This is a genomic window from Xanthomonas dyei (genome assembly GCF_002939865.1).
Classification (GTDB): domain Bacteria; phylum Pseudomonadota; class Gammaproteobacteria; order Xanthomonadales; family Xanthomonadaceae; genus Xanthomonas; species Xanthomonas dyei.
The window spans coordinates 1-57,142 of the sequence record NZ_MDEE01000014.1 but is presented as its reverse complement, the minus strand read 5'-3'; the positions used below and the strand labels follow the sequence as shown (position 1 = coordinate 57,142).

Genomic DNA, 57,142 nt, shown 5'->3' with positions numbered 1-57,142 from the left:
CCTTGGGGAAGCGGATGCGGCCGGACAAATGATCGCCGGTGCGCAGATTGAAACGACGGATCTGGCTGGGCGAGATATAGGTATCGTCCGGGCCGGCCAGGTAGCTGGCTTCGGCGGCACGCAGGAAACCGAAGCCGTCGGGCAGGATTTCCAGCACGCCGTCGGCGGCAACGCCTTCGCCATGACGGGTCAGCACCTTGAGCAGGGCGAAGATCACGTCCTGCTTGCGCGCGCGCGCCACGCCTTCCTGGATATTGAGCTGATCGGCGATGTCCAGCAGCTTCTGCGCCGGCATCCGCTTGAGATCGCTCAGCGAATACACCGGGAAGCCTTCCGGCACGGCCGGATGCGGACGCGCGATGAACGGCTCGTTGCTGCCATCGGAAGACGGCATGCCGCCGCTTTCATTGCCGAACCGATCGCGCGGACCGCGGTCGCGGCGGTTGCGGAACCGATCACGGCGGTTGCCCTGCTGGTTCTGCCCTTGACCCTGGCCTTGTTGATTCTGACCAGCGTTCTGGCCCTGGCCCGGTTGCTGGCCTTGACCCTGACCTTGGGTCTGGCCCTGGTTTTGCGCCTGATTCTGGTTCTGCTGTTGCTGCGCCTGATTGAAGCGCTGCTGCTGCGACTGGCCGCCTTCGCGGGCCTCGCCGTAGCTGTCGCCGCCCTGGCTGTTTGCGCTGTTGCCGGGTGAACTACCGGCGCCTGCACCATCGCCGGACGTCTGCGCCGGTGCCGAATCGGCAGCGTGCGACGGTGCCTGCGGGGCGCGTGGAGCGTCGGGTACGGGACTGGCTGGCAAGGGCAGGTTGGGCTGCTGTGCGCCGCCATCGTCATGGGCGACGGTGGTCTTGCTCACGCGCGGCTTGCGCGCGCGCTTCTCGACGGGAGCGTCGACGCTGCTCCCGGTATCGGAGGAAGGATGATCGGACAAGTGCGTGATTCCTCGCTAAGGTGCGAGCGCCCGGCTGGGGGGCGAACTATTGGTAGATGGGAGTCTAGAAGAAGTTTCTAGAGGGGTACGGCGGCGCACGAACGTGTGCCGGACCAACTGACACTATCACCGCGACGCGCAACCGCGCAAGCGTCCGCCGTTGCAGGGTTTAACTACCGGCGAACCGCCGGGCGTCCATCGCTGGACGCCCGCTCACTCAGGCAGCCGCGCCGCCCAGGGTCTTGTCGATCATCTGGGTCAGCTGGCCCTTGCCGACCGCCCCGATCTGACTCGCCTGTACTTCACCGTCCTTGAACAGCAACAGCATCGGGATCGAGCGCACGTGGTACTTGATGGCCAGGGCGCGGTTCTGGTCCACATTGACCTTGGCAACCTTGAGCCTGCCTTGGTATGTATCGGCCAGATCGTCCAGCACCGGTGCGATCATCTTGCACGGGCCACACCACTCGGCCCAGAAATCCACCAGAACCGGTTCGCCGGATTGCAGTACTGCTGTATCGAAGTCGGCATCGCCGACATGTTGAACCTTGTCGCTCACGTTGGGTCTCCTGGAAACCAAACGGCCCACCCGATCGGGCAGGCCGCCACATTGCGTTAAACTGGGGCATTACGCGACTGAATCAAGTGTCAGTCCTGAAGCCGCGCTGTCCGCCACAAGAGCCGCAGTTTGCGACGCTGTCGGCATCGATGCAAGCCGCGCCCGGGCTGCCCAGGGCGCCTCACGAAGACGGAATAATGAGCGACAAACCGCTGACCGATTTGACTTTTTCCTCGTTCGACCTGCAGCCGGCGTTGGTTGCCGGGCTGGAGGGCGCCGGGTTTACCCGCTGTACCCCGATCCAGGCGCTGACCCTGCCGGTGGCGTTGCCGGGCGGCGATGTCGCCGGCCAGGCCCAGACCGGTACCGGCAAGACGCTGGCGTTTTTGGTGACGGTGATGAACCGCCTGCTGATCCGCCCGGCGCTGGCCGACCGCAAGCCGGAAGACCCGCGCGCGCTGATCCTGGCGCCCACCCGCGAGCTGGCGATCCAGATCCACAAGGACGCGGTCAAGTTCGGCGCCGACCTGGGCCTGCGCTTTGCGCTGGTCTACGGCGGGGTGGACTACGACAAGCAGCGCGAGCTGCTGCAGCAGGGCGTGGACGTGATCATCGCCACCCCGGGCCGGCTGATCGACTACGTCAAGCAGCACAAGGTGGTTTCGCTGCATGCCTGCGAGATCTGCGTGCTGGACGAAGCCGACCGCATGTTCGACCTGGGTTTCATCAAGGACATCCGCTTCCTGCTGCGGCGCATGCCCGAGCGCGGTACCCGGCAGACGCTGCTGTTCTCGGCCACGCTGAGCCACCGCGTGCTGGAGCTGGCCTACGAGCACATGAACGAGCCGGAAAAGCTCGTGGTCGAAACCGAGACCATCACCGCCGCACGCGTGCGCCAGCGCATCTATTTCCCGTCCGACGAAGAGAAGCAGACGCTGCTGTTGGGCCTGCTGTCGCGCAGCGAAGGCGCGCGGACCATGGTGTTCGTCAATACCAAGGCGTTCGTCGAGCGCGTGGCGCGCACCCTGGAGCGCAACGGTTACCGGGTCGGTGTGCTGTCCGGCGACGTGCCGCAGAAAAAGCGCGAATCGCTGCTCAACCGCTTCCAGAAGGGCCAGCTCGAAATCCTGGTCGCCACCGACGTGGCCGCGCGCGGCCTGCATATCGACGGGGTCAAGTACGTCTACAACTACGACCTGCCGTTCGACGCCGAAGATTACGTGCACCGCATCGGCCGTACCGCGCGCCTGGGCGAAGAGGGCGATGCGATCAGCTTCGCCTGCGAGCGCTACGCGATGAGCCTGCCGGACATCGAGGCTTACATCGATCAGAAGATCCCGGTCGAGCCGGTGACCACCGAGCTGCTGACGCCGTTGCCGCGCACGCCGCGCGTGGCGGTGGAAGGCGAAGAGGTCGACGACGACGCTGGCGACAGCGTGGGCACCATCTTCCGCGAAGCGCGCGAGCAGCGTGCGGCCGAAGAACAGCGCCGCGGTGGCGGTCGCAGCGGTCCGGGCGGCGCATCGCGCAGTAGCAGTGGCAGTGGCGGCGGTCGTCGCGACGGTGGCAGTGCCGACGGCAAGCCGCGTCCGCGTCGCAAGCCGCGCGTCGAGGGCGAGGCTCCGGTTGCTGCCGTTGCAGCGGCTGCATCGGTTGCCCCGGTGGTTGCCGACGCCGCTGCCGTTGCGCCGTCCATCGACGTCGAGGGCGAGCGCGCACCGCGCAAGCGTCGTCGCCGTCGCAACGGCCGTCCGGTCGAGGGCGCCGAGCCGGTCGCATCCACGCCGGTGCCCGCACCCGCTGCGCCGCGCAAGCCGACCCAGGTGGTCGCCAAGCCAGTGCGTGCCGCCGCCAAGCCGGGCGGCAGCCCGTCGCTGCTGAGCAGAATCGGCCGCCGTCTGCGTTCGTTGGTCTCGGGCAACTGACCACTGGCGGCATCAATCGCATCGCCGGTCTTCGGCGATGCGACGTAAGCGCTGGCGCTCCGGCATAATCGCTGGATGACCGTTCTGCGTTTCGACAACGTCAGCAAGCACTACGCCGGGGGCCACCAGGCGCTGACCGATGTCAGCTTCGAAGTGGCCGACGGCGAGATGCTGTTCGTGACCGGCCACTCCGGCGCCGGCAAAAGTACCTTGCTCAAATTGATCCACCTCAGCGAGCGTCCGAGCCAGGGCGCCGTGCTGTTGGGCGAGCGCAACCTGCTCAAGGTGCGTGGCCGGCAGATTCCGCTGCACCGTCGCCAGGTGGGCGCGGTCTATCAGGACCATCGTCTGCTCAACGACCGCAGCATCGCCGAGAACGTGGCGTTGCCGTTGATCCTGCGCGGCACCCGCCGCGCCGAGATCGGCAAGCGGGTGCGCTCTGCATTGGAACGCATCGGCCTGGCCCATCGCGAAAAAGCCTTGCCGTCGCAGCTGTCGGCGGGCGAGCAGCAGCGCGTGGGCATTGCGCGTGCCATCGTCGGTGAGCCGCGTCTGCTGGTGGCCGACGAACCCACCGGCAATCTCGACCCGGCACTGGCCGCCGAAATCATGCAGTTGTTTGCCGAGTTGCCCGCGCGCGGCACCAGTGTGCTGGTGGTCAGCCACGACCTTGCCTTGCTCAAGCAGATGCGCAAACGCGTGCTGATCCTGGATCACGGCCGCCTGGTCGACGACATCTCGCCGCAGGATCTGGCCGAATGAGCAAGCTCGCCAATACCGAAGCCGTGGCGCCGTCGCGCTTCGGCGTGTGGATCGACCACCACCTGCACAGCATCGCCTTCAGCCTGGGCCGCGCCATGCGCAAGCCATGGGCAACGCTGCTGACCATCGTCGTGATGGCCTTGGCGCTGGCGTTGCCGCTGGGGCTGTCGATCGCGCTGGACAACGTCAAGCTGCTGGCCGGCAGCGTGCAGCAGTCGCGCGAGATCAATCTGTTCCTCAAGGTCGATGTCGCCGCCGATGCTGCGCAGGCGCTTGCCGGCGAATTGCGTGCGCGCCCCGATGTGGCGCAGGTGACGCTGCGTACGCCCGAGCAGGGGCTGGCCGCGTTGCGCGAGAGCGCAAAACTCGACGAAGCCGCCGATGCGCTGGGCGAGAACCCGTTACCGACGCTATTGATCGTCACCCCCACCGATGCGGCCGACGATGCGCAACTGGCTAGCGCATTGCAGGCCCTGCCGCAGACCGACCAAGTGCAGCACGACGCACTGTGGCGCAAGCGCCTGGATGGCTGGCTGCACTTCGGCGAACGCCTGGTGCAGGTGCTGTCGGCGCTGCTCGGCATCGGCGCGGTGCTGGTGGTCGGCAACACGGTGCGGCTGGATATCCAGTCGCGGCGCGAAGAGATCGGCGTGCTGCAATTGCTCGGTGCCAGCGATGGCTTCATCCGTCGCCCGTTCCTGTATCTGGGCGCGTGGTACGGGCTGGGCGCCGGCGCTGTTGCGCTCGCTTTGATCGCCGCCTCGGGCTTGGCATTGCGCGCGCCATTGGCCACATTGGCCGATAGCTACGGCAGTTCCTTTACCCTGCACGGACTGGATCTGCTGCATTCTGTGATGGTGCTGATCGGCACCCTGGTGCTGGGTTGGCTGGGCGCCTGGCTGGTAACCGGCCATTTCCTTCGTCAGACTCGTCCCACCGAGACCTGAGGCCTGCCATGCATCCACCAGATCTCAAACACCTGATCAGCGACGCGCCACGTGTGATGGTCGTCGATGGTTCGAAGCTGGTACGCAAGCTCATTGCCGACGTGCTCAAGCGCGATCTGCCCAATGTGCAGGTGATCGGCTGCGCCAGCATTGCCGAAGCGCGCGATGCGCTGGAGTCCGGTGCGGTGGATCTGGTCACCACCTCGCTGTCCTTGCCCGATGGCGATGGCCTGACCCTGGCGCGCAGCGTGCGCGAAGCGGCCGGCCAGGCGTATGTGCCGGTGATCGTGGTCTCCGGCGATGCGCAGCAGCATCTGGTCGAGCGTCGTTTTACCGAGTACGTCACCGATTATTTCGACAAGGCGTTGGGCCATGAAGCCCTGGCGACCTTTATCCGCGGCTATGTGCAGCCCGAGCCGGTGGTTGGCGCCACCGTGCTCTACATCGAAGACAGCCGCGTGGTGGCCGAGGCGACCAAGCGCATGCTCGAGCGCCAGAGCCTGAAAGTGGTGCATGTGCTCACCGCCGAAGATGCGTTTGCGCTGCTTACCGCCGAATCGCTGGGCCGCACCGAGCGCCGTATCGACGTGGTGTTGACCGACGTGACCCTGAAAGGCGAGCTCAACGGCCGCGATGTGGTCGAGCGCATCCGCATCGATTTCGCCTACGGCAAGCGCCGCCTGCCGGTGCTGGTGATGACTGGCGACACCAATCCGCGCAATCAGTCCGAACTGCTGCGCGCCGGCGCCAACGATCTGGTGCAAAAACCCATCGAAGAGCGCCTGCTGGTGACCAAGGTGTTGTTCCAGTTGCGGCTGGCACGCCTGGAAGACCAGGCCATCACTCTATGACCGAAGTGGAAGGGCGTATCCAGCTGGAACCGTCGTGGAAGGCACAGGTGGGCGATTGGCTGCTGCGCCCGGAGATGCAGGAGCTGTCGGCCTTCCTGCGCCAGCGCAAGGCGGCTGGCGCGCGGGTGTTCCCGCCCGGCCCGCAGATCTTTGCCGCCTTCGATGCCACCCCGTTCGAGCAGGTCAAGGTGGTGATCCTGGGCCAGGATCCGTACCACGGTGAGGGCCAGGCGCACGGGCTGTGTTTTTCAGTCCTGCCCGGCGTGCCGGTGCCGCCGTCGCTGCTCAATATCTACAAAGAGATTCAGGACGACCTCGGCATCCCGCGTCCCGATCACGGCTATCTGATGCCGTGGGCGCGCCAGGGCGTGTTGCTGCTCAATGCAGTGCTGACGGTGGAGCAGGGCCGCGCCGGCGCGCACCAGAACAAGGGCTGGGAAGGTTTCACCGACCATGTGGTGGAGACGCTCAACCGCGAGCGCGAAGGCCTGGTGTTCCTGCTCTGGGGCAGCTACGCGCAGTCCAAGGGCAAGGTCATCGACCAGGCACGCCACCGCGTGTTCAAGGCGCCGCATCCTTCGCCGTTGTCGGCGCATCGCGGTTTTCTGGGATGTAAGCATTTCTCCAAGACCAATGAGCACCTGCAGCGCCGCGGCATCCCGACGGTCGATTGGTCGTTGCCGCCGCGCAACGCATTGGAAACAACGTCGGCCGCCGGCTGAACAACACGGCTGCAGACGCATTTCGCCACAGGTTTGTCACGGTCTGCGCAGGGGCACGGTGCTACCGTAAGGCTCGAATTCGGGAAGCGGTACGGTAGAACGCCGCCAAGGCCGGAAGCCCGAACGTCCTATAAATGGAACGCTGGGAACTCTTCCTGTACCCGGCAGTCCAATAGTTCGACTGCTAAGATGATGCCCATGAACCAGACTACCTCGACTGCCCTTGTGGCAAACAATCTCCCGATTCCCAGTGCGCTCGGTTCGCTGGACGCCTACATCGGTGCCGTGCACCAGATCCCGGTGCTGTCGGTCGATGAGGAACAGAATCTGGCCCGCCGCTTCCGCGACGAGCTGGACCTGGACGCAGCGCGCGAATTGGTCCATTCCCACCTACGCTTCGTGGTGCACGTGGCCCGCGGCTACAACGGTTACGGCCTGCCGCTGGGCGACCTGATCCAGGAAGGCAATATCGGCCTGATGAAGGCGGTCAAGCGCTTCGACCCGGAAATGGGCGTGCGCCTGGTCAGCTTCGCAGTGCATTGGATCCGTGCCGAAATGCACGAGTTCATTTTGAAGAACTGGCGCATCGTCAAGGTCGCCACGACCAAGGCGCAGCGCAAGCTGTTCTTCAACTTGCGCAAGTCCAAGACCCGTCTGGGCTGGCTCAATGCGTCTGAAGTGACCGCGGTCGCCAAGGACCTGAACGTCTCCGAGCGTGAAGTGATGGAGATGGAGTCGCGCCTGTCCGGCCGCGATATCGGCTTCGACGCGTCGTCGGATGAAGACGACGATCATGGTCCGCCGTCGCCGGTCAGCTACCTGGTGGCCAACGAAGAAGATCCCTCGCAGGCCTATGAGCGGCACGACAGCGAAGACAACCAGCTGCAGTTGCTGCGCGAAGGCATGGCCGGTCTGGATACGCGCTCGCGCGACATCGTCAAGCGCCGTTGGCTGGATTCGGAGTCCAAGGTAACGCTGCAGGAGCTGGCCGACGAATACGGCGTGTCTGCTGAGCGTATCCGCCAGATCGAGGCGAACGCGCTGAAGAAGATGAAGGCGCTGTTCGTCGCCTGATCGGTTCGATCACGCGGTACAAGCTGCACGAACGGCCCGGTTCTCCGGGCCGTTTGCGTTGCAGGTGTGCAGCGCAAATAGTTTCGTAGAAGCTGATGCACCGTCCGGATGATGCGGACGGTATCGCGGCGTTGGTCGACAACGATTATTCCGGCAAGCGCGCCACCGGCAGATGCCAGCCATAACGGATCGCCATGAAGCGCAGGCCAAAACACACGCCGGCACCGGTTGCCAGCGACCAGGCTTGCGGCACGCCGAGTACATGGCCGATGGCCACCAGACCGCCGCCTGCTAGCGCGGCCACTGCATAAAGCTCGGCCTGCAACACCACCGGTGTGCGTGCGACCAGCAGGTCGCGTGCGATGCCGCCGCCGATGCCGCTGAGCATGCCTAACAACGTGGCACTCAGCGGACTGAGGTTGTAGTCCAGCGCCTTGCTGGTGCCGTAGACCGCAAACAGCGCCAGACCCGCCGCGTCGAAAATCTGTACCGGGTTGCGCAGCCGTTCCACTGCGGAGTGCCAATAGAAACCGGCGACGCCGGCCAAGCAGGCGGTGAGCAGATACTGCGGGTGCACCAGCGCTGCCGGTGGGGTGGCACCGATCAGCACATCGCGCACGATGCCGCCTGAGACAGCGGCCGCACACGACAGCACCAGCACCCCGAACAGGTCCAGGCGGTTGCGCACCGCCACGGTCGCGCCGCTCAGGGCGAACACGAAGGTGCCGAGCAGATCCAGCAGGAACAGGACAGTTGCCACGCGTAGACCGCCGAATCAGGCCGCACAGCATCGCGCACGGTCGGTGGCGCTGTCATCCGTCCTTGGTGTTGGGCGGCGGGTCGTCGGTTGCGCCACCGAAGATGATGCGTGCGGCGCGTTGATAGCTCCAGTACGCCATCGCCCAGTTCACCAACACCACGAAGCGGTTGCGGAAGCCGATCAGGAAGTAGACGTGCGCGGCCAGCCAGAACCACCACGCCACGATGCCGGACAGCTTGAGCTTGCCCACGTGCACGATGGCGGCCATGCGGCCGATGGTGGCCAGGTTGCCGAAGTCCTGATACCGGAACGCGGCTGCCGTCTGACCGCGCTGACGCGCACGGATCGCCTTGGCGATGTGCTTGCCCATCTGCTTGGCCGCAGGCGCCACGCCCGGCACCGGGCGACCGTCCTGCTGCACCGACGCCAGATCGCCGCCGACGAAGATCTCCGGGTGGCCGGGCACGCTCAGGTCCGGCGCCACCAGCACGCGGCCGGCGCGATCCAGCGGCACGCCCAGCGTGCGCGCCAGCGGCGAGGCGGCCACGCCGGCGGCCCATACCACGGTGCGCGCGGGCACGAAGGTGTCGCCCAGCTGGTAGCCCAGCGCATCGATATGCGTCACCGGTGTGCCGGTGTGCACTTCCACGCCCAGCCGCTCCAGCTGCTTGCGCGCCTTGTCGGTGAGATCGTCGGGGAACGACGGCAACACGCGCGGACCGGCTTCGACCAGGCGCACGCGCGCCTGGCGCGGGTCGATATGGCGGAATTCGTTCTTGAGCGTGTGGCGGGCGATCTCGGCCAGGGTGCCGGCCAGCTCGACACCGGTGGGGCCGCCGCCGACTACCGCAAAGCTCAGCCAGGCCGCACGCGCGGCTGGGTCGGATTCGGCCTCGGCGCGTTCGAAGGCCAGCAGAAGCTTGCGGCGCAGCACCAGCGCGTCGTAGAGAGTCTTCAAGCCGGGCGCATGTTCGGCCCACTGGTCGTTGCCGAAGTAGGCATGGGTGGCGCCGGTGGCCAGCAGCAGCATGTCGTAGCCGAGCGTCTTGCCATCGGTCAGTACCACTTCGCGACGGGTTGGCGCGATTTCGGCCACATCGCCAAGTAACACTTCGACATTGCGCTGCTCGCGCAGGATGTGGCGCAGCGGTGCGGCAATATCCGGTGCCGACAGCCCGGCGGTGGCGACCTGGTACAGCAACGGTTGGAACAGATGGTGGTTTTGCCGGTCGATCAAGGTGATGCGGATGCCGGGGTCATCGAGCGCGCGGGTCGCCCACAAGCCGGCGAAACCGCCGCCGACCACAACCAGATGCAAGGGGGCGGAGGAGGGAGATGAGGTCATCGTAGGTCCGATGGAAGGCAACGCGGGCACGACAGGATGCCAAATTCCCAATGAACATGACGCGTTGGCGCCGCGTAGCTGCGGCATCATGTCGCATCCACTTTTGACGGCCATTGCATGTCCTCATTGCCACCGCCCTTGCCGCCGCTGTCGCCAGCCGCCATGCCTACTGCAACGTCGGCTGCCCCGCCCGCGCCTGCGGCCAGAAAAAAGCTCAGCAGCGTGGCGATCGGGCTGATCGGCATGCTGGCTTGCGCAACGCTGTTCGGGATCGTGGTCCTGGCAGCGAGCGTGTGGCTGCTCGGCATCGGCTGGTCGCTGTTTACCGATCAGGCGCGTACTGCACTGCAAGCCGACGCCGTGGTGCAGGAACATATCGGCCAGATCCACACGATGCGGGTCGATCTGTACCGCACGAGTCTGGCGCAGGGAAGCGAGGAGTTTGTGTTCAATGTGGAAGGCGATCGCGGCGCCGGCCGCGTGCAGGCCACCTGGGTCAGTGCCGACTCCGAGCAGGAGATTCTGACCGACGGAGAACTCATCATGCGCGATGGCAGGCACTTCGCGCTGCCGGCCGCTGACGATAACGAGCTCGAAACCGAAACCGAAACCGAAACCGAAACCGAAACCGAATCAGAGATAGAAACCGAATCGGAAATAGAAGCCGAATCGGAGATGCAAACCGACGCGGGCACGTCTTTGGAGGAACGCGCATGACCGACAATCCAGACAAACGGATCGCCTTGCTGATCGATGCCGACAATGCACCGGCCGGCAAGATCGATGTGGTGCTGGCGGAAGTGGCGCGCTATGGCGTGGCCAACGTGCGCCGCGCCTACGGCAACTGGAAGAGCCCGCACCTGAAAGGCTGGGAAGCGGCCTTGCACGATTATGCGATTCGGCCGATTCAGCAGTTTGCCTATAGCTCCGGCAAGAACGCCTCGGATATGGCGATGGTGATCGATGCGATGGACCTGCTGTACGCGCGCAATCTGGATGGGTTTGCGATCGTCTCCAGCGATGCGGATTTCACCCCGCTGGTGATGCGCCTGCTCACCGATGGCATGAAGGTCTATGGCTTTGGCGAGAAGAAAACCCCGGCGCCGTTCGTCAATGCCTGCTCCAAATTCACCTACGTGGAAGCACTGGGCGAGCAGGCCGCCGCGGCCCGCGATACCGCTGCAGGGCGCAAGGATGCCACCGCGCTGCGCAGCGATACGCGCCTGGTACAGATGCTGCGCAACGCCATCGTCAGCGCATGCGAGGACGATGGTTGGGCGTTGTTGAGCGCGGTGGGCAAGCAGGTGGCTAACCAGGCTTCGTTCGATCCACGCAATTACGGCTATCGCAAACTCAGCGATCTGGTGCGCGCGATCGGCCTGTTCGAGCTCAAGCTGGACGAGCAGGCCTTGTGGGTACGCGATACGCCCAAGGGCAGCGGCAACCGTGCGAAAACCGCGGCGCCTGCGGTTGCACCGGAACCGCAAGCCAGCCCCAAGCGTGCAGCGCGCGCAACAGCCAAATCTGCCACAGGAAAATAACGATGACGCACGATGCGATCGCACCCGCACAGCCGACGATCACGCTCTGGGGGCGTCGCAATTCCAGCAATGTGCGCAAGGTGCTGTGGTGTGCCGAAGAAGCCGGTGTGGCCTATACGTCGATCGAAGTGGGCGGTGCCTTCGGCGGCAATGACACGCCGGCCTATCGCGCGCTGAATCCGAACGGCATGGTACCGACCTTGCAGGATGGCGCGGTGGTGGTGTGGGAATCCAATGCGATCGTGCGGTATCTCGCCGCGCAATACGCGCCGGCGTTGTATCCGTCATCGCCGGCCGAACGTGCCTTGGGCGACCGCTGGATGGACTGGACCACCTCGACCTTTGCCGGCGTCTTTCGCGACCTGTTCTGGGGCGTGCTGCGCACACCCGAGGCCGAGCGCGACGCCGCACGTATCGCTTCAGCACTGGCGCACTCGGGCGAGCTGCTGGCACGCGCCGATGCGGCGTTGGCGCAGCAGCCGTATCTGTCTGGCGAGCGCTTTGCGATGGGCGATATTCCGCTGGGCAGTTTTATTTATGCATGGTTTGAAATGCCGATCGAACGGCCGGCATTGCCGCATTTGCACGCGTGGTACCAGCGTTTGCGCGCACGGCCTGCCTACCAGCGCGGCGTCATGACCGCGCTGACCTGAGTTTCGAGCCACCGCTCAGGCCAGCGTTGTTCATTGCGGGCATCGCACGCGCCTTCGACCTCGCACGCGTCTGCACGTGAAGTGGGCCTTGGACACGACGTGCCCTGGCAGCTCGCGTTGCCGTAGGAGCGCACCTGGGCGCGATACACGTTATCGGGAATGCCCTCGCGCCCAGGTGCGCTCCTACGAAATCGGGGCACTCCTAGCAACGTGCGTCTGGCTGCAACTCCGTATGCGATACGTCCTGCGCTAATACAGATCGATCGGGTCCACATCCAGCGACCAGCGCACGCGGCGCGCCTGCGGAAGCGCATAGACGGCCGGCAGCTGCGCATCGAGCAGGCGATGCAGCGCCGAGCGTTGCTGTGCGGACAGCAACAACTGGGTGCGCTGGAAGCCGGCGCGGCGCGGCATCGGCGCGGGCATCGGGCCGTAGCACTCCACGTCCGCAAACGCGGGCGATTGCGCGCTGGTGTCGGCCGTGGCCAGGTCGCGTACCGCCATCAGGAACTGGTTGGCCGCCGCGACATCCTTGGCTTCGGCGCGGAACAGCGCCAGATGCGCAAACGGCGGGAAGCCGGCGGCCTCGCGCTGCTGCAGTTCGGCATCGGCGAAAGCGTGATAACCGCCGTGGACCAGGGTCTGTAGCAGCGGATGGTCGGGGTGGTGCGTTTGCAGCCAGACCTCGCCGGGGCGATCGGCGCGCCCGGCGCGCCCGGCCACCTGGATCAGCTGCTGGGAGAGTTTTTCGGCGGCGCGGAAGTCGGCGGAGAACAGGCCTTCATCGATGCCGACCACCACCACCATGGTCAAGCGCGGCAGGTCGTGGCCCTTGGCCAGGATCTGGGTGCCGACCAGGATGCCGGCCTCGGTGCCGAGTCGGGCGAGTTGGGTTTCCAGGGCGTCGCGGCGCTGGGTGGTGCTGCGGTCGATACGCACCACCGGGAACGCCGGAAACGCCTCGGTCAGCCGTTCTTCCAGTCGCTCGGTCCCGATGCCCTGCGGCTGCAAGGCCAGGCTGGCGCAGGCCGGGCAGGCCAGCGGCGCCTGCTGGCGGGCGCCGCAGTGGTGGCACTGCAGGCGGCGGCCGCCGGCGTGCACGGTCATCGGGGTCTGGTGCAGCGGCGTGCTGCAGCGCTGGCAGGCAGCGGTCCAGCCGCAGTCGTGGCATAGCAGCACCGGCGCATAGCCGCGGCGGTTCTTGAACACCAGCACCTGCTCGCCGCGCGCCAAGGTGGCGCCGATGCCGGCCAACACCTCCGGCGACAAGCCGTCCTTGAGCGGACGCTTGCGTACGTCCAGCACGCGCACCCGCGGCGGGCGCGCGTCGCCGGCACGCTGCGACAACCGCAGGTGCTGGTAGCGGCCGGAATAGGCGTTGTGCAGGCTTTCCAGCGACGGGGTCGCGCTGCCCAGGATCACCGGCACGTCCAGCGCCTTGCCGCGCACCAGGGCAAAGTCGCGGGCGTGGTAGCGGATGCCGTCCTGTTGCTTGTAGCTGCCGTCGTGTTCTTCATCGATCACGATCAGCCCGGCGTTGGGCAGCGGGGTGAACACCGCCGAACGGGTGCCGACGATCAGTTTGGCTTCGCCGCGCCAGGCCGCCGCCCAGACGCGGGCGCGTTCGCCATCGGACAGGCCCGAATGCAGCGCATGTACCGGCACGCCCAGGCGCGCGCGGAAGCGGCCGAGCGTCTGCGGGGTCAGGCCGATTTCCGGGACCAGCACCAGCGCCTGCTTGCCGGCGGCCAGGCAGTCGGCGATCGCCTGCAGATAGACCTCGGTCTTGCCGCTGCCGGTGACGCCGTCGAGCAGATAGGTGGCAAAGCCGGTGTGGGCCCGGATCGCGGCGGCGGCGGCGCGTTGTTCGTCGTTGAGTGCGGGGCCAGTGCCGGGCCGTGGTGCGATGGCATTGGCCGGCACCGCCACGCGTTCGGCGTGGCCGCGCTTGGCCAGGCTGCGTGCGGCCTCGCGCCATTGCGGCAGCAGCGGGTCCAGCTGTTCTTCGCCCACCGCACCGGTCTGCAACAGGGCGGCGAGCAGGGCGGGCCGGCTGCCCGCGCGCAGGCTGCTTGCCCCGGTACGCCCGGCCTCGGTGAGCTGCCAGGCCCAGGCATGGGTGTCGGCCAGCGGCTCGCCACGGCGCAGCGGGCCAGGCAGGGCACTAGCCTGGGCCTCGCCGAGGGGAGCATGGGTATAACGGGCCAGCCACTGCAGCGAGCGTGCCAGTTCATCCACCAGCAGCGGCGCCTGGTCGCACCATTCCAGCGCCGCGCGTAGCCCCTCGGCCGACGCCAGCTGGCCGATCTCCACCACCACCCCGATCAACTCGCGCGGCCCGAACGGCACCCGCACACGGCAGCCGACCTGCGCCGGGTCGGTCAGCGGGGCGTCGGCAGGTGGCAGGTAATCGAACAGCTGGGGCAGCGGTACCGGCAAGGCGACGCGCAGAGTGAGGACGGTGGAAGGCATGCGCTCAGTCTACCGACACTGTCCAGCGGCCCCGACTTGCGCAATTTCGATCGTGAAGGCGGTGTGATCACTTGTGGCGTCTTTCTGTGACCCAAGTGATAAATACGACGTAAACCTATGTGAGGCCTGAGGAAACGGGTTTATCCACACTGCCTGTGGATAAGCCTGTGAATTAGTCTCGTGCTCCACGCGGTGACGGCGGATTCACTTGCCTTGGCAACCTCTTGGACATTTTTTCGCCACACATGGAAAGTTTATATATATCAATCGCTTAGGCGTGAAACACGATTGCAACAAAGAAAAAACAACAGTTGACAGACGGTCGCGTATCGGTGTGTCTGCCGCTGTGCACAACGTACGCGGGTAGCGCTCGCGACCGGATCGAGGGTCGTGCGATCTGTCAAGCGGTCGGCGCGGCAGACCTGCGTCGGTATCATGCCGGCCGATGCTGGAGTTCACATGACCGTAGTCCCCGACGCCCCCGTCACCCCCGCCGCGTTGTCAGCCTTCCTGCGGGGTGTGGAACGCCGGGGCCTGGTACTGGCGCAGCTGCAATGCGGCGACGTGGCGGCAGCCGAGCGGGCGTTGGCGGCTGCGCTGCGCGCCTTCAGCAGCCAGGCCGCCGGGCGGCCGATGGCTGGCTGGCCGATGCGCTTCTGGAGCCTGCTGGCAACCGCGCCGCCACTGCGTCGCGAGCCGATGCCTGGCACCTGGCTGCCGCCCTTCACCGCGCTGGGCCGGATGCAGACCCCCGACCGGCTGGCGCTGCTGCTACGGATCGTGGCCGGGCTGGAAGAGGAGGCCGCCAGCGACGTACAGGGCATCGCGGTGGCGGACTATCGGCAGTCGCTGGCGCGTGCCTGTCCGCGCGACTCGGCCGGCAATCCCGATGCACAGGCGTGGCGGGTGCTGGCCGAGGCGGCGCAAACGGAGCTGCGCGATCTCACCCCGTCTCAGCTGACCCGGCTGAGCCAGTTACGCGACGCCTCGCTGGCCGGCGTTGCGCTGCAACCCGCCATCCCGGCAGAGGCGCCGCCCGCGCCACGCCGCGCCACCCCGGCACGGGCCCGCCCCAAGCGGCAGTGGCACTGGCCACAGCTGGATCGGCGCCATGCCGGTATTGCCCTGGGGGGACTCGCGCTGGCGCTGCTGCTGACGGTGCTGGGCTGGTGGTGGACCCACCGACGGCCCAGCTTGCCGTCCGAGCCGGTCTCGCAGGCGCCGGCCGGCGTGCTGCATGTCACCGACGCCGCGCCAGTGCTGGTGGAAGAACTGCCGGCATCCGACCTGCAGAAAGCTCCTGCCGCCCCGGGCATGGATCCGCGCGACCAGACGATGCTGGCCGACCCGGATCTTGAGTTGGCACGTGTGGCCGACTTTTACGCCTGGTACGCCGCCGGCCACCCGGTGCCGGCGGACGAATCCGGCGCGCATGCCACCGCGGCCGAGCAGCCCTCCGCCCCTCTGGAGACGGTCGATGACGACAACTAAGTGGTTCGGCCTGCTGATGCTCGCCAGTGCCGGCATCGCCAGCGCGCAGGCCCTGCCAGCGGCATTGGACGAAAGCGGGCACACCGAACCTGCCAGCGCCCCCGCCCCGGCGGCAGCGCCCAGTGCCGCGCAGCAACGCGCGCGCTGGGCGGCACTGACGCCGGCACAGCAGGCCGACCTGCGTGCGCGCTATGCCGCGTGGAAAGACCTGACCGCCACCGACCGTGTGGTGTTGCGGCAGGCGCGCGAACGGCTGCACAGCCTGCCCGAGGACCAGCAGCGCGCCTTGCGCACCCAGTTCAGCGCGATGGATCGCCTGCATCGCGATGGCTGGCGTCTGGGGTCGCAGGTGGGCGCGTTCTATCCGCAGCTGCAGCCGTTGATCGGCTATGTGCCGGTCGACCAGCGCGAGCGCTTGCTGGCGTTGCTACGCAGCCTGGATGCCGGCCAGCTGGAACAGCTGGCGGTCCTCGCCCAACGCACCCCGCCGCAGGACCGCGATGGGTTACGCGACGCCTTGCTGGCCGAAGCGCCTGCCACCCGCAGCGCCTGGTTGAAGCGGCAGCTGGCGCGCTGATCGCCGATGCGCGGTTCACTGCCGCGCGTCGGCCTGGCAGGTAGCCACCGACCTGAGTCGCGCCAACGACGCTGTAATCCGTCGCGCATGTGGGATTGCATAGCACTGCCAAGCACGTACGACCGCAGTGGCAGGGTGCAGCGTCAAAGACGCGCCAGACTCGCCACCATCAAGAACGCGGCAGCAAACGTGACCACGACGAAATAGATGCTGCCCAGGCCGAGGTATTTCAGCACCGTGACCGACCACGATTGGCCGTACACGTGGCGCTGCATCCCCAGCAGATACAGCGGCATCCACGCTGCCAGCCCGAACTGGAGCAGGCCGATGCTCCAGGCGATCGGCGGAGCCAGCTGCGCCACCGATTCTCTGAGCAGCGACAGCAGCAGCATCGCCAGCAGGTTCAGGCAAAGAAACGCATGGCTGTAGAGCGCCACCACCAGATGTTCCAGATACACCCGCCCGCTGCGCAGGTAGAACACGCGCAACAGCAGTGCAAACAACGGCACCAGCACCAGCAAGGTGGATGGCACCGCGGCGAAGAACGCGTTGTAGAGCAGTTGCGGATTGCTGCGCAGGCGCGGCAGGTTGGCGCGGATGTGGTCCAGCTGCACGTTGAGCCAGCGGTTGGCGAACTGCGGCAACGGCGCAACCGTCAGCGGGTTGCTCACCGGGTCCCAGGGTTTGCCTCCCAGCGAAAAGAACGTGTTGTTGTCGGGGGCATCGACCGCCGGCGCAGCGCTTTCCAGCCGTGCGCCCTGGTGCAGTTGCGCCAGACGCTTGCGCGCCTCGCTCTCGGCGCGGGCGATGCCGGCATCCACGCCGTCTCGCGCGATGCCGGCCGGCACCACCTTGCGGGTCTGGGTGAGCGTGCCGACGATCTGCGTACGCACCGCTTCCACCTGCGCTGGCGTGCGCGCATGCGCAAAATCCTTCGGTACGGCGTTGTGCGTAGTGCCGGGCGCCACGACATCGGAGTCCTCGTCAGAGGCATGCACCGCGATGCGTGCAATGAAAAAGGTCAACAGGCTGACCACCAGGAACAGCCGCATCGGCGCGACATAGCGCACCCGTTGCCCAGTCAGAAACCGCAGCGCCACGCGGCCGGGCACCAGCAGATCGCGCAAGGTGCGGAAGATCCGCCCATCCAGATGCCAGAGCGACTCGAAGACTTCTTCCACCGCGTGCGCGACGCTGCGCACCGGGCTATGCGCGCTTTGCCCGCAGGCGTGGCAAAACGCGCCTTGCAGAGCGGTGGAGCAGTTTTCACAGTCCGATGGATGCAATGCGGTCGGGTGCAGGGACATGAGCCAGGTCCAGTTGGCGGTGGTGGAGAGGCCGCGTGCCCGATGCGATACCCCGAAGGCACGCGCCTGGCACACGGTATAACGTCATCATGCGGCTGCTTGAAAACATCGGCAGCTGTTGTTTGTTGCCGCGCACGCAGCAGCGAGCGCGGCGGGAACCACCAAGCGCGCGTCAGGCCGCAGTCGGAAAGTACGCGTAAGATAGCGGCCCCACGCGACCCGGTGCCAGCGCCTCCCGGCACGGCCGTAGTCCGCGCAGCAATCGGTGTGTCATGTCTGTTTCTCCTGCCTCCGCGTCTGCGACGCCAGGCTTCGCCGCGGAAGTGCGTACCACCGGCCTGCTGGCCTTGCCGCTGGTGCTCGGTCACGTCTCCACCGGCTTGATCGGATTTGTCGACAACGTCATCGCCGGCCACCACGGCACTGCGACGCTGGCGGCGGTGACCATCGGCACCGCACTGCTATGGCTGCCGATGCTGGTGCCGATCGGGACGCTGATTTCCTTGACCGCTTCGGTGTCGCAATTGCGCGGCGCCGGGCGCGAGCGTGAGATCGGCCCGTTGTTTCGCCAGGCGTTGTGGCTGTCGCTGGGGCTGAGCGCATTGATGTTCGCGTTTCTGAGCGTGGTGCCGCCGCTGCTGCCCACCTTCGGGATCGCGCCGGACATCGTGCCGGGTGCCACCGACTTTCTGCATGCGGTGCGCTGGGGCGTGCCGGCGCTGACGTTCTACTTCTGCATGCGCTATCTGAGCGAAGGCATGCACTGGACGCTGCCCACCATGCTGCTGGGGTTTGGCGGCTTGCTGGTGCTGGCGCCGCTGGGCTATGTGCTGACCTACGGCAAGTTCGGGTTTGCCGAGCACGGTGCCGAAGGCCTGGGCATCGCCTCGGCCATCACCATGTGGGTACAGGCCAGCGTGTTCGCGCTGTATCTATGGCGCGCGCGGCGCTTTGCGCATCTGGAGTTGTTCACCCATCTGGAAGGGCCGCGCTGGCGCGCCATCGGCGACCTGTTGCGCACGGGCCTTCCGATCGGCATCACCGTGCTGATGGAAGGCGGCCTGTTCATCGTCACTGCGCTGCTGATCGGCCGGCTGGGCTCGACCGAAGCGGCCGCACACCAGATCGCCATCAATGTGGGACAACTGTGTTTCATGGTACCGATGGGTGTGGCCGAGGCCACCACCGTGCGCGTCGGCCATGCGGTGGGGCGTGGCGATGCGCTGGCCGTGCGGCGTGCCGCCTGGGCCGGCTACGCCATCGTGCTGGGCACGCAGGCGCTGTCGGCCAGCACGCTGCTGCTTGGCCACGACGCCATCGTCGGCGTGTATACCAATGATGCGACGGTGGCCGCGCTGGCGTCGGTGCTGCTGCTGTTTGCCGCCACGTTCCAGTTTCCCGACGGCATCCAGGTGCTCTCGGCCGGCGCGCTGCGCGGGCTCAAGGACACCCGCGTGCCGATGTTTCTGGCGATATTTTCGTACTGGTGCGTGGGCATGCCGATCGGCGCAGGGCTCGGCCTGGGGCTAGGCTGGGGGCCGCGCGGCATGTGGATCGGCCTGATTCTGGGCCTGACCACGGCATCGATCCTGATGGGCCTGCGTTTCCGGCAAACCAGCCGGCGGCTGACTGCCAACGCGACCCCCTGACTTTCAGCGCATGCCGCGCGCCCGGCGCAGCCGGTATGCTGGACACCAATGATTCGTACGTTTCGTACGTAGCGTCTTTTCGACGGAGTTTTCCATGAACCACCCCGTGCGTCGCAGTCCCATCGCCAGTTTCTTCGTCGGCCTGTGGGACGTGATGAATTTCACCCGGCGCCTGATCTTCAATCTGGTGTTCTTCGGTTTTCTGTTCCTGTTGCTGCTGGTGCTCGTGGTGGCGATGGCGCGCGGCGACGGCACCAAGCCGCTGGCCGAGCGCACCACGTTGGTCATCAACCCCGAAGGCACCCTGGTCGAGCAGTTCAGCGCCGACCCGGTGAGCCGCTCGCTGGCCAAGGCCGTGGGCGACAAGAGCGCCGAAGAGGTGCAGTTGCGCGACCTGGTGCGGGTGATCGAAGCGGCCGGCAAGGACCGCAAGATCGAGCGGGTGCTGTTGAATCTGGACAAGCTGCAGCCGTCCGGCTTCGCCTCGCAGCGCGAAGTGGCGACTGCGCTGCAAAAGCTGCGCGCGTCCGGCAAGCAGATCGTGGCCTTCAGCGAGAGCATGAGTCAGGGTCAGTACCTGCTTGCCGCGCAGGCCAACGAGGTCTATCTGGATCCGATGGGCAGCGTGTTGCTGGAAGGCCTTGGACGCTATCGCCAGTACTTCCGCGAAGGCCTGCAGGACAAGCTCGGCGTGGACGTGCACCTGTTCCGCGTGGGCGAATACAAGTCCGCGGCCGAGCCATACATCCTCGACGCGGCCTCCGCCGATGCCAAGGAAGCGGACCTGTTCTGGATGAACGACGTGTGGCAGCGTTACCTGGCCGACGTCGGCACCGCGCGTAAGCTCACCCCAGCGCAGCTGACCGCCGGCATCGATACGTTGCCTGAAGGCGTGGTGGCGGCAGGTGGCGATCTGGCCAAGTTCGCGCTGCAGCAGAAACTGGTCGACGGGCTCAAGACCCGCGAGGACGTCGATGCGCTGCTGACCAAGCGCGGCGTGGCCGACAGCGACGCCGACAGCGGCTTCCGCAATATCGGCTTCAACGATTACCTGAGCCAGTTGCAGGCGCAGCGCTCGCCGATGGACAGCCGCCCGCAGGTGGCCGTTGTTGTGGCGGCCGGCGAGATCAGCGGCGGCGAGCAGCCGGCCGGCCGCATCGGTGGCGAGTCCACCGCCGCGTTGCTGCGCCAGGCGCGCGACGACGAAAAGGTCAAGGCGGTGGTACTGCGCGTGGATTCGCCCGGCGGCGAAGTGTTCGCTTCCGAGCAGATCCGTCGCGAAGTGGTCGCGCTCAAGCAGGCCGGCAAGCCGGTGGTGGTGTCGATGGGCGATCTGGCCGCCTCGGGCGGGTACTGGATCAGCATGAATGCCGATCGCATCTATGCCGACCCGTCGACCATCAGCGGCTCGATCGGCATCTTCGGCATGGTGCCCAATCTGACCCGTGCGCTGGACAAGATCGGCGTGCACACCGACGGCGTGGGCACCACGCGCTTTGCCGGTGCGTTCGACATCACCCGTCCGCTGGACCCGTCCGCCGGCCAGGTCATCCAGGCGGTGATCAACAAGGGCTACGCCGATTTCACCGGCAAGGTCGCGCAGGCGCGTCACCAGTCGGTGGAGGCCATCGACAAGGTCGCCCGCGGCCGCGTGTGGAGCGGTGCACAGGCCAAGGAACATGGTTTGGTGGATGCGTTCGGTGGCATGTCCGAAGCGGTGGCCGATGCAGCTAGTCGCGCCAAGCTGAGCCGCGGCAAGTTCCGCGTGCAGTACGTGGAAAAGCCGGCCACGCCGTTCTCGCAGTTCATGAGCGGATTTGCCGGCAGCCGTATGGGTGCGTGGATGCTGAGCGACTCGGGCATGGCGCGCGCCATGTTGGCGCGCTCGCTGCCGGAAGTGGACACGCAGCTGCGCTTCGTCGAAAGCGCCGTGCACGACAGCAAGGCCGGTGGCACGCCGGTCAAGGCGCTGGCGTACTGCTTCTGCGGGTTCTGAGGCGGCAAACCACGCCACTGGACGTCGCGATGACGCCGGCCTTGTGCCGGCGTCGTTGTTTTTGCATCGCCTGATGCCGGCCGCTCGCCACGCGCGAGCCGCCCGACAGCGGCGTCGCGGTGTTGATCGCGCCTATCGCGCCTCGCGCTTACTGCGTGGCGGCATCGATGGCCTTGCGCTGATCTTCTGCGGCCTGGTCGGTAGCGGCCTGTACCGCGTGCGCCTTGTTCAACGGCTGCTGGATGTGATCGCGCAACGCGGTAGCCTGCGGGTCGGGCTTCTGGTCGGTGGGCGCCGGTTGCGGACGCTGACAGGCAGCCAGCGGCAACGTCAGAACGGCGGCAAGCATCCAGTGAAGTTTCATCGTCGTGACCTCGCGAGCGGTGGCAGTATCCTAACGCCGGTGCCGCAGCTGCGCGTCAACTGCGCTGCAGCGGCCGTCTTCCCGCGTTTCGAAAGAGGATCACCCACGTGACAACGCAGCGTTGGCGGCTGGATGGACAAACCGCCCTCATCACCGGCGCCAGTGCCGGTATTGGATTGGCCATCGCACGCGAACTGCTCGGCTTCGGGGCGGACCTGCTGATGGTGGCGCGCGATGCCGATGCGTTGGCGCAGGCACGCGACGAACTGGCCGAAGAATTTCCCGAGCGCGAGCTGCATGGGCTGGCGGCCGATGTGTCCGACGATGAAGAGCGTCGCGCGATCCTGGACTGGGTGGAAGACCACGCCGATGGCCTGCATCTGCTGATCAACAACGCCGGCAGCAACATCACCCGCGCAGCCATCGATTATACCGAGGACGAGTGGCGCGGCATCTTCGAAACCAACGTGTTCTCTGCATTCGAATTGTCGCGGTATGCGCATCCGCTGCTGACCCGGCATGCCGCCTCGGCCATCGTCAATGTGGGCAGCGTCTCGGGCATCACCCATGTGCGCAGCGGCGCGCCGTACGGCATGACCAAGGCCGCGCTGCAGCAGATGACGCGCAACCTGGCGGTGGAATGGGCCGAGGACGGCATCCGCGTCAACGCAGTCGCGCCGTGGTACATCCGCACGCGCCGCACCTCCGGCCCGTTGTCGGATCCGGACTACTACGAACAGGTGATCGAGCGCACCCCGATGCGCCGCATCGGCGAACCCGAAGAAGTCGCCGCAGCCGTGGGCTTTTTGTGCCTGCCTGCCGCCAGCTACATCACCGGCGAATGCATCGCGGTGGATGGCGGGTTTCTACGGTACGGGTTTTAGCCTCACCGGCACACGATGCGGCCACCGGTGCCGGCCGCAGGCACGTGCTCGCGTGACGCCTGTCAGCTCCTTGCGCGCTGTGGTGATGGCAGACGTTGGCCGGGTGTTGCCGCCAGTCAGGGGAGTCTTTGCTACGTAAGCAAAAGGAACCCCGCGTCGGCAGCAGATGCATCCCTTCCCCCGCATCGCGGGGGAAGGTGCCCGAAGGGCGGATGGGGCATCGGTGACGCGCAGGCATGACGCACTCGCCACCGATCTGCTTCCGCATCCAACCGGTGCCGGCCGCAAGCACGGGCTCGCGTGACGCCTGTCAGCTCCTTGCGCGCTGTGATGATGGCAGACGTTGGCCGAATGTTGCCGCGAGTGAGGGGAGTCTTTCCTACGTAAGCAGAAGGAACCCCGCGTCGGCAGGAGATGCATCCCTTCCCCCGCATCGCGGGAGAAGGTGTCCGAAGGGCGGATGGGGGTATCGGTGATGCGCAGGCATGACGCACTCGCCATCGATCGCCTTCCCGCACGCAGCCCTGCAGAGTCGGTCAGGGCGCAGCGGATGGATTGGCGCAGCGGCTTTCGTCCAGCACCCGGCGCATTTGATCGTAGCGCTGCTTGCGCTCGGCCGATTGCGCCTCGTCGGAGAAACGCCAGGTCGCCTCGGCCTGCTCGGCGCGTTTGCGCCAGGCTTCGCACAGGCTCTGATCCGGTACCGGTGCGCAGCGGTCGGTGACCACTTCGCAGGCGCTGCCGCCGCCGATCGCCGGCCCGCCGGCCAGGTTGGTGGTCTGCATCGGCAGGCAGCGCGTGGCCGGCTCGCGGTCTTCGGTGAAGTAGCGGCCATTGTCGTGTGCGGTGCATTCGAACAACGGCGGCGGAGGCAGCGTGGAGGTGGGCGTCATCGGCGGTGGCGTCGATGCGGCTGCCGGCGCAGTCGGCACGGCAGTAGGTGCGGCGGGCGCTGGCTTCGCAGCTGGCGCAGCACGTACTGACGCGGGTGCAGGCGTGCCGCCCGGTGCAAACGGCACCGCCGCCGGTGCGGTCATCATTTTCTTTTGTTGCTGCATGCCCTTCGGGCACGGCATGTTCTGCACGGTGAGCGCGCCGGCGGGATCGGTACAGCGGTAGATGGCTACATCCTGGGCGTTGGCGCCCGCAGCAATCCATCCCAGCAGTAGCGTCAACAACAGGGTACGGCTCATGCGCCGCCGCAATCGCGTTGCTGGCGCGCTTCGATGCCGCGTTGTTCGCGGCTGAGGTCCTGGCGTTCGCTCTGCAGCGCGCTGTTGTAGCGGCGGATCAACTCCCAGCGGCGGTCTGCCAGCCGCGCGCAGACCTCTTGTTCGGGCAGGGCATGGCATTCGTCGCGGATCTGTACATTGCCGTAAGGCACGATCACCGTGCCGCCGTAGCCGCCGCCGTGGTAACTGTCCTGATAGCCGCCCTGATAGCTAACTCCGCCGAAGCTCGCACTGCCGCGGATGCTGCCCCGCCCGGCGCCACCCTGCACCGCAATCGCCGGGCGCGGGTTGACCGAGATCGGTGGACGCTGGATACCGCCGCCGCTGATCGGCGGGCCAACCGCATTGCCCACATAGGCCGGCCCCCAGGTCGGCACCCAGCGCGGATTGCCTTCCGGGCTGTCGCTGGTATAGCGCTGGCCGTTTTCGGTGGTGCACTCGTACATCGGCTGCGGCGGTTGCACGGTGACGATGCGCACTTCGCGCGGCGGCGCGGCGGGAACGGGCACGGGTGCCTCCACGCGTTGCGGTCGCGGCGGTGGGTCCTGCGGACGCTGCATGTCTAGCACCTGCTGGCGACCGCTGCTACATGGCGCGTCCTGCAGAGCCACAGTCCCGGTGCTGCTGACGCAGCGGTAGACCCGCACGTTCGGGTCTGGCTTGGCGGCCGTGCTCGCTGCCAAGGCGGGCAGCGCGCAGGCCAGCAACAAAAAGGTTGGAAGAGTGCGCATGCGCCGAGTGTGCGCGCTTGGCGGCCGCGCAGCAAAGTGCGCGGACGGGCGCTGCTCAGGCCCGCGTTTGGGGAAGGTGGCGGCGGGCCGGTGGATTCTGCGTCTGGTCGCCGTTCGGCGACTGCGTGAAGTTGTCAGTGAGAGCTGGCGCTAGCGCTGGAGCACGGCGATCTTCGTACGCTGGTTTCAAAGCGCCATCGCGATGACACCACGTCGGTGCAAGAGATCCTCACGGTGCCGGTCGTCTCTGACGCGCCAGACGCCCGCTGCTGCAATGCCAGAGGCCGCCCACACATACCGCAGGCTCAGTCGCGCAGGCTCTGACCGGTGCGTGCATCGCGGATCGGGGTGGGCTGCGCCAGCCCGCCGACATCGCCTGCCAGCACGCCATCGAGGGTCGCCAGCAGCGCCGGGTCCAGGGCCTCGCGGCTGCGTGCCGGTGGCTCCCCGGCCAGGTTGGCACTGGTCGACACCAGTGGCGCGCCCCAGGCCCCGCACAGCGCTGCCACCACCGGGTGCGCGCTGATGCGCACGGCCAGCCCGTCATGCGTGCCGGTGACCCAGCGCGGCGCGCGTTTGGTGATCGGCAGGATCCAGGTATGTGGGCCGGGCCAGCTGGTCAAAACTTCATCCCGGCGGGCCGGTTCCAGCACGTCGAGATCGACCCAGTCGCGCAGCACCTCGATGCCGGATGCCACCACGATCACGCCCTTGTCGACCGGGCGCCGCTTGATCTGCAGCAGGCGCAGCACGGCGGCCTCCTGCGCCGGGTCGCAGCCCAGCCCCCAGACCGCCTCGGTCGGGTAGGCGATCACGCCGCCCTTCTGCAGGGTGGCGACGGCGCTGTCCAGGCTCAGCGTGTGATCCATACGCTGCCTCAGCCTGCTGCCTTGCTCACGGTTTTCTTGACGACGCGCTTGGCCGCTTTCTTGGCCGCAGTCTTCTTGGCCGGCGCCTTCTTCGCAGCGGTTTTGGTGGCCGCTTTCTTCACCGCGCTCTTCTTGGCTGCGGCGTCCTTCGCGGCGGCGTCCTTGGCCTCTTTTGCCGAATCCTTCACCGCATTCTTCTTGAGCGTGGCCTTCTTGGCGCCGAAGCCTTTGCGCACCGGCTTGCCGGTGTCGGCCAGCAACTGCTGCACTTCTTCGAAAGTCAGCGATGCCGGCTCGCGATCCTTGGGAATCTTGCCGTTGAGTTTGCCGTCGCTGATGTACGGGCCGAAGCGGCCGTTGAGCACCTGGATGTCGCTGCCGTCGAATTCCTTGATCACCCGATTGCGCGCGATCTCTTCCTTCTCTTCGATCAGGAACACCGCGCGCTCCAGATCGATGGTGTACGGGTCGTCCTCTTTCTTCAGCGACGCATACACGCTGCCACGGCGCGCAAACGGCCCGAACCGGCCGATGCCGACGCTGACGTCCTGGTCCTTGTCCTGGCCCAGCGCGCGCGGCATCTTGAACAGCTCCAGCGCGTCCTCGATCGAGATCGAATAGATGCTCTGACCCGGACGCAGCGAAGCAAAGGTGGGTTTTTCTTCGTCTTCCACGGTGCCGATCTGCACCATCGGGCCGAAACGGCCGATGCGCGCGCTGACTTCCTTTCCGCTGACCGGGTCGGCGCCGAGCACGCGTACGCTGCCGGCGTCGGTCTTGTCCAGCGAATCCTTCTTGTCCTCGACCAGTTCCTTGAACGGGCCCCAGAACTTCTCCATCAACGGGATCCATTCCGCCTCGCCGCGCGAGACCGCATCCAGGTCGTCTTCGAGCTTGGCGGTGAAGTCGTAGTCCACGTAGCGGGTGAAATGCCCGGACAGGAACTTGGACACCGCACGGCCCACGTCGGTGGGGCGGAAGCTGCGGCCTTCCATTTCCACGTATTTGCGGAACTGCAAGGTCTGGATGATCGAAGCATAGGTGGAGGGACGGCCGATGCCGTATTCCTCCAGCGCCTTGACCAGCGCCGCTTCGGTGAAGCGCGGCGGCGGCTGAGTGAAATGCTGATCGGTGACGATGCGATCCAGCGGGATGTTGTCGCCGGCCTTCATCAGCGGCAGCTTGCGGCCTTCGTCCTCGTCGTCGCTGCTCTTGGTGTCCTTGCCTTCCTCATAGACCGCCAAAAAGCCCGACACCACCACGGTGGTGCCGCTGGCACGGAACACGTGCTCGCTGCCGGCCGACAGATCGACGCTGACGGTATTGAGCGTGGCCGGAATCATCTGCGAGGCCACAGCGCGGCGCCAGATCAATTCGTACAGGCGACGCTCGTCGTCGGACAAAAAGCGCGCCACCTGCGCAGGCGTACGCAACGCGGAAGTCGGGCGTACCGCTTCGTGGGCTTCCTGCGCGTTCTTGGATTTGGTGGTGTAGGCGTTGGGCTGATCCGGCAACGACGCGGTACCGAAGTCGCGCGCGATCACGTCGCGGATCTCCACCAGCGCGTCCTGCGACAGGTTCACCGAGTCGGTACGCATATAGCTGATCAGACCGACCGAGCCCTCGTCGCCGAGCGCCACACCTTCATACAACTTCTGCGCCACCTGCATGGTCTTGCGGGTGGTGAAGCCGAGCTTGCGCGAGGCTTCCTGCTGCAGCGTGGAGGTGGTGAACGGCGGGGCGGGGCGGCGCTTGCGCTCCTTGCTGGCCACGTCGGTGACATGCAGCACGCCTTGCGCGGCCTGCTGGATGCGCAGGCGCGCCGCTTCGGCGGTGTCGCCGTCGGTCACGGTGAATTGCTCGAACTTCTGCCCGTCCAGCTTGATCAGACGCGCGTTGAACGGCTGCGACGGATGCCGGCAATGCGCATCGATGGACCAGTACTCGCGTGCGATGAAGGCTTCGATCTCTTCTTCGCGCTCGACGATCATGCGCAGCGCCGGCGACTGCACGCGGCCGGCCGACAGCCCGCGCTGCACCTTGCGCCACAGCACCGGCGACAGGTTGAAGCCGACCAGATAGTCCAGTGCGCGGCGGGCCTGCTGCGCGTCCACCAGATCGACGGCGATCGCACGCGGCTTGAGCATGGCTTCCTTGATCGCGCGGGGCGTGATCTCGGTGAACACCACGCGCTGCATCGTCTTGTCCTTCAACAGGCCGCGCTCTTTCAGGATCTCGGCGATGTGCCAGCTGATCGCCTCACCCTCGCGGTCCGGGTCGGTCGCCAGATAGATATCGTCGGCGCTCTTGGCGGCACGGGCGATGGCTTCGACGTGCTTCTCGTTTTTTTCGATGAGGTCGTACCGCATCGCAAAGCCGTTATCCGGGTCGACCGCGCCCTCCTTGGGGACGAGGTCGCGCACGTGCCCATACGAGGCCAGGACGGTGAAGTCCTTGCCGAGGTATTTATTGATCGTCTTGGCCTTGGCGGGCGATTCGACGATGAGCAGGTGCTTGGGCATGGTGGTAAATTCTTGGGGCGGAGCCCGGGGGGCAGGTAGCGTGGCCTAATTGGCCGGTCGAGGGAAGCAGATCGGCCGTTTCCCACACGTTAACGCCCGGGAATGCTCCCGGGCGTTCAGTCTGTCTTATTAGAAAGATCACGGCGGACGCCGCCGTGTCAAGCGGCGGGCGCGGCGAACTGTTAGCTCTGGCTCATTCCGATCGTCGCCAGCATGATCACCACGACCACGATCGACAACACCAGCATCACCCCGTAAATGGCCAGCACCACGATCGACACCGTGTCCAGACCGCGCGACTGCAGCTCCGGGCGGTCGGTGAAGGCCCAGCGGTCCACAACCAGCGTGTCGCAGATCTTGTCGTGCGGAGTCTGCTTGCGTTGCGACATCCCGGCCATAAAGGCCGCCACCACGGCCCCGATCCCCAGGGTGAGGACGCTGATCAGCATGTAGGCCAGATAGCGCAACACATTGCGCCAGAACCCGACCCGCGCTCCGTTGCTGTCTGCCCGCACCACCTTGATGCCGCAGGCGAGCTTGCCCAGGCTGGCCTGAAGCCGGCTGGACTGCATCCAGGCGAAATACAGCGTCGGGATGGCCAGGCCGATGCCGTAGGACATCACCACGATGGCGATGCCCAGCGTGCTGCCGTCCTCCATCGACGATGCGGAATCGCCCATGCTGGTGCCGAGCGCCACGACGAACACCAGCGGAATCACGATCAGATAGACCGCGAAGGTGGTGATCAGGCTATCCAGGATGCTGGCCGCCACACGCCGCCATAGGCCCGCGTAGACCACTGGCGCGTCATGGGTGACGACTGCAGCAGCGGGCAATGCCGCTACCGGGGTATCCCAGGCACTTGGCAACGGCGTGGCGGCCGGGGCTGGCGGCGGTGAGGTGGTCGCCGCGGTCGCCGCTGGGGTTGGCGCATGCACGGCGGGATCCACAGCGCCAGGCGTGCCGGGCCACGACTCGTTGCCCTCGGACGCGACCGGCGCAGAGGTGGTCAATTGACCGGCTGGCGCGTGCTCAGCCGTGTGCGGCGGATGGTCTGCGGCGTCCCCAGGCGCGCCCGTCCAGGACACGGCCTCCTGCGACGCACTGGAGTGAGTCGTAGATGACCCGGGTCCGGACAGCGCATCCGCATCCGCCGCGGCAGGCTCTGCCTGTCTCGACCAGGCCTGCGACGGAAGGTCCGACGCCGGGGCTCCCGAAACCGGTGTCGCATCCCGGAGCGCGGTGTCAGCAGGCGTTGCGACGGCCGGCGCAGCCTCGCCCTGTTCGGGCATCGGCGCATCGGCGGCGGTGGGCGGGGATGCTGGCGCCCGCGTGTCCAGGCCCAGTTCGGACGCAACCTCGCTCAGGGTCACCCACTGCGGCAGACCTTCGCGCCAGACCAGACTGGTGTGATCGATGATGCCCTGCGACAGGCGCGCGGCAAGCGTGTCCGTGTCGACCGGCCCCTGGCGTTGCCGCTGTGCGTCGGCGTAATACCACTGCGTCATGATGTCCCCTTGGGTGATGCGTTGTGCGTGCAGCGACCGGTCAGCCGCGGCAATCCTGCGGAAGTTGGTTGTCGTCGATCTCGGAGCTGCATTGCCAGGTGTCGGCATCCGCATCGAAATCCAGCCACAGCGCCTTGCCGTCGATCTTGGGCGAGCCCGGCGCATGCAGCAGGGCCTCGACGCCGCAGGCGCTGGTATCGAAGCGGCCGATCTGCACGCTGGCCAGCACGCCAGTGGCGTAGTGCTCGGGCGTCTGGAAGCCGGCGTCCCCATTCTCCGGGCAGCGGCCTTCGCGCGCGAGAAAGTCGGCGATCTGTGGCTTCAGTGGCGCCAATGCAGCAACTGCCGCGGTGACCTTGGCGCGGGTCTGATAGTCCTTGTAGGCCGGCAATGCGATCGCCGCGAGGATACCGAGTACGGCCACGATGACAAACATGCCAACCACCGCGCCCAGCACCAACAGCATTGGCCATGCTGGCCCCTTGGCAGGCTGGCGCAGGTGCGGTGACGCAGGGTTGACCGGCGGGGCGCCCGCCGCAGCCTCAGGCAATGCCGGCGGGGCCGCGGCGGCGTGCAGATCCGTAGAAACCGGCGGGCCGAGCGCGTCGGCACAGGCGGCCAGCGGCACCCACTGGTCCAGGCCTTCGCGCCAGACCAGCGTATCCAGGGCAATCTGACGATCGCGATACAGGCCCAGCAGGACCGTCTCGGTCACCGGGCCACGCCGCTGGCGGTTGCCTTCGGCGTAATACCAACTGCTCATCCCCGTCCCCTCGCACGCACGTCCGTGGCGGCTTCAGCCCTCAGTGTACGGGTTCAGGCTCGTCCAGGAACATCTGGGTTTCCATCCAGGCATAGGCCGCTTCCGCGCCCGGCTGATTGAACAACACCATCAGCACCACCCATTTGAGGTCATCCAGATCCAGCTCGTCCTGGTCCAACGCCATGGCGCGGTCCAGCACCAACTCGCGCTGGTCGGCATCGAGAATGCGGTGTTGTTCGAGGAACAGCAGAAATCCACGGCAATCGACATCGAGCTTGTCCAGCTCCGGGCCGTGATAGATACGCACGGGACCATCGACATGCGGACGCGCCACACTTGGGCGCTGCTCGGAGAGCGCGTCCAGCCAGTCGAACGCCTTGCTGATTTCTGCGGGACTGAAGCCGGCCTGGATCAGGCCATTCTGAAGCGAGTCACGGTCACGGACCAGGTCCGCGTCTTCGCTGAAATAATGTTCAAACAGGTACAGCAGTACATCGAGAATGCTCTCTTTCATTGCCCCTCGGCCTGCGTCGCGCGACGCTGTGGAGGTGAAGAAACTAGGGATTGCGGGTATAGCGACCGTGCTCGGTGACCACGTCTCCCTCCAGTTCCATGATGAGCAGCATGGAGGACAGCGCGGCGGCCGTCAATCCGGTGCGTTCGACCAGGGAATCCATAGGGGTAGGGTCGTGGCCCAGTGCCTGCCACAAGCGCTGGTAGTCGGGGTCCGGGCGCGTGGAAGTGGTGGTGCGCGTCGTCCTGGGCACCTGAGTGGGGGCGGCCAGGCGCTCGCGCAAGGCGGTGGCCAACTCGCCCGACAGCAGTTGTAGTCCCTCGATGACCTGGGCCGGTTCCTGCGCCAGCGTTGCGCCCTGGCGGATCAGGTGGTGGCAGCCTCGCGCGAGCGGGTTGTGCAGCGAGCCGGGCAGGGCGAACACCTCGCGCCCTGCCTCGGCCGCCAGGCGCGCGGTGATCAGCGCGCCCGAGCGCATCGCCGCTTCGACCACCAAGGTGCCCAGCGCCAGCCCGGCAATGATCCGGTTGCGCGCCGGGAAATGCGCGGCCACCGGCCGGGTGCCGGGCAGGTATTCGCTGACCACCGCGCCGCGTGCGGCAATGCGATCGCGCAATGCCTGGTGATGCGCGGGGTAAGCCACGTCGGCACCGGTGCCGACCACCGCCACTGTGATGCCGTCAGTCTGGGCGAGCGCGGCGTCGTGTGCGATCGCATCCACGCCGGCGGCCATCCCGCTGATGATGCCAAGCCCTGCAGATGCCAGGCGCGATGCGAAGGCGCGGGTGTGGTCGCGTCCGCCGGCGGTGGCGGAGCGGCTGCCGACCACGGCCACGCCGGGATGCCAGAGTGCGTTGGGGTCGCCGTCCACGAACAGCGCCAGTGGCGGGTTGACGATGTGGCGTAGCAGCGCCGGGTAGTCCGGGTCTTGCCAGCCGATCAGGTGGTGGCCGGGCTGTTCGCACCAGCGCAGCGCCGTATCCAGCGCTTGCGGGTCGGGCGACTGCAGCCGTTCCGATTGCACGTCGTCGCAGCCGGCCGCGCGCCAGGCGCCGGGCCCTGCAGTCAGGATGTCGGACGGGCTGGCGTGGGCGCTCATCAGTGCGCGACGCGGTGGGCTGCGGCCGCCAGCCAGCAGCAATATCAGCAATGCGCGCGGATCGGGAGAAGTCAGAGCCATGCGCACAGCCTGGGCCGTAAACGACGACGGCGCCCTCAGGCGCCGTCGCGTTAGACCATCGGACTTTCCGATTACTGCGCGTCAGGATGCTTGACGAAGTAGCCCAGGCCGGTCGGTTTGACGCTTTCCATCACAAGCGCGTAGCTGACCTTGTCGAAGGTGCGGAACACCATCGCATGCGAGGCATATTCATCGGGCAGACCGACGGTAGAGCCGGACGGGCCGCTGAAATCGTCATCGGTGCGTGAGAAGCGCGAATGCTTCACGCGGTCGCTGACGGTGCGGCCCTTGCGCCAGATCGAGAACACCGTGCCGTTGTTGATACCTTCGCGCGCGCCGCCGGAAATGGCGATCACGTCGCGGGTACCGCCAACGATGAAGGCGTCGGAAATGGCCAGTACGCGCAGCTCGGTCTGCAGCGCCTGGTCGGACGGCGGATGCGGGATGAACTGTAGATCGTAGGGCTGCGCTTCCACTGCCACGATGCGATCGCCGGCACGCACTTCGCGGCCGCTGTCCTGCAACAGCAAGGTCGCCGCCTTGGAATTGCCGCCCGCCGCGCTGCGGGTGATGGTGCCGACGTTGACCTGCGCCATCTCATAGCCGAGGAACTCACGGCGCTTGCTCGGCGCGATGAAGTTCTTCCAGATGTTGCCGGAGCCGGCGGTGATGTTGCCCGCCATATCCAGGTCTTCGTTGGGCTTGGGCAGGCTGAACTTCACGGTCGGACGCACCACCGCAAAGCGTTGGCCCGGCTGCGCATCTTCCAGGCCGACCACATAGGCGATCTGCCCGGTGGTAGCGCGCGAGCGACCGCCTTCCAGGCCGACCACATAGGGCAGCTGGTCGAAGTCTTCGACCACGCGCAGGTTTTTCAGGAACGGCTCGACATCAGCCAGCGGAATCGCGTTGATCGGCGCTTCCTGGCGCGGGCCGGGCTGGATCGTGCCTTTCCCCACGCGGTCCAGGTAGGCCAGGCTGATCACGTCACCCGGATAGATCAGGTGCGGATTCTGGATCTGTGGATTGGCTTGCCAGATTTCCGGCCACAGCCACGGTTTTTGCAGAAAACGCCCAGCAATGTCCCAAAGGGTATCCCCCTTGCGGACCACATAGGTGTCTGGATGCTCGCCCACCGCTTGCGCGGCAGCGTAGGTCGCGACGGTCAGCATCGCCGCAGCGACGACCGTACGAAGTCGGTTCAACATGAGTGCCTTCTTGCCTGATTCCCCAACAGGTCCGCGCACTATAGTCCAGAAACCGGGGCGCCACGCAAGCATTGCGCTAGAATGAGACCGTCTTGCCGGCGCCGCGCCGGTGTTCCCAGACGGGTAACCCCATGGCTTTGCTCCCTATTCTCGAATTTCCCGATCCGCGGCTGCGCACCAAGGCTGTGCCGGTCGATGCGGCCGAGGTCACCAGTCCGGCGTTCCAGACGCTGCTGGATGACATGTTCCAGACCATGTACGAGGCGCCCGGCATCGGCCTGGCTGCCAGTCAGGTGGATGTGCACAAGCGCTTCATGGTGATCGACGTCAGCGAGGAAAAAAACGCCCCGCAGGTGTTCATCAACCCGGAAATTGCCACCCGGCAGGGCGAGCAGGTGTATCAGGAAGGCTGCCTGTCGGTGCCGGGTATCTTTGCCGATGTCAGCCGCGCCGATGCGATTACCGTGCGCTACCTCGACCGTCAGGGGCAGGCCCATGAGCTGAGCACCGAGGGCCTGCTGGCAGTGTGCATCCAGCACGAGATGGACCACCTGGACGGCAAGCTGTTCGTGGACTACCTGTCGCCGCTCAAGCGCGAAATGGTGCGCAAGAAGCTGGCCAAAATGCGCAAGCATGTGGCTTGAGGGCTGGGATTGGGTGTTCGGGAGTGGGGATTGGCAAATGCGGTCCCCGTGCCTGTGTTGATGCCGGTGTGCAGTCCGTTTGTTCAACAAGCCTGATTGACGGCGTCATGCATGGGGCGCGAGATCGTGTGTCTCTGCACAGATCTGGTTTGAAGCCATTTCTGTCCAGGGACTGAGAGCACCAGCCAATCGCTGTTGCCAATTCCTAACCCCACCTCTCCAATCCCCACCCATCGGCCCGCCGATTCCGTTCGGCCGCAGCACCCGCCGTTGTCACTCCCCAATTCCGACTCCCACATCCCAGCCCTATGAGAATTGTCTTCGCCGGTACGCCGGACTTCGCTGTCGCCTCGTTACGCGTTGCCGCGCAACGGCATGAAGTGGTGGCGGTCTACACGCAGCCGGATCGGCCGGCCGGTCGCGGCCGCGGGTTGACGCCGTCGCCGGTGAAGCTGGAGGCGATCGCGCGCGGCATTCCGGTGTACCAGCCGCAGACGCTGCGCTCGCCCGAGGCGCTGGCCACGCTGCGCGGACTCAATGCCGATCTCATGGTGGTGGTGGCCTACGGGCTGATCCTGCCCAAGGCGGTGCTGGCTGCGCCGACCCACGGCTGCTGGAATGTGCATGCCTCGCTGCTGCCGCGCTGGCGTGGCGCCGCGCCGATCCAGCGTGCGATCGAGGCCGGCGATACCGAAACCGGCGTGTGCCTGATGCAGATGGAAGCCGGTCTGGATACCGGTCCGGTGCTGTTGTCGCAACGCATCGAGATCGGTGAGCAGGAAACCGGCGGCCAGCTGCACGACCGCCTGGCCGCGCTGGGTGCGCAGGTGCTGTCCGATGGCCTGGGCTTGCTGCGTGCCGGCATTCGTCCGGTAGCGCAAGCGCAGCCGGACGAGGGTGTGACCTACGCGCACAAGCTGGATAAGGCGCAGGCGCGGCTGGACTGGGCGCAGCCGGCGCAGGAACTGGCGCGGCGCGTGCGTGCGTTCAATCCCTGGCCGGTGGCCGAAGCCACGCTGGCCGGCGAGCGGGTGCGTCTGCATGGCGCGGTTGCGCTCGAGTTGGCCCATCAACAGCCGCCGGGCACCCTGTTGGCCGCCAGCAAACAGGGCATCGACATCGCCTGCGGGCAGGGCGCGCTGCGGGTGCGCGTGTTGCAGCGTGAGGGCGGCAAGGCGATCACCGCCGCCGATTACCTCAACGCGCGTCGCGACCTGCCGGCGCTACGCTGATGGCCGCCGACACCGCGGCGGCCGGCGTCGCCTCACGGCTGGCGGCAGCGAAAGTGCTCACGGCCGTGTTCGACCAGGGCCGTTCGCTGAAGGCCGAACTGACCGCTGCGCTGCCTGGCATTGCCGATCCGCGCGATCGCGCGCTGGTGGAGGCGATCTGTTTTGCAGTGCTGCGGCGCCGCCCGGCCTACGACGTCGCCTTGCGGCAATGGCTGGAGCGGCCGCTGCCGCCGCGCGATGCCGAACTCAAGGCATTGTTGATGGCCGGCTTCGCCCAGCTCGACGTATTGCAACTGCCAGCGCACGCGGCGCTGTCTGCCACCGTGGAGGCGTGTCGCGCGCTGGGCCGGCCGCGCCAGGCCGGCATGGTCAACGCGATCCTGCGGCGTGCGCAGCGCGAAGGATTTCCGGCGGTCTCGGACGATGCCGGTTGGCCGTCGTGGTTGCGCAAGCAGCTGCGTGCCGATTGGGGCGAGCGGGCCGAAGCGATCTTCGTCGCAAGCGCGCAGATGGCGCCGATGTGGCTGCGCGTGCATCGCGGGCGCACCGATCCAGCCGCCTATGTGGCGCGGCTGGCAGAGGTGGGCATCTCCGCACAGACCGACACGGTGCTGCCTGATGCGCTGCGGTTGCACAGTGCGGTGCCGGTGAGCCAGTTGCCGGGCTTTGCCGAGGGCGATGTCTCGGTGCAGGACGGCTCTGCGCAGCAAGTGGCCGATGCGCTGACGCTGACACCGGCGGCGCGGGTACTCGATGCCTGCGCTGCGCCCGGTGGCAAGGCGGCGCATCTGCTGGAGCGTTACCCGCAGTTGCAGCTCACCGCGCTGGATGTGGATGCGCGCCGGCTGGAGCGCGTGCAACAGACGTTGCAGCGCACCGTGCCGAACGCGCAGGTTGCGTTGCATGCGGCCGATGCTGCCGACCCGGCCGCCTGGTGGGACGGTCAGCCCTTCGATGCAGTACTGCTGGATGCGCCATGTTCGGCCACCGGCGTGGTGCGTCGTCAGCCGGATGTGCTGCTGCACCGTCGCGCCGACGACATCGATGCGCTGTGCGCCCTGCAGGCGCGTCTGCTGGATGCGAACTGGCGCACGTTGCGTCCGGGCGGCCAGCTGCTCTACACCACCTGCTCGCTGCTGGCGCGCGAGAATCAGGGGCAGGTCGAGGCCTTCCTGCAACGCACGCCGGATGCGCAGGCGCAGCCCTTGGGTGCGCACTTCGGCCATGCGGCGGGCCCGGGACGTCAGCGGTTTCCCGGCGAGCAGCACTGCGACGGTTTCTTCTACGCGCTTTTGCTAAAAGCTTCCTGATCGCGCGCCGATGCCGGCGCTCCCTTTTCGCGTCCCATTGCCGCCCGCCATGTTCAAGACCCGTGCTTCAAAGGATTTCTGGTTGCTGGCCATCACCGCGGTGTTGGTGATCGGTGCCGGGCTGGGCCTGCGTGACCCCTGGCCATCGGACGAGCCGCGTTTTGCGCTGGTCGCCAAGCAGATGGTGCTGAGCGGGGACTGGTTGTTCCCGCATCGCGGCAACGAGCTGTATTCGGACAAGCCGCCGATGCTGATGTGGCTGCAGGCGCTGTTCTACACGCTGCTGGGCAATTGGCGGGTGGCGTTCCTGCTGCCGTCGCTGCTTGCGGCGCTGGGCACGCTGGCCTGTGTGTACGACCTGGGACGGCGGCTGTGGACCCGGCGGGTGGGGGTGTATGCCGCGTGGCTGCTGTTGTTCACCCTGCACTTCACCTTTCAGGCCAAGAAGGCGCAGATCGACCCGCTGGTGGTGTTCTGGATCACCCTGGCCAATTACGGGCTGCTGCGGCACCTGTTGCTGGGCCCGGCCTGGCGCTGGTGGACGCTGGGCTGGTTTGCCGCCGGGCTGGGTGTGATCACCAAGGGCGTGGGCATCATCGCGCTGCTGATGCTGATCCCGGCCGGCATTGCCGCCGCACGCGGTTGGCCGGGTGTGCGCGTGCATGTGCGCGACCGCCGCTTCTGGCTCGGGCCGCTGTTCTTCTTCGTGGCGATCGCGCTGTGGTTCGTGCCGATGATGGTCACCGCGCTCACCGCCGGCCAGCCCGAATACCGGGTGTATCTCAACGACATCCTGCTGCGCCAGACCGCCAAGCGCTATGCCAGTTCGTGGGATCACGCGCAGCCGATCTGGTACCACCTGCAAAGCATGGCCACGATGTGGATGCCGAGCATCCTGCTGTTGCCGTGGGCGATTCCGGCGTGGCGGCGGCGGTTGCGCCGGCGCGATGCGCGCTATCTGCTGCCGTTGGCGTGGTGGCTGCTGGTGCTGGTGTTTTTCACCATCCCCAGCGGCAAGCGCGATGTCTATATCCTGCCGGCGTTGCCGATGTTCTGTCTGGCGCTGGCGCCGTTGGCCGCGGGCCTGCTGCGCCGGGTCGGGGTGCAGCGGGTGCTGTTCGGTTTTGCGCTGCTGCTGACTGTGGTCTTCGCCGCAGGCGGGGCGGCGATGCTGATCGGGCACCCCGGATTCGAGCAGAAGATCATGGACAGCCGCGGGGTCGGCAGCGAAGCCACCGACCCGCTGGGCTGGCTGCTGCTGGCGGTGGGTACCTGGGGCGTGGCGAGCCTGCTGCTGTTGCGCGTGCGCCGCTCCGCGCTGGCGGTGGTGTCGCTGCTGGGCGCGTGGTGGGTGGCGTTCGGGCTGGTCTGCTATCCGATCTTCAACGAGTCCAGTTCGGCCGGCGCGGTGATGCGCGAGGCCGGGCGCCGTATCGGCCCGGATGCCCAACTTGGCCTGGTGGCATGGAAGGAGCAGAACCTGCTGATGGCCGACCGCCCGGCGCAGACCTTCGGCTTCAAGGTGCCATGGGAAGCACAGCTGCGACGCGGCGTGGCCTGGCAGGCCGAGCAACCGGGCCAGCGTTGGCTGATGGCGCAGGAGACGGCGCTGCTGGGCTGCGTGGACCGCAGCCGCAGCCAGCTGGTCGGTGTGGCCAATCGCCGGCGCTGGTGGCTGGTGCCGGGCGATGCGGTGCGCGGCGACTGCGTGGCCAACTCCACGGAGAAGGCGGTCGAAGCAAAGGAGCAGGGCAACCTGGACGTCGAATGAGCCCTTCACACGTGCATTCCAGGTCCTGCCTGCATCACGCCGCTGGATGGGCTGGCGATCGTCTAGCAGTCATTCATGCGCGACATCGTTAGCTTGGCCGGCGCCGCTGACGCGCGGTGCCTGTCCTGCCCCCTTTCGCCACCGATCTTTCGATGAATTCATTGCGTACCCAGCCCGCGTCGCTCCCGCAGTCCGTCCCCGCCGCATCGCGCGCGGGCGTGGGCATCGCCGAGCTGGGCGTGTTCACGCTGACCGCGCTGGTGGTGAGCATGCCCAGCGGGTTGGCGCCGTTCGGCCTGTGCCTGTTGCTTGGCTCTCTGGTCGGTTGGCGTAGCCTGCGGGCCGGCATCGCGGCGCGCAGCGGCGCGTTGCGCACGGTGGGATGGCTGACGGTGGTGGTGATCGCAATGTCGCTGCTGTCGATCGCCTTGTTCGAGCACGGCCTGCGCGATGTGGGCAATCGTTCGCGCTTTCTGGTGCTGCCCTGGGCGGCGCTGTGGGCCTATGCCTTGCAGCCGCGCCAGGTCTGGCTGTGGCGGGGCGCGCTGGCCGGCGTGGCCGCGGCCATGGCGATCGCGGTGCTGCAGGTGATGAAGGGTGCCGACCGTGCGGAAGGCTTTACCAACGCCATTGTGTTTGCCGACATCGCGATGATGTTGCTGGTAGTGGCAGCGTTTTGTCGTCCGGTTGGCGCGGTGCGCTGGCTGGTGGGCGCAGCGGTCGCAGCGGTGGTGGTGATCGTGCTCAGCGGCAGTCGCGGCGTGTGGCTGGCGTTGCTGGCCACCGTGGGCGTACTGGCCTGGGGCGCGCCTTGGCATAGCACGCGCATGCGGCTGCTGACCTTCGTCGGCGGTGCGGTGCTGGCAGTGGGCGTGGTTGCCAGCGTGCCTGCGTTGACCGACCAGATGCGCCTGGGCGAGTTGCAGAGCGATCTGCAGCGCTACGAAGTGGGCGACAGCGATTCGTCCGCCGGGGCCCGCATCGAGCGCCTGCATGTGGCCTGGGATACCGTGCGTGCGCATCCGCTGACCGGCGTCGGCGTGGGCCGATTCGACGATGCGATGCACGAGTTGCCGGTGTGCGCCGCGGATAACGCGTTGTTTCGCTGCCATCTGGGCCATGCGCACAACGATCTGGCCGAATGGGCCGCCACCCAGGGCGTGCCCGGGCTGTTGCTGCTGATTGCGGTCTATGGCGTGCCGCTATGGGTGTTTGTGCGCTTGCACCGGCGCAGCGGGCAGGTGCAGTTCCGCGGGCCGGCGGCGGCTGGGGTGATGATCGTGATCAGCTATGCGCTGTGCGGGTTGACCCAGTCGATGTTCGCGCACCAGGTGGCGGCGAGCTTCTACTCGGCAATGGTGGGCGTCCTGGTGGGCCTGGCCGCGCGTCAGGCGCAGCCGGCAATACCGAAGGTTGTCGGCAACGCGTAGCGAGCAGTGGTGAGTTGGAGACGCTTCGCGTGTGCGCAACCTGATCGGCTGAGAGCGGCCAACACGCATTCAAACATTGGCAAGCCGTCATGCGTCTGGCCACCCATGCGAAGCGATTCATGCGCACGACGAGTCCGCGGCCACCGAGCGCATCGGTCGCGCTGCCTGGCGATGAGCGCAGCAGCCGTGTTGGCCGCGCTCAGTCGCTGCGTCCATCCGCGGCGCGCGGCGGGTCCTGTACCGGCTGGTTGTGCTGCAACAGCCACAGCATGATGGTCTTCTGGCGCACGTAGTTGGCGCGCACGTAGGCGTAGATCAACCCATGCCAGCCATCGCGAAACCCGCCGCGCAGCAGATAGCCGCGCCAGAAGCGCCAGGCCGGCGCCAACACCAGCTTGCTCCAGGTCGCGCGCTTGCCGCGGGCGTAATCGTGCTCGGCCATCATCTGTGCGTAGCGCTGGGTCTTGGCCAGCTGCTGCATCAGCGACCGGTAGGGGTAGTGGATCAGGTCGCCGCGCAAGGTGACCACGGCACCATCGACGCTGGCCGCTTCGTGGATCTCGCGCTTGCCGCGCCAGCCGCCACGGCGTCGGTCGAACAGGCGCAGCACGCGGTCCGGATATGCATTGCCATGGCGCAAGAAGCGGCCGAAGTACTCGGAGAGCCGCGCAAACCGGTAGCCGGCCGCGTCGGCAAAGCCGGCATCGCGCGCGGCCAGGATCGCTGCACGCAAGCTGTCGCTGATGCGTTCGTCCGCATCCAGGCACAGCACCCAGTCGTGGCTGGCTTGCGCCACGCAATACGCCTTCTGGCTGCGGTAGCCATCGAAGGCGCGTTGCAGCACGCGCGCGCCATGCGCGTTGGCAATGGCAGCAGTGGCGTCGGTGGAACCGGAGTCCACCACCACGATCTCATCGCAGAACGCCAGCGAGGTCAGGCAGTCGCATAGGCGATCGGCCTCGTTGAACGCGATAATGCAGGCGCTAATGCGAGGCCGTTCGTCGGGTGCGGTCGAAGAGGACATGTGATGGCCGATTACCTGCTGTTCGCAACGGAGCGTTACGCGTTGCCTATTCTGGCGCCATTGGCGCAGGCATTACAGGCCCGCGGCGACACCGTTGCTGCCTGGTACGAAGGCGGCGCGCGTGGGCTGGTGCTGCCGGGCGTGCGCGAAGTGGGGTTGCGCGAGGCGCTGGCCCTGCGTCCGCGTGCAGTGTTCAGTGCGGCCAACTGGGTGCCGCCGTTTATCTCCGGCGCCAAGGTGCAGCTCTTCCATGGCTTCAATGTGCAAAAGCGCGAGGACAATCGCGGCCACTTTCGCGTGCGCGGCTTGTTCGATCTGTATTGCACGCAAGGCCCGGCCACCACTGCGCCGTTTCGTGCTCTGGCGGCGCGCGAAGGTCATTTTGCGGTGGTGGAAACCGGCTGGCCCAAGCTCGATCCGGTGTTCCGCGATGACGGCGGGCACAGCGCCGCGCTGCGTGCGTCCGCCAACGGACGGCCGGTGATCCTGTTCGGTTCCACCTTTACCGAGCGGCTGAGCGCGGCACCTGTGCTGTATGAGGAAATCGCCGCCGATATCGCGCGCGGTGCGCACTACTGGCTGCTCACCTTGCATCCCAAATGCGCGCCGGAATTATTCGACCGCTATCGCGCATTGGCCGGTGCCAATGCGCGGTTCGTCGAGCCCGAAGAGGTTGTGGCGGCGCAGCGCGCGGCCGATGTGCTGGTCTCCGATACCTCATCGATCGTCTCCGAGTTTGTGGTGCAGCACAAACCGGTGGTGACCTTCCGCAACCGCGTGCCGCAGCCGCATATGCTGGATTTTCTGCAGCCGCAACAGCTGCCGCAGCAGCTGGCGCGCGCGCTGGCGCCGGATGCCGAACTGCGCAATGCGCTGACCAGCTATGCCGATGCGATCCATCCGTATCGCGATGGCAGATCGTCGGAACGCGTGATCGCCGCCACCGAAGAGTTCATCGCTGGCAAGCTCGGCACGCTGCGACGCAAGCCGCTGGGCGCCCTGTGGCGTGGCCTGCAGATTCGGCGTGAACTCGGCTATTGGGGTCCGGCGCAGCGCTGATCGTCGATCGTGGGCGATCTCCCTGCCGACCAGCCACGCTGGTCCAATCACCAATCACCAATCACCAGCGCAGCTTACGCCGTGCCAGCGCGGCGCCCAGTTGCGTTTGCAGCGCCTGCGCCTGCGCCAATGGCACAAAGCGCAGGCGCAGCGCCGGGCCGGTGGTGCTGGCACCTGCGGTGTCCAGCCACAGCGTGGCAGTGCCGGTCAGGCGATCCAGCGGCGAGCGTTGCAGCTGCAGCGCCTGCAACTTGTCCAGCTCGGCCAGCCGCCACCAGCGCTTCCACCAGCCGCCGCGCACCGCCACATAGCGCGCATCCACCGCATAGCCCATGCGCTGCACCTGACGATGCGCCTTGAAGGCGCTCCACGGCAGCCACAGCAGCAACCACGCGGCCTGACTGCCGAACTGCCACGCCAGCCCGGCCACCAGCGGCAGCAACATCAGCAGCGTCGGCAGACTCAGCCGCCACCAGCAGTGCGTGGCGATTGCCTGCCACTGCGCCGGCGGCCAGGCAATGTCGGGCAGCAGGCGCTGCAGCAAGGCATCGCACCGCTGCGGTTCGGCGATCGGCGCCAGCTCTTTCAATGCGCTGTCGTGGTTGTCGCCGGCGCTGGTCACGGCGGTGTCCACGCGCAGCTGGCGGCGGCCGAACAGGCGATGCAGGCGGCTTTCGTACACCGTCCACGACTGGATCCGCCGTAGCGCCACGCTGCTGCGGATACGTGTCAGCAGGCCGCGCTCCACGGTGAGGCGCCGCTCCGATTCGCTGAGATGAAAGCCGTGGTACTGCGCCACGGCCAGGGCTACCGACAGCGCGCGCATGGCCAGCAGCACCGCCGCGACGGCAATCGTCACCAGGATCGTGGTGACGGCCGCACCCGGATGGACCTGGTTGACGTAGCGGTACGCAAGCTCGCCATTGGTCTCGATGAAGTTGGACGCCACGCGGCGCGGAATCATCTGATAGATCACGCCGAAGCTGGCGGCGACCACCACCATGCCGCGGTTGGAAATCAGGCCCAGCCGGATCACTTCTCCCATCGGCAGGCGCAACAAGGTGGTGCGGTCGTCGGTCTGCACAACCGCCGCATCGGCGTGGTGGGCGCGGCGCCGTATCAGATCTTCCAGCGCCAGCGCCTGATCCAGTCGCAGTACGCGCATTTCCGCTTCGGGCTTGTGTCCGCCGGCCGATTCCAGCCGCACTTCCGCCACGCCGGCCAGCCGATGCAGCAGCGATTGATGCACCACCACGTTGTGAATGCGGGCAAATGGAATGTCGCGCCGGCTGCGCTCCAGCAGGCCACTGCGGATCGCCACGCTGTCTTGCCCGATGCGATAGCGATAGGTGAAGTAACGCAGCACCGAAATCGCCACCAGCACGGCGATCACTACGGCGGTGGCGATGTGGTCGGCAAAATCGCGGCTGCCGTCGCGGCTGCCGAACACGACCAAAGCGACCAACGGAATCAGGAACTGGCGAATCTGCTGCAGCAGCACGAACACCCACGACAGCGGATGCAGGCGCTGCTCGTCGTGGCCGGGGTGTTCGATAGCGCTCACAGGGCGTCGTCGTGGTGATCGAGCTGGCGGGCGAGGCGGTCGCGCAGATGCTCGGCATCGGCCTGATCCAGCCCGGACAGCGCCACCGCATTGAGCCGGCTGCCGGCGGTGTGCACCACCAGCGTGGTCAGGTGTGTGGCGCGTTCGATCGGGCCGCGGCGTAGATCCACGTGCTGCACGCGCGAGATCGGCACGCGGGTGTCGCTCTGCCACAGGTGCCCGCGTTGCAGCGCCAAGCCATGCTGGTCGAGTTTCCACAGCGTGAGCCGGTGCCGTTTGACTGCCAGCCATGCGCACGGCGCCGCCACCGCCAACGTCATCCCCAGCACCGCCGGCCAGTAGTGCCACGCGTGCAGCACGGTGACGGTGACACCTGCCGCGATCAGGCCGGCACAGCCACCGCCAAGTGCGCCATTGACTGCCGCCACGTAGGCGCCACGGCGTGGCAACTGCTGCCAGTGCGCGTGATCCACGGGCGGCGTCTCGGCAGGCGCGGCGCGGACCAGGATGTCGGGGTGCGGCGCTGGAGCGTCGTGCACGAGGCGGGCCTGCAGAAGCGGTGCGCAAGCATAGCCGGGTGCCCGGTCAGGGCGCATCCGCTCTGGCCTTGGCTTGCGAGGAACTGGGTAGGACGGCTGACAGACGCCGTCGCAGTGCTCGGGCAAACACGTTCGGTGGTCGAGATTGCTCTTAGAGCGGCTAAGGAGACGTAGCGAGCAGTCGTCAGGTGGGAGTGGACGGCGCGCTCAAAACCGGTGTGTACGCGTGGTCCATGCCGCACCGAGCATCGGCCGCGCCCGCCCGGTGGCTGCGCAGTCGTTTTGTTAGGCGATCTTATCAGTGCGCGCGTTTGCGCTACACGGCGGGGATCGCAGACCGACACCCACGCCGATGGCGCCCAGCGATGGAGATCGAACACGCAACATTGATCAGGCAGAGGCCAACAGTGGGCACGCATCAGGCGCCGATGGCCGGATGCATCGGCCCCGGCACGCACCGCCTGCGTGCCAGAGGCACCGATCAGGCAGCCCTGCTGCCCGCGCTTATTGCGCAGCCAGAATCAGCGCATCCACATCCAGCGCATGGCCAGCGCGCGCGGCCTTGGTGCGCAGATACTGCTCGTTTTCAGGGGTGATATCGCCGGTGATCGGGATGCGATCTTCGACAGCGATCCCGGCGGCGCGCAGCCGCTCGGCCTTGGCCGGGTTGTTGGTCAGCAGACGGATGCGGCCGATGCCCAGGCCGCGCAACATCGCCACCGCGCTGCCGTAGCGGCGCTCGTCCGGGCCGAAGCCCAGCTGCGCATCGGCGTCAATGGTGTCCAGGCCTGCATGCTGGTAGCCGTAGGCGCGCATTTTGGCGGCGATGCCGGTGCCGCGGCCTTCCTGATCCAGATACAGCAGCACACCGCCGCCGAGATCCTTCAACTTGGCCAGGCCGTGCCGCAGCTGGTCGCCGCAGTCGCACTTGAGCGAGCCGAACAGGTCGCCGGTGAGGCACGACGAGTGCACGCGCACCGGTACCGCGCCCGACAGGTCGGGCTGGCCCACCACGATCGCCACCTGGTCGCGCTGCGCGACGCCGCCGCGGAACACCACGAATTCGCTCATGCCCAGGCCGCGCAACGGCACCGGCGTGCGGGTGACCAGCTCAAAGCCGGCCGCGGCCGATTTGGCGCAGCCACTGCTCAGATCGTCCAGGCTCAGCGACTGGCATCCGGCGAAGGCGGCATGCGCATGCACGTCGTGCAGCTCAACCGCCAGCAGCGCCGGCAGCAGCAATCCCAGTCGCGCGATCTCCACCCCACCGGCATCCAGCGCATCGCCAGCTGACCAGTGCGCCGGCACCGGGGTGTCGCGCAGATAGGCCAGTGCGGCGAGTTGGTCGTAGCTGTAGTCGGCCAGGGCCACGCGTGCGCCCTGCGGCGCAGTCAGCCCCAAGACGTGGGCGCGGGTCGGCGTGACGAATAGATAGTGCCGGCCCTGCGCGGCACGTGCGAACGCGGCATACGACTGCGCCGTGCTGCTGTCCAACGCCAGTACCGCACGCGCCTGCCCGTCGGCGGCAGTCAGCAGCACCGGCCGGCCGGCGCGCAACTCGGACGCGGCGCGCTCGCAGCGGATGGCTGCCGGGTCGCCGAAGGCCTGTGCGCTGGGGGAGGGGACGGGGCTGCTCATGCACGACTCCAGATGGGGATTGCCACGGCCGCTTCAAGGCGGACGCCGCCGCGCCAGTGCCGGCCGCATGCCGCCATTGTCGCGTGGTTCGCAACTGCCGGCTGCCACCATCGGGTGGAACGCTGCATCCAGTGGCTGCGATTGAGTGACAGCACAGGCGCCGATTGGTTGTGCGCCGCGCGCATTGTTCAGCGCCCGGCAATGCTTTCTAATTCGACGACTCCTCAGCTCAGCGGATCCCATGCGCCTTATCGACTGCAGTGAGTCGCGTCACGCCAGCGCGATCCTGGACATCTTCAACGAGGCCATCGCCAACTCGACCGCGCTGTACGACTACCGGCCGCGCCTGCCGGAGAGCATGGTCGGCTGGTTCGCCACCAAGCGCGCGGGCGGATTTCCGGTGATCGGTGTCGAAGATGCCGAGGGTACCCTGATGGGTTTTGCCAGCTACGGCACCTTTCGCGCCTGGCCGGCGTTCAAGTACAGCGTCGAGCATTCGATCTATGTGCACCAGGACCATCGTGGCAAAGGCCTAGGGCGGGTGTTGCTGCAGGCGCTGATCGCTGCCGCTGAAGAGCGTGGCGTGCATGTTCTGGTCGGTGGCATCGATGCCAGCAACCAGGCCAGCATCGCGTTGCACGAACAGTTCGGCTTTACCCATGCCGGCACCGTGCGCGAGGCCGGCTTCAAGTTCGGGCGCTGGCTGGATCTGGCGTTCTATCAACGTCTTCTGGCGACCCCTGCAGACCCGCACGACGATTGAATGCGCTCAACCCAGGCTGCCGCGCTCGATCAGGCGGGCGCGGCGCGGCGATCAATGCGGATGCCGTTCGGTCGCATACGGGTTGGCCTCGCCGCTGCCGGGCGGGCGCAGCGTGTAGCGCTTGTAGGTCCACTGATATTGCGCCGGGTCGCGCCGGGCGATCTGTTCGATGCCGGCATTGAGCGCGCTGGCGGCACGGACCGGGTCGGGGTCGGCCACTGCCGGGTCGGCCGGTTGCACGTGCAGGGCAAACTGCAGGTCCCCGCCAGCGCGCTCGCACCAGCCGTACAGCACCGTGGCGCCGGTGCGCTCGGCCAGCCGGTTGACCAGGGTCATGGTCAAGGCCGGAATGCCGAAGAACGGCGCGAACACGCCATCGCCCATCTTCGGCTGCTGGTCGGGCAGGATGCCAACCGCGCCGCCGTCCTTGAGGACTTTGAACAACTGCCGCACCGCCGGGCCTTCGGCACGCACCTGGCGCACGTTGTCGCCGCCGCGTGCCAGCTGCAGAAACCCATCCACTGCCTCCGACTCGGGCGGCCGGTACACGATGGCGATCGGCCCGCGCTCGGACAGCCACTGGTTGAGCAGCTCCCAGTTGCCGAAGTGCGGCGCCGCCACGATCACACCACGCCCGGACGCCAGCGCCGCGTCGTAGAGCTCTTGCCCATTGCGATGCAGGCGCGCCAGGTTGTCGGCTGGCGGGCGGGTCCAGGTGCGCAGCACTTCCAGCGTCTGGCGCGCGGTCGATTGCAGGATTTGCGCATGCAGCTGCGCGCGCTGGGCGGCGGGTAATTCCGGGTAGGCCAGTTCCAGGTTGCGGCGTGCCACGCGGGCTTCGCGCGCGTTGAGCTTGCGCCAGCTCCAGGCCAGCGCGTCGGCCATGCGTTTGAGCAACGGCCACGGCAGGCGGCCCACGGCGGCGGCGGCGGTATAGAGCAGTCTGGCGCGGACATCGGGTTTCATCCATACAATTCTAAACAGCGCAGCCGGCGAAGGCCCGCGCGTGACAGTGCCGGTCGTGCTGGGCATGCTGCGCGGCACAGTTTGCTGCCCGAGAAGGCCGATGCTTGCACTGATCCAACGCGTTACCCGGGCCTCGGTCAGTGTCGACGGCCGGGTCGTCGGGCACATCGGTTCCGGGTTGCTGGCGCTGATTGGCGTGGAGCCGGGCGATAGCGATGCGCAGATCCGGCGCCTGGCCGAGCGCCTGCTCAGCTACCGGGTGTTCGGCGACGCCGCCGGCAAGATGAATCGCTCACTCACCGATACCGCCGGCGGTCTGCTGCTGGTCAGCCAGTTCACCCTGGCCGCTGACACTAGCTCAGGCAACCGTCCTGGCTTCAGTACCGCCGCGCCGCCTCAGGAGGCTGAACGGGCGTTCAATCAATTAGTGGCGATCTGCCGCGAAAACCACCACGCCGGGGTGGAAACCGGGCAATTCGGTGCCCATATGGTTGTCGACCTGGTCAATGACGGCCCGGTGACCTTCCTTCTCAGACCCTAGCCAGCGCAGTTCTACCAGCGGTCCCGTCTTGATTCCGGCAGACCGGGCTTCACGCTGGTATAATGCTAGGTTCTCTTTCCAATCTCAAAGCCGGTGGCGCGAGCACTCATGGCCAACGAACGTCCTGCCCAGCAATCCGACATCAAGCTACTGATCAGCAAGGGCCTGGAACAGGGCTATCTGACCTACGCCGAAGTCAATGACCATCTGCCCGACGACCTCGTCGACCCGGAGCAGATTGAAGACATCATCAGCATGATCAACGGCATGGGCATCGATGTCCATGAAGTTGCCCCCGATGCCGAAACCCTGCTGCTCAACGATGGCAATACCGGCAACCGCGAGGTTGACGACACTGCCGCCGAAGAAGCCGCCGCAGCGCTGACCGCGCTCGATACCGAAGGTGGCCGTACCACCGACCCGGTGCGCATGTACATGCGCGAAATGGGCACGGTCGAGTTGCTGACCCGCGAAGGCGAAATCGCCATCGCCAAGCGCATCGAAGAAGGCCTGAGCCAGGTCCAGGCAGCACTGGGCGTGTTCCCGCTGTCGACCGAAATGCTGCTCGCCGATTACGAAGCGCACAAGGAAGGCAAGAAGCGTCTGGCCGAGATCGTGGTCGGCTTCAACGACCTGATCGAAGAAGCCGACGCCGCCGCCGCTGCACTGGCCGCCGCCGGCCCGGTTGCCGTGGACGAAGACGCGGTCGATGAAGACGACGACGAAGACGGCGATGACGACGCTGCCGAAGAAGAGGCCGGCCCGACCGGTCCGGACCCGGTGGAAGTCGCCACGCGCATGGAGAACCTGGCCAACGAATACGCCAAGTTCAAGAAGATCTATGCCAAGAACGGCGCCGAGCACAAGCTGGTGGTCAAGGCGCGCGAAGACATGGCCGCCATCTTCACCACGCTCAAGCTGCCGCTGCCGCTGACCGACGCGCTGGTCACCCAGCTGCGTGGCGTGGTCAACGGCATTAAGGACCACGAGCGCAAGGTGCTGCACCTGGCTACCACCGTGGCGCGCATGCCGCGCAAGGACTTCATCCGCTCCTGGGAAGGCAATCAGACCAACCTGGAATGGGTGGAAGACGCACTCAAGCGCAAGCAGAAGTGGTCGTCCGCGCTGCGCGACGTCAAGGATCAGATCGTGTCCGAGCAGCAGGGCTCGATCGAGATGGAAAAGGCCAACTACCTGACCCTGGGCGAGATCAAGGAGATCAGCCGTGCGATGGCTTATGGCGAAGCCAAGGCGCGCAAGGCCAAGAAGGAAATGGTCGAGGCCAATCTGCGCCTGGTCATCTCCATCGCCAAGAAGTACACCAACCGCGGCCTGCAGTTCCTGGACCTGATCCAGGAAGGCAACATCGGCCTGATGAAGGCCGTGGACAAGTTCGAATACCGTCGCGGTTACAAGTTCTCCACGTACGCGACGTGGTGGATCCGTCAGGCCATCACCCGCTCGATCGCCGATCAGGCGCGCACCATCCGTATTCCGGTGCACATGATCGAAACGATCAACAAGTTGAACCGCATTTCCCGTCAGATGCTCCAGCAGTTCGGCCGCGAGGCCACGCCGGAGGAACTGGCCAAGGAAATGGACATGCCGGAAGACAAGATCCGCAAGGTGATGAAAATCGCCAAGGAGCCGATCTCGATGGAAACCCCGATCGGCGACGACGAGGATTCGCACCTGGGCGACTTCATCGAGGACACCAATGTGGAGTCCCCGATCGACAACACCACCAACATCAATCTCTCCGAGACGGTACGGGACGTATTGGCCGGCCTGACCCCGCGCGAAGCCAAGGTGTTGCGGATGCGCTTCGGGATCGACATGAACACCGATCACACGCTGGAAGAAGTCGGCAAGCAATTCGACGTCACCCGCGAGCGGATCCGTCAGATAGAAGCCAAGGCGTTGCGCAAGCTGCGTCACCCCAGCCGCTCGGAACAGTTGCGCTCGTTCCTGGACATCGACTGACCTCACGTCGCCGCTGCAAAGTGGTCACACAACAGCCCCGCAGATGCGGGGCTGTTGCGTTTCAGGCACCCGCCCGGCGATGCTTTGCGGGCAGCAGGAGCGTAGATTTGGAGGCGCCTGGCTTCACGCCTTTGCGACGAAGCCGCACCGCAACGCACTATTAAGTAGATGTTTCCTTCAATCTCACGCGAGATTGCAGCCGGCGTTTTACCTTCGAGCGCGACAGGAACCCGAGACCGTCCAATGAGCAGACAAAGCCGCTTCGAAACCACCACGTACCGCGATCATGAGATCCGCGTGCGCGTCGAACAGGCTTCGCCGACCGCCAGATGGACATTGTGGGTCGATGTCTATGCCGAGGGCGGCAGCAAGCGCCTTCCACGCATCAACGACCAAACAGAGACCTGGGACACCTACCAGGACGCCATCGCGCAGGGATTCAGTGCAGGTCGTCAGCTGATCGATAAGCAGCGCCAGACAGCGGATGCTTGATGGTTGTGGGTGCACGGGTGCGTGTGTGTTGTCCAGGCGCGTGCATCTCGTTGTAGACAGAGGCTCACGTAGCTGTTGATGCCGGACGGGTATTGGGTACTCTGATCGACAGCATGCTGTTAGCCAGGAATTGCCGTTGTGAGACGCGGCGCCTGTGTATGTAGCCGAGCCTTTCAGATGTGCGTGTACATGGGATATGTGGCGGCATCGCTCGCACTGACCTGAGCACGAGCGGGACATCTTGTCTGGCAGAACATCGCGCGCAATACGCGCAGTGGATGCGCGCTGCGCGTGCGGCGAGCTAGTAAGCAGCCAACAGCGACAGCAGCGGCAGAACCGCAGCGAGCGGGCGCAGACACTGACCCGCAGAGAAGAGCCCGTAGAGAAGAGCGGGTACGGACACCGGCCCGCAGAGAAGACGGGTCCGCAGCAGACAAGCCCGCGGACAGACAGGTAAACTTGCCCGACTCCTGCGGGCCCGACGCATTGCATGCGGCACCAGCGAGCGCTGTGCAGCAGGGCCTATAGCTCAACGGTTAGAGCAGAGGACTCATAATCCTTTGGTTCCAGGTTCGAATCCTGGTGGGCCCACCAATTAAATCAATGATTTGCTGACGCGTCGCGTCTCGCGCGAGAGGTAAAGGTAAATTTTCGGCACAGTCCGGAAACTAGAGACCTATGGCGGCACCTGTAAAAAAGCCCGCAGCCTCTTGGAAAGCGGTCATGCGCCCAGAACTTGCGTTGCTCGGTCACATGTACGGTGGCATTGAAGGAATGGGGCCTAAGGCTCGTTCACAGCACGGTGCTGGGCATTCGGTGCCGGCCACCTGACCCTGTGCGAGATGGCCGTTTGACTCCTCACGAAGCGCAGCGCTTGCGTCGCGCGGTGGATGCCGATTCAAGGATGCATGCGCGCAATGCGCGACACTCGGCCCACAAATCCCACGCTTACAGTATCGGCGCTTGCGCCGACCTTGAACAACTTGGCGTGCCGGGGCTTGGCAAACATCTTCGTGCGCTTGACGCGTCCGGGCTTCTTCCGCAGCAGCTGTTTGCGCGTTGCGTAGGGTGAGCCATGGGGCGCCTGTTGCTTATTTAATGCGCTCTGCGAGCGTCGCGGCGCAATGCCGACATCACTTGCCAGCTTGCCTCGTTCGTTCGTAATCGTGACAGCAGTGGGAGGAATCCACTCCTCAAAGACGCTTTAATCTTTGATGTGAGGAATCAAATAAAATATTAAAATGATTGAATATATGAATTCAACTGATTCAAGAAAGTTTAGGTAAATATTTAGCGTGCGAATGTATGTAGATAGGAGCGAACATATTATTCGCCGAGGCTTGGATTTTTATTAATATATATGTACGGCAATAACTGACTTAAAATCAATGAATCCGCATGAGCAAAATGGCAAGATCGATTGTCATTTTTGTTCTAGTCGTCGCGCTTTCGATATCCGTATCCACGAGGGCTTGCATAGTCGGTCACGCTCAGGTTGAGCGTGTACTGCTACTCGAAAGATAGCCCCTTTTGAAACGTGCTGGTCAGACTGCCTGCATCTATAAACACCAGCAGCCGGTCTGCCTCGCGGTCCATCTCTGGCAAGGCCGCGACCAGATGCGTCCGCAGTCTTGCGGGCTTGATCGCCGCACTACCGCCGGTTAAAGCCGCAATTCTAAAAGGTGCGCAGAGCATCTTTTTCTTAATGAGAAAATTGACCTATGAAAATGCAAGCTTTTAACCATGTTTTGAGCCGGTTGGCGCTAATGACACTTACAGCGCTACCCTATACGGCAACTGCAGCAACTCAGCGCGGCGACGTCATCAGCAGTCGTGTACTGACTACCTTTACTAGTGCTCAAATCGCCAAACAATTGGGTACACAAGGCGACGCACCACCACCACGCTGCGACGTCAGCGTCGCGGAAATCGTCTATGCGACCATCGGCGTGCATGACGAACCCACAACCGCTTCTGCCGCTGTGCTGATTCCCTCCGGCATCAACTGCGCGACCTCGTATCCCCTGCTGGGATGGGGACAAGGCGCACAGCTTAAGAGGAACAGTTCGCAGGCAGAAGGATTCCGCGCATCGCGCGGCAACCATGAGGTCATCAGCCAGTTTGCGGCACAAGGCTATGCTGTGGTGGCTACCGACTACTTGGGCATTGGCAAGTCCAGCTATCCCTTTGCACCCCATCTTCAAGCCGCACCTGAAGCCAGCGCTATCGTGGATGCGCTACGCGCCGCGCGCGTCTTGCTTGCACAGCAGCATGCGCCGCTCTCGGGCAAGGTCATGCTCTCCGGTTTTTCCAGTGGTGCCCACGCCGTGATGGCTGCACAACGCGAGATCGAGCAGCACCTGTCCAGCGAATTCAATTTGGTCGCAAGTGGTCCTATCTCCGGGCCCTACTCCCTGTCCAAGACCGTGCTGAAAAACTGGGGCGGCCCCAAGGCCGAGGGACTCAACATACTCACGCTCGTACTCGACACCTTTACCTTGATCGGCATGCAGCACACCTACTCCAATCTCTACACGGCACCCGTGCAGGTGTTTCAGCAGCCACTGGCGAACAAGGTCGAGAGTCTGTTCCCCGGCAAATTCGACGCGATCACGCTTGGCCTCGAACAACTGACCGAAGTCAAGGACGTGTTTCAGCCGGAATTTGCGCGCGACGTCTTCAGCAATACCAAAAATGCATTCATCAAAGACTTGGTGCGCAACGATCTAGTCAATTGGGCCCCGCACACGCCCACACTGCTATGCGGAGTACAGGCAGACAATGTAGTGCCCTTCAGCGTTGCACAGCAGGCCGTTGCAGACTTCAGGCGTAATGGCAGCACCCAGGTGAAGCTCATCGCCGTGACACCCGATGACTCCCTGCTTGTACACGCCGCCAGCAAGACGCCCTGCATGAAGGCCGTGCGCACTCAATTGCTGGACAAGCAGCGTTGAACATATCGTGCATGCATCTCGTTGCACGCGCGCTTCACTGTGTGAGAGTCGATGGAGTCGTGAAAACTAGCGCTCAGGCAGCGCGACTGCATGACACCTCCGTAAATTGGCAGACACACGTCACTGCGGAACAGGCGAAGCCCCCTCCGATTTTGAGTGGCGCCCAAGTTTGGAGTCCAATTCCCTACACCAAGGAAATTGGGAGTAAACAAGCGTTTTACCGAAGAGTAGACCATCGGCTTCCTGCGCGAAGCAGAAGCCGGTGTCGCCATCAAGGATCTGTGCCGTCGCCGTGTTTTCAGCGAGGCAACCTGTTAGCTGTGGTGCAGCGAGTTCGGCGAGATGAGCGTGCCCTATGCCAATCGGCTCAAGGAGCTTGAGTCCGAGAATGCGCGGCTGAAGCAGGGGCTGGCCGAGCAGCTGCTCGAGAACGATCTGCTCAAGGATGCTCTGCGAAAAAAGTTGTGAGCGCATCTGTGCATCATGTGCTGTTGAGCCAGTGGATCGGGCGTGGCGCCAGCGAGCGCCATGTGTTGGCAGCGAGCAGCATGAGTGCCGGTGCGCTGTGCTATTGCCCTCGCGAAGACCGTAATGGCGAACTGCGCGAGCGCATTGTTGCGTTGGCGCATCGTCACCGCCGGTATGGCATGGGAATGATCTATCTCAAACTGCGACAGGAATGCCGCATCGTGAACGACAATCTGGTGGAGCTGCTGTACCGCGAGAAGCAGTTGCAAGTCCGCCGTCGCAAGCACAAGAAGATCCCGATAAGCGAGCGTCAACCGCCGCTGCGGCCATCGCAGGCCAACCAGGTGTATTCGATGGACTGCGTGTTCGACCGCACTGCCGAAGCCCGGGTGATCAAGCGTCTGGTGATCGTTGACAACGCGACACACGAAGCGGTCCCCATCGCGAGGTGGAGCGTGCACTCTCGGGCCATGGCGTGACGCGCGTGCTGGATCGGCTGGCCATCAGTCGCGGCTTGCCGCAGGTAATCCGCATCGAAAACGGCGAGGAGTTCTGCGGCCAGGTCATGGACGCCTGGGCGCATGCCCGTGGTGCGCAGTTGCGACCGATCCAACCAGGCAAACCGAACCAGAACGCCTACGTCGAATCCTTCAACGGCTGGCTCCGGGAAGAATGCCTCAACGAACACTGGTTCCCAATCCTGCTGCATGCGCGCACCGAGATCGAGCGCTGGCGACGAGAATACAACGAGGAACGGCCCAAGAAGGCCATCGGCGGCATGGCACCAGCTGCGTATACCCAACATTTAGCAAACATCGATATCATCAACCCCGGACTCTAAACCCGAACACTAATCAGGGCGGGGGGCCTAGCTTCACCACCAATTCGTATGCGCAACAACGAGGCGAGCAGCGCCGAATCGACCGTGGAGCGGTGTACCTTCGCATCGGTATGGCCGAGCGCTCGCATGAGCATCTCCCAGCGCTTCCCTAGATTTTTCTCTCTTGCCGTTTTCAGATGGACGGCGTTAAAAGCCTTGTAGCCTAGGGTAGGCAACGCGTCCGCCGTCACTGGCTCGGCAGTGTGCAGGTGTACGAACCATGGCGCAGGGAGCTTGCCATTGGACAATGGTGCGTGGTCGATACGTATCTCGAACAGCGTGCCGCGATCTCCATTGTCGTGGTCGGAAGGTAATCGAATTGGTGAAGTTACGCAGGTAACCTCGCTCATCTTTAGCAAGCGCGAAAGATGCAACGAACGGGGCTGCGGGTCGCTCTTCAGTGCATCTGCTTCACGGGTCTGCACACGCTGCTCGATCATATTCACCAGCTGCAACCGCTCGGTGAGTTGGGCAACCCGATCGTCTTCTGGCGACAGTTTCGCCTTTGTTTGCAGCAATCGATCCCTTGCGAACCAGTCCCGGACCGACGCGCGCACGGACGTGAAAGCAATCGCCGCATCTTGTCCGGAGCGATGCATCATACTTTCGACGCTGCTGGTGTCCTTTCCCAGCATTTTCGCAATCAGCACGAAGTCCGCGTCCAGTTCGGTCACCATGGATCGTTCCAGCGGAATGCTCTTCAATAGCGCGTCCGCTTGTTTTTGTACAAGCGTCCGTGTATCGCTAAAGATGGCAGGGGATGCAGGGACGAGGCTAGACTCTTCGGTCGCTCGATTACCGGGCTTGCGATGCTTGCGGGACGGCCTCGGCGACGCCCTCGGCACGGGCAGCTGCTCGATCGTTGCAGATGGCGACGTGACGACCTCGCGTTTTCCAGCGACAACGGAACTGGTCAGGTCAAGAATACACTGCCGATACTCGGTCAGTGCTTGCGCCAAATCGAGCATTGATCGCCAGATATGATCGTCGCAATCATTATCAATGAGAGCAGCGACATCCACGCATAGCTTCAGGCCGATGCGCCCAAAGTGCTCTGCATAGTCCTCAAGAACTTCTTTGTGCTGTGCCACCACCTGCGGGGTCAACGCAACGCCGGCTTCCGATGGGCATATCGATTCGATCAAGACTTGGCTCAGCGCCGTAAACGCTGCTAACAGGCTGTCGCCGCGGTAGTTCTTGGCCTCGTCCAATTCGTGCAATCTAACCATGACTTCCGATATGCCATTGGCCTCGACCTGACGCTCCAGCTGCAGCCGATGGATATCGACGAGCAGACTTCGGATTGACTGCATCGTTTCATGACAAAAACCCAGATTGGTCCTAATCAACGGCACCATGGCTGAGACATTTTCGCGTATTTTCTTGTGTGTATCCGGCGCCTTCATGCGTCTCAGCAACTCATCCATTGCTCCCCGGTACTGTTCGATTTCGCTCAAATACCCCCGCCACTCTTCGGTTTTCTGACGCTCAACATCACTGTTGTGCAGCTCCACCTGCACAGTGATGTCGCCGATCGCCGGCTCAATCGGCTGAATGAAGCCAAATTGCTTCATCCACTTGTCTTCCAGCAGTTCGTCACGTGCTGCATAACCGACTGCAGCGGAAGTTCCGAGAAGCGTCAACAATGCACGTTCGTGTTCCACTGCAGCTTTAGACTGCAACCGCCCCTGCACTTTCAAATCGGCGACAGCCTGCAATCCTTCGCGGGCAGACTTCATGGCGGCCAGCGATAGCTTGACCTTCTGTTCCAGATCCACTTTTGACACAGCTCCGCGTTGTCCCTGTGGGTCTTCATTACTGCCGATCACATCTCTAAGGAAGCTCTGAACAACTCTTTCATAGGCTTCCGATCGACGCCTTGAATAGACTAAATCACGCGCAAGTGCTTGATTTTCAGCGACGGCGATTGTCGTGATCAGGCCAGATTGCAAATCTCTCTCGCTGGGTCATGAGTTATTCAGAGGTTCCCTAAAGATCTTGGCCTTGCCAAGCGCTTTTCTCAGCATTTCGCCCGGGTCAATGCGCTGAAGCTGCATGGCAGCCGCGGGTAATAATGCAGGGCGTGATGGCCCCGGCAACACATCAGACGAACCCACAACGGGCTGCCTTACGGGCTTGGGAGGCCTGGAGGCAAGTCCGTGGAGTTGCGGCGACTGCGTGGCAGGGCCGTCGCCACTAGTGTTTGTTGCCGTCGCGGAGTCTGTCGGCACAATGGCAAGGTTCGTCGGCTCAGCCAACTCTGTAGAGCCCTTCCTGATTATTTCGACACGATGCATATTTCTTCCTGTCTTCTGGTGTTCGTAACGCCGTCACTGATTGACTACGCGCTACGCTAGATTGGCTATTTTTAATCAGGTTGCCGGTAATTTAAGTTAATTAATTAACTTTGTAGATCGCCGTGCTTAGCGTGCGCAATTCATGAGTACAAGCATTAGGGAAGGTCTGAATAACGATGCCTGAGAGTGCGGAATGTCCGCATCGTTCCGGAGAATCGCGTTTGGATCTTCGGAGTTTCGCCATTTC

Annotated in this window: 47 protein-coding genes, 1 tRNA gene, 1 other RNA gene and 3 pseudogenes (1 of these 52 cut by a window edge); 27 read left to right on the top strand and 25 right to left on the bottom strand. The window is 65.3% G+C overall.

All coding sequences use genetic code 11. From position 1 onward, the window contains the following. Together rho and trxA are read right to left on the bottom strand one after the other, a co-directional pair. On the bottom strand, positions 1-934 hold the 5' portion of the coding sequence (gene rho / locus XdyCFBP7245_RS11275; protein ID WP_104615727.1) for a transcription termination factor Rho. Its footprint begins 941 nt before the window's first position; only the first 934 of its 1,875 coding nucleotides appear in the window; the start codon lies at positions 932-934; its stop codon lies off the left edge, out of view. Between the two features lie 217 nt (positions 935-1,151). Next, entirely contained in the window at positions 1,152-1,493 is a 342-nt protein-coding gene (trxA, locus tag XdyCFBP7245_RS11270) for a thioredoxin TrxA (protein WP_005987953.1), read from the bottom strand. Between the two features lie 197 nt (positions 1,494-1,690). On the opposite strand from trxA, the gene rhlB reads away from it, so the two are divergent. The 6 genes from rhlB to rpoH all read left to right on the top strand — a co-directional run bounded on the left by rhlB (position 1,691) and on the right by rpoH (position 7,774). Beyond that, positions 1,691-3,418 (top strand): ATP-dependent RNA helicase RhlB, encoded by a 1,728-nt coding sequence (rhlB, locus tag XdyCFBP7245_RS11265; RefSeq protein ID WP_104615726.1) that lies wholly within the window; start codon positions 1,691-1,693, stop codon positions 3,416-3,418. Positions 3,419-3,493: 75 nt separating this feature from the next. Next, positions 3,494-4,180: a cell division ATP-binding protein FtsE gene (ftsE, locus tag XdyCFBP7245_RS11260; RefSeq protein WP_003484499.1), complete on the top strand. Its 687-nt coding sequence runs from the start codon at positions 3,494-3,496 to the stop codon at positions 4,178-4,180. Further along, the gene (gene ftsX, locus XdyCFBP7245_RS11255; RefSeq protein ID WP_104615725.1) at positions 4,177-5,127 is read left to right on the top strand and encodes a permease-like cell division protein FtsX; all 951 of its coding nucleotides are present in this window, start codon (positions 4,177-4,179) and stop codon (positions 5,125-5,127) included. The genes ftsE and ftsX overlap by 4 nt, the downstream gene beginning before the upstream one ends. Positions 5,128-5,135: 8 nt before the next feature. Further along, a complete protein-coding gene (locus XdyCFBP7245_RS11250) occupies positions 5,136-5,978 on the top strand; it encodes a response regulator (protein WP_170068614.1) in 843 nt (280 codons plus the stop codon). Next, positions 5,975-6,700, top strand: a complete 726-nt coding sequence (gene ung, locus XdyCFBP7245_RS11245; protein WP_104615724.1) for a uracil-DNA glycosylase — start codon at positions 5,975-5,977, stop codon at positions 6,698-6,700. The genes XdyCFBP7245_RS11250 and ung overlap by 4 nt, the downstream gene beginning before the upstream one ends. Before the next feature lie 198 nt (positions 6,701-6,898). Then, positions 6,899-7,774, top strand: a complete 876-nt coding sequence (gene rpoH / locus XdyCFBP7245_RS11240; protein WP_005987961.1) for an RNA polymerase sigma factor RpoH — start codon at positions 6,899-6,901, stop codon at positions 7,772-7,774. A gap of 145 nt (positions 7,775-7,919) precedes the next feature. Here rpoH and XdyCFBP7245_RS11235 read toward each other — a convergent pair whose 3' ends face one another. Both XdyCFBP7245_RS11235 and XdyCFBP7245_RS11230 read right to left on the bottom strand, forming a co-directional pair. Beyond that, complete coding sequence (locus XdyCFBP7245_RS11235; RefSeq protein WP_104615723.1) at positions 7,920-8,534, bottom strand: trimeric intracellular cation channel family protein; 615 nt, start codon at positions 8,532-8,534, stop codon at positions 7,920-7,922. A 52-nt stretch (positions 8,535-8,586) separates the two neighbouring features. Further along, complete coding sequence (locus XdyCFBP7245_RS11230) at positions 8,587-9,879, bottom strand: NAD(P)/FAD-dependent oxidoreductase (protein WP_104615722.1); 1,293 nt, start codon at positions 9,877-9,879, stop codon at positions 8,587-8,589. A gap of 117 nt (positions 9,880-9,996) precedes the next feature. Here XdyCFBP7245_RS11230 and XdyCFBP7245_RS11225 point away from each other — a divergent pair, with 117 nt between their 5' ends. From XdyCFBP7245_RS11225 to XdyCFBP7245_RS11215, 3 genes are read left to right on the top strand one after another with little or no spacing between them, the layout of a single operon-like run. After that, entirely contained in the window at positions 9,997-10,596 is a 600-nt protein-coding gene (locus XdyCFBP7245_RS11225) for a hypothetical protein (RefSeq protein WP_104615721.1), read from the top strand. Next, positions 10,593-11,420, top strand: a complete 828-nt coding sequence (locus XdyCFBP7245_RS11220) for an NYN domain-containing protein (protein ID WP_104615720.1) — start codon at positions 10,593-10,595, stop codon at positions 11,418-11,420. The genes XdyCFBP7245_RS11225 and XdyCFBP7245_RS11220 overlap by 4 nt, the downstream gene beginning before the upstream one ends. Positions 11,421-11,422: 2 nt before the next feature. After that, entirely contained in the window at positions 11,423-12,073 is a 651-nt protein-coding gene (locus XdyCFBP7245_RS11215; protein ID WP_104615719.1) for a glutathione S-transferase family protein, read from the top strand. Between the two features lie 249 nt (positions 12,074-12,322). Here the strand turns inward: XdyCFBP7245_RS11215 and XdyCFBP7245_RS11210 are convergent, their stop codons facing one another. Next, positions 12,323-14,545, bottom strand: coding sequence for a primosomal protein N' (locus XdyCFBP7245_RS11210; protein ID WP_104615718.1), 2,223 nt, complete (start codon positions 14,543-14,545; stop codon positions 12,323-12,325). Positions 14,546-15,004: 459 nt separating this feature from the next. Between XdyCFBP7245_RS11210 and XdyCFBP7245_RS11205 the strand changes: the two genes are divergently transcribed. Both XdyCFBP7245_RS11205 and XdyCFBP7245_RS11200 read left to right on the top strand, forming a co-directional pair. Further along, positions 15,005-16,036: a hypothetical protein gene (locus tag XdyCFBP7245_RS11205; RefSeq protein WP_104615717.1), complete on the top strand. Its 1,032-nt coding sequence runs from the start codon at positions 15,005-15,007 to the stop codon at positions 16,034-16,036. Continuing rightward, a complete protein-coding gene (locus XdyCFBP7245_RS11200; RefSeq protein ID WP_170068613.1) occupies positions 16,023-16,613 on the top strand; it encodes a DUF3106 domain-containing protein in 591 nt (196 codons plus the stop codon). Before XdyCFBP7245_RS11205 ends, XdyCFBP7245_RS11200 begins: the two co-directional genes overlap by 14 nt. A 143-nt stretch (positions 16,614-16,756) precedes the next feature. Here XdyCFBP7245_RS11200 and XdyCFBP7245_RS11195 read toward each other — a convergent pair whose 3' ends face one another. Continuing rightward, positions 16,757-17,995, bottom strand: a complete 1,239-nt coding sequence (locus XdyCFBP7245_RS11195) for a DUF3667 domain-containing protein (RefSeq protein ID WP_425479751.1) — start codon at positions 17,993-17,995, stop codon at positions 16,757-16,759. Between the two features lie 197 nt (positions 17,996-18,192). Here XdyCFBP7245_RS11195 and XdyCFBP7245_RS11190 point away from each other — a divergent pair, with 197 nt between their 5' ends. Together XdyCFBP7245_RS11190 and sppA are read left to right on the top strand one after the other, a co-directional pair. After that, positions 18,193-19,569, top strand: coding sequence for an MATE family efflux transporter (locus XdyCFBP7245_RS11190; RefSeq protein WP_104615715.1), 1,377 nt, complete (start codon positions 18,193-18,195; stop codon positions 19,567-19,569). Between the two features lie 94 nt (positions 19,570-19,663). Then, positions 19,664-21,565 carry a signal peptide peptidase SppA gene (gene sppA / locus XdyCFBP7245_RS11185; RefSeq protein WP_104615714.1) on the top strand — a complete coding sequence of 634 codons (1,902 nt, stop codon included), beginning with the start codon at positions 19,664-19,666 and terminating at the stop codon, positions 21,563-21,565. A gap of 148 nt (positions 21,566-21,713) precedes the next feature. Here the strand turns inward: sppA and XdyCFBP7245_RS11180 are convergent, their stop codons facing one another. After that, on the bottom strand, positions 21,714-21,929 hold the full coding sequence (locus tag XdyCFBP7245_RS11180; RefSeq protein ID WP_046964303.1) for a hypothetical protein: 216 nt from the start codon (positions 21,927-21,929) through the stop codon (positions 21,714-21,716). Positions 21,930-22,036: 107 nt separating this feature from the next. On the opposite strand from XdyCFBP7245_RS11180, the gene XdyCFBP7245_RS11175 reads away from it, so the two are divergent. Beyond that, complete coding sequence (locus tag XdyCFBP7245_RS11175) at positions 22,037-22,813, top strand: SDR family oxidoreductase (RefSeq protein WP_104615713.1); 777 nt, start codon at positions 22,037-22,039, stop codon at positions 22,811-22,813. Positions 22,814-23,349: 536 nt separating this feature from the next. On the opposite strand, the gene XdyCFBP7245_RS11170 is transcribed toward XdyCFBP7245_RS11175, so the two are convergent. The 9 genes from XdyCFBP7245_RS11170 to XdyCFBP7245_RS11130 all read right to left on the bottom strand — a co-directional run bounded on the left by XdyCFBP7245_RS11170 (position 23,350) and on the right by XdyCFBP7245_RS11130 (position 33,340). Then, positions 23,350-24,006: a hypothetical protein gene (locus tag XdyCFBP7245_RS11170; protein ID WP_104615712.1), complete on the bottom strand. Its 657-nt coding sequence runs from the start codon at positions 24,004-24,006 to the stop codon at positions 23,350-23,352. After that, positions 24,003-24,776 (bottom strand): hypothetical protein, encoded by a 774-nt coding sequence (locus XdyCFBP7245_RS11165; RefSeq protein ID WP_104615711.1) that lies wholly within the window; start codon positions 24,774-24,776, stop codon positions 24,003-24,005. The genes XdyCFBP7245_RS11170 and XdyCFBP7245_RS11165 overlap by 4 nt, the downstream gene beginning before the upstream one ends. A 305-nt stretch (positions 24,777-25,081) precedes the next feature. Next, a complete protein-coding gene (gene tsaC, locus XdyCFBP7245_RS11160; protein ID WP_104615710.1) occupies positions 25,082-25,645 on the bottom strand; it encodes an L-threonylcarbamoyladenylate synthase type 1 TsaC in 564 nt (187 codons plus the stop codon). Positions 25,646-25,653: 8 nt separating this feature from the next. Beyond that, a complete protein-coding gene (locus XdyCFBP7245_RS11155; RefSeq protein ID WP_104615709.1) occupies positions 25,654-28,167 on the bottom strand; it encodes a DNA topoisomerase I in 2,514 nt (837 codons plus the stop codon). Between the two features lie 182 nt (positions 28,168-28,349). Next, positions 28,350-29,675, bottom strand: coding sequence for an RDD family protein (locus XdyCFBP7245_RS11150; RefSeq protein ID WP_104615708.1), 1,326 nt, complete (start codon positions 29,673-29,675; stop codon positions 28,350-28,352). Positions 29,676-29,715: 40 nt separating this feature from the next. Next, positions 29,716-30,438 (bottom strand): pilin, encoded by a 723-nt coding sequence (locus XdyCFBP7245_RS11145; protein WP_104615707.1) that lies wholly within the window; start codon positions 30,436-30,438, stop codon positions 29,716-29,718. Positions 30,439-30,478: 40 nt separating this feature from the next. Next, positions 30,479-30,952, bottom strand: a complete 474-nt coding sequence (locus XdyCFBP7245_RS11140; RefSeq protein ID WP_003484452.1) for a DUF494 family protein — start codon at positions 30,950-30,952, stop codon at positions 30,479-30,481. 43 nt (positions 30,953-30,995) lie between these two features. Then, a complete protein-coding gene (dprA, locus tag XdyCFBP7245_RS11135) occupies positions 30,996-32,132 on the bottom strand; it encodes a DNA-processing protein DprA (RefSeq protein ID WP_104615706.1) in 1,137 nt (378 codons plus the stop codon). Positions 32,133-32,203: 71 nt separating this feature from the next. After that, positions 32,204-33,340 (bottom strand): LysM peptidoglycan-binding domain-containing protein, encoded by a 1,137-nt coding sequence (locus tag XdyCFBP7245_RS11130; protein ID WP_104615705.1) that lies wholly within the window; start codon positions 33,338-33,340, stop codon positions 32,204-32,206. 131 nt (positions 33,341-33,471) lie between these two features. Here XdyCFBP7245_RS11130 and def point away from each other — a divergent pair, with 131 nt between their 5' ends. From def to XdyCFBP7245_RS11105, 5 genes are all read left to right on the top strand, one after another. Then, on the top strand, positions 33,472-33,984 hold the full coding sequence (def, locus tag XdyCFBP7245_RS11125; protein ID WP_104615704.1) for a peptide deformylase: 513 nt from the start codon (positions 33,472-33,474) through the stop codon (positions 33,982-33,984). A gap of 308 nt (positions 33,985-34,292) precedes the next feature. Beyond that, positions 34,293-35,216, top strand: coding sequence for a methionyl-tRNA formyltransferase (gene fmt, locus XdyCFBP7245_RS11120; RefSeq protein ID WP_104615703.1), 924 nt, complete (start codon positions 34,293-34,295; stop codon positions 35,214-35,216). Further along, positions 35,216-36,526, top strand: a complete 1,311-nt coding sequence (gene rsmB / locus XdyCFBP7245_RS11115; protein ID WP_170068612.1) for a 16S rRNA (cytosine(967)-C(5))-methyltransferase RsmB — start codon at positions 35,216-35,218, stop codon at positions 36,524-36,526. The genes fmt and rsmB overlap by 1 nt, the downstream gene beginning before the upstream one ends. A gap of 49 nt (positions 36,527-36,575) precedes the next feature. Continuing rightward, the gene (locus XdyCFBP7245_RS11110) at positions 36,576-38,297 is read left to right on the top strand and encodes an ArnT family glycosyltransferase (RefSeq protein WP_104615701.1); all 1,722 of its coding nucleotides are present in this window, start codon (positions 36,576-36,578) and stop codon (positions 38,295-38,297) included. A 152-nt stretch (positions 38,298-38,449) separates the two neighbouring features. After that, positions 38,450-39,727 carry an O-antigen ligase family protein gene (locus XdyCFBP7245_RS11105; RefSeq protein WP_104615700.1) on the top strand — a complete coding sequence of 426 codons (1,278 nt, stop codon included), beginning with the start codon at positions 38,450-38,452 and terminating at the stop codon, positions 39,725-39,727. 199 nt (positions 39,728-39,926) lie between these two features. On the opposite strand, the gene XdyCFBP7245_RS11100 is transcribed toward XdyCFBP7245_RS11105, so the two are convergent. Further along, positions 39,927-40,751 (bottom strand): glycosyltransferase family 2 protein, encoded by an 825-nt coding sequence (locus XdyCFBP7245_RS11100; RefSeq protein ID WP_104615699.1) that lies wholly within the window; start codon positions 40,749-40,751, stop codon positions 39,927-39,929. Here XdyCFBP7245_RS11100 and XdyCFBP7245_RS11095 point away from each other — a divergent pair, their 5' ends adjacent. Then, positions 40,752-41,810, top strand: coding sequence for a CDP-glycerol glycerophosphotransferase family protein (locus XdyCFBP7245_RS11095; protein ID WP_104615698.1), 1,059 nt, complete (start codon positions 40,752-40,754; stop codon positions 41,808-41,810). Positions 41,811-41,871: 61 nt separating this feature from the next. On the opposite strand, the gene XdyCFBP7245_RS11090 is transcribed toward XdyCFBP7245_RS11095, so the two are convergent. From XdyCFBP7245_RS11090 to ribA, 4 genes are all read right to left on the bottom strand, one after another. Beyond that, positions 41,872-43,374, bottom strand: coding sequence for a PH domain-containing protein (locus tag XdyCFBP7245_RS11090; protein WP_104615697.1), 1,503 nt, complete (start codon positions 43,372-43,374; stop codon positions 41,872-41,874). After that, positions 43,371-43,970 (bottom strand): PH domain-containing protein, encoded by a 600-nt coding sequence (locus XdyCFBP7245_RS11085; protein ID WP_104615696.1) that lies wholly within the window; start codon positions 43,968-43,970, stop codon positions 43,371-43,373. Before XdyCFBP7245_RS11085 ends, XdyCFBP7245_RS11090 begins: the two co-directional genes overlap by 4 nt. Before the next feature lie 101 nt (positions 43,971-44,071). Further along, positions 44,072-44,148: non-coding RNA, sX9 sRNA (locus tag XdyCFBP7245_RS11080), on the bottom strand. A gap of 269 nt (positions 44,149-44,417) precedes the next feature. Beyond that, on the bottom strand, positions 44,418-45,551 hold the full coding sequence (ribA, locus tag XdyCFBP7245_RS11075) for a GTP cyclohydrolase II RibA (RefSeq protein WP_104615695.1): 1,134 nt from the start codon (positions 45,549-45,551) through the stop codon (positions 44,418-44,420). Positions 45,552-45,792: 241 nt separating this feature from the next. Between ribA and XdyCFBP7245_RS11070 the strand changes: the two genes are divergently transcribed. Continuing rightward, the gene (locus tag XdyCFBP7245_RS11070) at positions 45,793-46,314 is read left to right on the top strand and encodes a GNAT family N-acetyltransferase (protein WP_104615694.1); all 522 of its coding nucleotides are present in this window, start codon (positions 45,793-45,795) and stop codon (positions 46,312-46,314) included. 51 nt (positions 46,315-46,365) lie between these two features. Here the strand turns inward: XdyCFBP7245_RS11070 and XdyCFBP7245_RS11065 are convergent, their stop codons facing one another. Then, on the bottom strand, positions 46,366-47,382 hold the full coding sequence (locus XdyCFBP7245_RS11065) for a lauroyl acyltransferase (protein ID WP_211287684.1): 1,017 nt from the start codon (positions 47,380-47,382) through the stop codon (positions 46,366-46,368). Here XdyCFBP7245_RS11065 and dtd point away from each other — a divergent pair. The 4 genes from dtd to XdyCFBP7245_RS11045 all read left to right on the top strand — a co-directional run bounded on the left by dtd (position 47,381) and on the right by XdyCFBP7245_RS11045 (position 50,890). After that, positions 47,381-47,821, top strand: a complete 441-nt coding sequence (gene dtd / locus XdyCFBP7245_RS11060) for a D-aminoacyl-tRNA deacylase (protein WP_104615692.1) — start codon at positions 47,381-47,383, stop codon at positions 47,819-47,821. The two genes, XdyCFBP7245_RS11065 and dtd, sit on opposite strands and share 2 nt — an antisense overlap. 108 nt (positions 47,822-47,929) lie before the next feature. Further along, complete coding sequence (gene rpoD, locus XdyCFBP7245_RS11055; RefSeq protein WP_016902493.1) at positions 47,930-49,804, top strand: RNA polymerase sigma factor RpoD; 1,875 nt, start codon at positions 47,930-47,932, stop codon at positions 49,802-49,804. Between the two features lie 168 nt (positions 49,805-49,972). Next, complete coding sequence (locus XdyCFBP7245_RS11050; protein WP_386261414.1) at positions 49,973-50,296, top strand: hypothetical protein; 324 nt, start codon at positions 49,973-49,975, stop codon at positions 50,294-50,296. Between the two features lie 518 nt (positions 50,297-50,814). After that, positions 50,815-50,890, top strand: a tRNA-Ile gene (locus XdyCFBP7245_RS11045). Positions 50,891-51,200: 310 nt separating this feature from the next. Here the strand turns inward: XdyCFBP7245_RS11045 and XdyCFBP7245_RS11035 are convergent. After that, positions 51,201-51,482, bottom strand: a pseudogene (locus tag XdyCFBP7245_RS11035) (phage virion morphogenesis protein); the annotation flags it as partial. 326 nt (positions 51,483-51,808) lie between these two features. Then, positions 51,809-51,991: pseudogene (locus XdyCFBP7245_RS11030) on the bottom strand (phage tail protein); the annotation flags it as partial. 71 nt (positions 51,992-52,062) lie between these two features. On the opposite strand from XdyCFBP7245_RS11030, the gene XdyCFBP7245_RS11025 reads away from it, so the two are divergent. Together XdyCFBP7245_RS11025 and XdyCFBP7245_RS11015 are read left to right on the top strand one after the other, a co-directional pair. Beyond that, positions 52,063-53,250, top strand: a complete 1,188-nt coding sequence (locus XdyCFBP7245_RS11025; protein WP_104615689.1) for an alpha/beta hydrolase family protein — start codon at positions 52,063-52,065, stop codon at positions 53,248-53,250. A gap of 234 nt (positions 53,251-53,484) precedes the next feature. Further along, positions 53,485-54,559 (top strand): annotated as a pseudogene (locus tag XdyCFBP7245_RS11015) (IS3 family transposase). On the opposite strand, the gene xopP reads toward XdyCFBP7245_RS11015, so the two are convergent. After that, positions 54,556-56,427, bottom strand: a complete 1,872-nt coding sequence (xopP, locus tag XdyCFBP7245_RS11010; RefSeq protein WP_342352089.1) for a type III secretion system effector XopP — start codon at positions 56,425-56,427, stop codon at positions 54,556-54,558. The pseudogene XdyCFBP7245_RS11015 and the gene xopP overlap by 4 nt on opposite strands. Positions 56,428-57,142: the final 715 nt, after the last annotated feature.

Bases quoted from the DNA above. Each gene is read 5' to 3' on its own strand.
- def (WP_104615704.1), top strand. From the start codon at position 33,472: ATGGCTTTGCTCCCTATTCTCGAATTTCCCGATCCGCGGCTGCGCACC.
- tsaC (WP_104615710.1), bottom strand. From the start codon at position 25,645: ATGGATCACACGCTGAGCCTGGACAGCGCCGTCGCCACCCTGCAGAAG.
- ribA (WP_104615695.1), bottom strand. From the start codon at position 45,551: ATGAGCAGCCCCGTCCCCTCCCCCAGCGCACAGGCCTTCGGCGACCCG.
- XdyCFBP7245_RS11220 (WP_104615720.1), top strand. From the start codon at position 10,593: ATGACCGACAATCCAGACAAACGGATCGCCTTGCTGATCGATGCCGAC.
- rpoD (WP_016902493.1), top strand. From the start codon at position 47,930: ATGGCCAACGAACGTCCTGCCCAGCAATCCGACATCAAGCTACTGATC.
- XdyCFBP7245_RS11225 (WP_104615721.1), top strand. From the start codon at position 9,997: ATGTCCTCATTGCCACCGCCCTTGCCGCCGCTGTCGCCAGCCGCCATG.
- XdyCFBP7245_RS11165 (WP_104615711.1), bottom strand. From the start codon at position 24,776: ATGCGCACTCTTCCAACCTTTTTGTTGCTGGCCTGCGCGCTGCCCGCC.
- XdyCFBP7245_RS11110 (WP_104615701.1), top strand. From the start codon at position 36,576: ATGTTCAAGACCCGTGCTTCAAAGGATTTCTGGTTGCTGGCCATCACC.
- XdyCFBP7245_RS11230 (WP_104615722.1), bottom strand. From the start codon at position 9,879: ATGACCTCATCTCCCTCCTCCGCCCCCTTGCATCTGGTTGTGGTCGGC.
- rsmB (WP_170068612.1), top strand. From the start codon at position 35,216: ATGGCCGCCGACACCGCGGCGGCCGGCGTCGCCTCACGGCTGGCGGCA.
- ung (WP_104615724.1), top strand. From the start codon at position 5,975: ATGACCGAAGTGGAAGGGCGTATCCAGCTGGAACCGTCGTGGAAGGCA.
- XdyCFBP7245_RS11145 (WP_104615707.1), bottom strand. From the start codon at position 30,438: ATGAGCAGTTGGTATTACGCCGAAGGCAACCGCCAGCGGCGTGGCCCG.
- rpoH (WP_005987961.1), top strand. From the start codon at position 6,899: ATGAACCAGACTACCTCGACTGCCCTTGTGGCAAACAATCTCCCGATT.
- XdyCFBP7245_RS11190 (WP_104615715.1), top strand. From the start codon at position 18,193: ATGTCTGTTTCTCCTGCCTCCGCGTCTGCGACGCCAGGCTTCGCCGCG.
- XdyCFBP7245_RS11250 (WP_170068614.1), top strand. From the start codon at position 5,136: ATGCATCCACCAGATCTCAAACACCTGATCAGCGACGCGCCACGTGTG.
- XdyCFBP7245_RS11025 (WP_104615689.1), top strand. From the start codon at position 52,063: ATGACACTTACAGCGCTACCCTATACGGCAACTGCAGCAACTCAGCGC.
- rhlB (WP_104615726.1), top strand. From the start codon at position 1,691: ATGAGCGACAAACCGCTGACCGATTTGACTTTTTCCTCGTTCGACCTG.
- XdyCFBP7245_RS11200 (WP_170068613.1), top strand. From the start codon at position 16,023: ATGACGACAACTAAGTGGTTCGGCCTGCTGATGCTCGCCAGTGCCGGC.
- XdyCFBP7245_RS11170 (WP_104615712.1), bottom strand. From the start codon at position 24,006: ATGAGCCGTACCCTGTTGTTGACGCTACTGCTGGGATGGATTGCTGCG.
- ftsX (WP_104615725.1), top strand. From the start codon at position 4,177: ATGAGCAAGCTCGCCAATACCGAAGCCGTGGCGCCGTCGCGCTTCGGC.
- fmt (WP_104615703.1), top strand. From the start codon at position 34,293: ATGAGAATTGTCTTCGCCGGTACGCCGGACTTCGCTGTCGCCTCGTTA.
- XdyCFBP7245_RS11205 (WP_104615717.1), top strand. From the start codon at position 15,005: ATGACCGTAGTCCCCGACGCCCCCGTCACCCCCGCCGCGTTGTCAGCC.
- XdyCFBP7245_RS11070 (WP_104615694.1), top strand. From the start codon at position 45,793: ATGCGCCTTATCGACTGCAGTGAGTCGCGTCACGCCAGCGCGATCCTG.
- XdyCFBP7245_RS11130 (WP_104615705.1), bottom strand. From the start codon at position 33,340: ATGTTGAACCGACTTCGTACGGTCGTCGCTGCGGCGATGCTGACCGTC.
- dprA (WP_104615706.1), bottom strand. From the start codon at position 32,132: ATGGCTCTGACTTCTCCCGATCCGCGCGCATTGCTGATATTGCTGCTG.
- dtd (WP_104615692.1), top strand. From the start codon at position 47,381: ATGCTTGCACTGATCCAACGCGTTACCCGGGCCTCGGTCAGTGTCGAC.
- ftsE (WP_003484499.1), top strand. From the start codon at position 3,494: ATGACCGTTCTGCGTTTCGACAACGTCAGCAAGCACTACGCCGGGGGC.
- sppA (WP_104615714.1), top strand. From the start codon at position 19,664: ATGAACCACCCCGTGCGTCGCAGTCCCATCGCCAGTTTCTTCGTCGGC.
- XdyCFBP7245_RS11180 (WP_046964303.1), bottom strand. From the start codon at position 21,929: ATGAAACTTCACTGGATGCTTGCCGCCGTTCTGACGTTGCCGCTGGCT.
- XdyCFBP7245_RS11085 (WP_104615696.1), bottom strand. From the start codon at position 43,970: ATGCGCCCTGACCGGGCACCCGGCTATGCTTGCGCACCGCTTCTGCAG.
- XdyCFBP7245_RS11100 (WP_104615699.1), bottom strand. From the start codon at position 40,751: ATGTCCTCTTCGACCGCACCCGACGAACGGCCTCGCATTAGCGCCTGC.
- XdyCFBP7245_RS11140 (WP_003484452.1), bottom strand. From the start codon at position 30,952: ATGAAAGAGAGCATTCTCGATGTACTGCTGTACCTGTTTGAACATTAT.
- XdyCFBP7245_RS11155 (WP_104615709.1), bottom strand. From the start codon at position 28,167: ATGCCCAAGCACCTGCTCATCGTCGAATCGCCCGCCAAGGCCAAGACG.
- XdyCFBP7245_RS11215 (WP_104615719.1), top strand. From the start codon at position 11,423: ATGACGCACGATGCGATCGCACCCGCACAGCCGACGATCACGCTCTGG.
- XdyCFBP7245_RS11050 (WP_386261414.1), top strand. From the start codon at position 49,973: ATGTTTCCTTCAATCTCACGCGAGATTGCAGCCGGCGTTTTACCTTCG.
- XdyCFBP7245_RS11150 (WP_104615708.1), bottom strand. From the start codon at position 29,675: ATGACGCAGTGGTATTACGCCGACGCACAGCGGCAACGCCAGGGGCCG.
- XdyCFBP7245_RS11105 (WP_104615700.1), top strand. From the start codon at position 38,450: ATGAATTCATTGCGTACCCAGCCCGCGTCGCTCCCGCAGTCCGTCCCC.
- XdyCFBP7245_RS11210 (WP_104615718.1), bottom strand. From the start codon at position 14,545: ATGCCTTCCACCGTCCTCACTCTGCGCGTCGCCTTGCCGGTACCGCTG.